The sequence below is a fragment of the Bacteroidota bacterium genome (assembly GCA_020161395.1).
GTDB lineage: Bacteria > Bacteroidota > Ignavibacteria > Ignavibacteriales > Ignavibacteriaceae > UTCHB3.
In genome coordinates this window covers 346,029-403,699 of record JAIUOE010000003.1, presented here as the reverse complement: position 1 = coordinate 403,699, position 57,671 = coordinate 346,029, and the positions used below count along the sequence as shown (strand labels likewise).

The following is a 57,671-nucleotide window of genomic DNA, read 5'->3' as shown; positions in this document are numbered from 1 at the left end:
TCTTTACGACTCACAGAATGAATTTCAGGAAACGAATGTAATCGATTCCTATCTTGGAGAGGGAACAGGTGGTTTCACAGAACTCTTCAAGAACAGGATCGTTCTTCCTTTCTCCGGTAACTACAAAATGTTCAGACATGTAATCCACCATGAACTGGTTCACGGTGTAATGAATGACATGTTTTACGGAGGTGCACTTCAAAATATTATCTCCAGCAATTCAGCAGTAAATCTTCCTTTGTGGTTCTCGGAGGGGCTTGCGGAGTATCTTTCACTCGGCTGGGATACCAACACTGATCAGTTTATCAGGGATGCGGCTATCAATGAGTATCTTCCCGATATCAAAAATCTCGACGGCTACTTTGCTTACAGAGGTGGACAGGCGGTTTTCTATTACATCGCTAAAAAGTACGGCAGAGAAAAGGTTGCCGAACTTGTGATGAATGTAAAGGGAAAAGGTGGAGTAGATCAGGGAATGAAAGCTTCCATCGGTCTGACAGTTGACGAATTAAGCGAGAGATGGAAGAAAGATATAAAGAGGGTGTTCTGGCCCGATATCACCAACCGCAAAGACCCTGATGAGTTTGCAAAAAGGCTGACCGATCCAAAAAAGGACAACTCCTCTTATAATATCTCTCCTGCAATTTCTCCGCAGGGTGACAAGATCGTTTATATCTCGAACAAGGATTATTTCTTCGATGTCTATCTTATGGATGCAAACACAGGTAAGGAAATAAAAAGACTTGTAAAGGGTAACAGAACCGTCGATTTTGAAGAGTTGAATATTCTTACTCCCGGAATCTCGTGGTCACCTGATGGAAAAAAGATCGCAATTTCGGCAAAAAGCGGTGCTGAAGACGCCATTTTTATAGTTGATGCTGAAAGTGGTGATGCGGTCAGCGTGCCTGTAAGATTCCCCGGAATAGAAACAGTTGACTGGTCAAAGGATGGCAAGAGACTCGTTTTCGCAGCTCAAAATTACCACACATCGGATATCTATATCTATGATTTTGAGTCAGGAAAGATCGAAAATCTGTCGAATGACATTTTTTCCGATTCAGATCCAAGATGGTCTTACGATGGTAAAAAGGTCTATTTCTCCTCAGATCGCGACACTCTCACTGAAGCAAAGAGTAAACTTGAGGGATATGAAATGTACCGTCACGATTACAGTCAGATGGACATATACGAAATTGAAGTCGAAACCAGAGCAATCAGAAGGCTTACAGATTATCCGTTAAGTGATGAAAAATATCCACTTCCTTCACAATCGGGTGACGAAGTACTCTTCATCTCTGACTATAACGGAATAAACAACATCTATAAAATAAAGCCAAATGCTGACTGGAAACCGACAAATAAACCTACTCCCGTTACCAATTCCCTGAACGGTCTCGACCAGATCAGCACTTCCTATGACGGAAAAAAACTTGCCATGAATGCCATGTACAAAGCTTCGTACAATATTTTCACGGTAAATAATCCATTCGGTCTTTCCATCGATAAAGATTCAATTCCGTTTACAGATTACATGAATGAACTGGTAAATGGAGGAAGCAAGTTCAAGGGTGGAAATGGCACCAATCCGTTTGATACGACTTATAAAGTAAAGAAATTTGAACAGGAAAAACCCGATGCCCTCGACAAGGATTCCTCTGAAACAAAGGTTGAAGTGTTTACAGGTGTTTTTGGCGATACTGTGAAAGCTTATGGTGATTCTGTACTGATTGACTATTCCACAATTGCATTCGGCGATAACGCTCCAAAAGTAAAAGATACGACCAAACTGCCCAACCTCGAGTTTTTACTTCCTGACAGGCTGGAAGATGACGGCGATTTCAAAATAAGAAAATATAAAGTCAATTTTTCACCCGATCTGGTGTATGCAAATGCGGGTTACAGCACATATTACGGACTGCTGGGAACAACGGTGCTTTCCTTTAGCGATGTGCTCGGTGATCATAAACTGATTGGCTTCACTTCACTTCAGATTGATCTTAAGAACAGCGATTACGGTCTGGCTTACTATTACTTGAAGGGAAGGTGGGATATAGGTGTGTCTGCATTCCACACTGCAAGATTTATCTATCAGCAGAGAGGGAATTTCCTGAATTTCTTTAGATTCAGGAATTATGGAGCGGTTATTTCTGCGAGCTATCCCCTGAACAGATTCTACAGACTTGATCTTAGCCTCGGAGTTACAAACGCAACACAGACAAATCTTGACAACACTCTTGAGCCACAGAGGGAAAATACCTTTCTTGTCCCATCCATTGCTTTTGTACACGACAACACTATTTTTGGTTACACCGCTCCAATTGACGGAACAAGATACCGCTTCGAATTTATGGCAAACCCGATAATCCAGGCTGATAAATATGGTTTTTACTCCGTTCTGGGAGATTATCGTGAATATCTTAGATTCTGGGGTGACTATTCATTGGCTGTCAGAGGTTCCTTTGGCTATTCCTGGGGTACAAATCCACAGCGCTTCTTTATCGGTGGTACGGAAAACTGGATAAACCGTGACTGGTCAACGGGAAGACTTCCTCTCGACTCTCCGAGCGATTTTGTGTTTCTCTCCACTGCACTTCCGATGCGCGGTTACAACTATGCCGAAGTGGTGGGCACCAAATACGGACTTATGAATGTGGAACTTCGTTTTCCATTCATAAGATACCTTATCACAGGTGGTCTGCCTCTCTTCTTCAGCAACATAATGGGTACCATCTTCTTTGACGCAGGTGCTGCTTGGACGAACAATGAGCAGCTCCGTCTCTTCACCAAAGATGAAAAAGGGAACACCATAACCAAAGATCTGCTTATGGGTACCGGCTTTGGCTTGAGAACATATTTTCTCTACTTCCTCCTGAGGTTCGATCTCGCCTGGGCTTACAATGTTGACGGCTTCAGTAAACCGATTTTCTATTTTTCCCTCGGGACAGACTTTTAACAGCTATTAGCTGTGAAGTATGAACTGAAATCAGGTTTGAAGTCAGAAGTTTGAAGTATGAAATTTTATTGTTGAGTTATTTTAAAGCTGTCAGAAATGGCAGCTTTTTTTATTTTAACCGGAATTCATGATTTCATCGAACCCATCTGATGACACCTTTTTAGGGGACGCAGATACACGCAGATTAATTAGATGAACACAGATATTCGCTAAATCAACACGCCCAGGCGTGTGGCATGTTCGTAGGAAAAACAATTATTCCCAACTCCACCAGAACACGCCCGGGCGTGTGGCATGTTCGTAGGAAAAACAATCATTCCCAATTCCACCAGAACACGCCTGGGCGTGTGGCATGTTCGTAGGAAAACGGCGACAAATCCCTAAAAAAAAATGAGAAGGAGCGACAATCGTCTCGATTGTCCAACCGACAAACATTATGTAATTATCCGGGGGATTGATTGTTATTATTTTCATGTGGTTAAAACCTCCCGATTATCGGGACTGTAGGTTTTTCTGTTTCGCCGTGAACTACTAGTCTTCGAATTCATTCGGAGGGGGATGTTTTATCCCAGAAACCTCGTAAATGCCAGTGAAATTCATCACAGGAGCCCAAAATAGCAATTTATTTTGGTAATTTATTAAAAATATTTGGATTTAATTTAAAGATATTCGTAAATTGTATTGTGGTAAAAAATGCATTTTATTATACACTTTGTGCCGCAAGGTTTAGCTAATGTGAGGATTAATTATCAGTGAGGTTTTAGAGAAAATAGAAATACATATGTTTAATCAAAACTCTTCGGAGGAATGTTTATGAAAAAGTTGATTACAATTTTAATATTGTGCGGGTGGAGTGTGTTTGGGCAAACACCAAAAACTGTGACTATGGATGGAGCTACGAATAATGCTTCCGCTTTTGGAGCTTCTTACACTCTGGGAACAGATAACAATTGCACATATTATATTGCTTGGGATGGTACATATATCTATGTTGGCTGGACGGGAGGCAACACAAATTATTCATCAGATATGTACTATGTTGCTTTTGATACAGATCCTCATGGATCGAATGGAAGTTTAAGTGGGATACAGGGAGCAACTTTTAGCAGCGGTAATCAGCAAAAATTTGACTACTATTTATATTATGAAAATAATTCATCCTTCGGAGGAGTACCTACCACAAATGGCAACGCATATGAAAGGTGGTCAGTCAATTCTGGTAATTGGGTATTTGTTTCAAGAACGGGTGGAGACGATGGCACAAATTCACAAGTAGTTTTTTCCGGTACCGGGGGTGAAATCAGGATCAGGATTCCGTGGTCAGATTTAGGTTTCACACCTGGGGCATCGGCCCCATTGGGAATTTCATTCTGGACTAATAATGCCAGTGGGAATTATATTTGGTCAACATTCCCTATTTCAAATCCTACAGGGTCAACCAACCAACTCTTGGACAAATATATTTATTATCCAAGTACTGGAAGTGGTGTTACACCATCTACCGCTTGGTCTGAGCAATCTCTCCCTGTCGAACTGACCTCATTCAACGCTGCAATCCGAAATGGCATTGTTGATTTGAAATGGGAAACCGCAACCGAGATTAACAACTATGGTTTCGAAGTTGAGAGAAAATCCGCTTTGACGGATTGGAATAAAATCGGCTTTGTTGAGGGTTATGGCTCGACCAATTCTCCGAAGTTCTACAGCTTCTCTGACAAACCAACTGGTACTGGAAAAATTTCATACAGACTGAAACAAATAGACAACGACGGAAAGTATGAATACAGCCCGATAGTTGAAGTGCTGGTTGACAATCTTCCAAACGGTTTTGTTCTGGAACAGAATTATCCAAATCCGTTCAATCCGGAGACCTCGATAAGGTTCGCACTGAAGGAAGATACTAAAGCAACACTAAAGGTTTACAACTCACTTGGTGCCGAAGTTGCTACTCTCTTTGACGGAACAGCCGAAGCAGGCAGATACTATGATGTGAAATTTGGCAGCGGAGAACTCGCTTCCGGTTTCTACATTTATAAACTTGTTGCCGGCGATTATGTTTCTGTTAAGAAAATGTTGCTGATGAAGTAATATAAATTTTAACGGTTCCACGGATTCCACGGAAACTTGTATTAAGAAAAGAGTTAATTCGACCATTTAACTTAAAACCGGTAATAATTTTTAAGCTCCTGAGAAATCGGGAGCTTTTTTTATGATACACTTCACATTTGTAAAATAGTTCTTGACATATTGAACCAAATTTTACTATCTTGCATTTAACATTATAGCATTTATCCAATTCCCCTCACATAAATGCTTCGAAAACAAATAACAAGCAGTTATTAATCCTGCTCCGCTATCTGCGGACGCATTATTGATTAGTTTATTAATCCACAACAAGTGACCGATGGTGATTGCAATGCTATGCTATAATCGTAATTCGTTGAATTTTCTTATTCTCTTCCTTTTTGCTGCTTTCATAAGTGTGAATGGACAGGGCTATAACCATATTGCTACGGATAGTGCTGATAATTATTCCACTTTTGCCAATGGCAGTTTTACAACCAACAGCGGGTTTAACGCCTGGCAAATTTCCGGAAGTGGTGGTGTCTTTTTAGGATCTGCCCACAATTCCGGACTTAACTCGCCCACAAAATCTTTCGGTATTTGGTCGAGTTCCGGGTACGAAAATGCAAAAATATCATTTACTGCTTTGAGAGAAAATGAAAGAATTGTTTTTCAAATGTCTTACGATGCCATTTCGATTGGGAGTCGTGGGGTAGATATCATGAATGGTTCGTCTGCACTTTTCACTTTTCGAATTAATTCATCAGGCTATCAATATTCCACCAATTCCGGGGGAACATGGATTTCGTTTGGCAGTACTGCAACGAAGCCGGTTCTAACTTTTACATTGGTTAAAGGTTCAGGAAGTTCATGTAGCATCTCAATTTCGGCTTCTGCAGGTACAGGGCTGGATAACACTGTATTCTCATCATTGGGTGCAACAATCAATGCCGTGAATTTTTTTGTTGGTGATACCGGGGGAGGATCGGCTAATGATTTTTTTGTAAATAAAATTTACAAGGACCTTATCGAATATACAACTGCCGGCGATGGAAACTGGAGTTCGCCTTCAACCTGGACAGGCGGAGTTCCTGTAGTCAATTCTACAATCGTTATTAACCATAATATAACAGTTGATAATGCAATTTCATACAATCATGGGAAAATTACAATTAACTCCGGGAAGAGTCTCCTTTTTACTTCAAGTGGTCAACTTACGATTGAAGGCAACTGGACAAACAACGGCACTCTTGACATGACAGCAGGCGGTACTGTTTCTTTTGGCGGGTCATCAACTCTCACGCTTACCGGTACCAATCCTTTCAACAATGTAAATCTCTCCTCTGGGGTAAATTTTGGAAATGCTTCTACGATTAACGGGACACTCGCTCTAAACTCGGGAGGTTTTGTATCAGTGAATGCTCCAACATACGGAGCGACTTCTACATTGCAGTACAATAATGATTACGAACTTGCTTCTGAGTGGTATGCGAATGTCGCATCAGGTCAGGGTGTTCCTCAAAATGTCGTGATCAATGGAGGGAATGTATATTTCGCAAGTTTAGCTAATGTATATAGACAGCTGAATGGCAATCTAACAATTAACGGCAGCAAAGCCTTTTCTCTTTCACAGACTTCAGGTGGCGACTTAAAGATAAAAGGAAACCTTGTGAATAACGGAACATTTCACACCAACTCGAGAAGTGTGGATTTCAATGGAGGTGCAGCCCAGGAAATATCTGGAACAGGCACATTTAATCTTAACTGGCTTAATGTCAGCGACAATTCAGCAGTTACAGTAAATGCAAATATCTCCGTTGCAAACAATATAAATGTTAACTCACCCTCAACTTTCGACTGTGGTTCAAGTGTCATAACCTTTGGAAGTGGTGCTACTATAACGGGTTCAGCACCATTAACAACAGGAACCGGAACACTTGTATTTTCCGGATCAGGAACAGTCAATAATTCCACAAGCACATTCAACAATGTTACTATCGGCGGGGGAGTTAATCTTGGTGCCGGAGTTACGATAAACGGGACACTTCAAATTAGTTCGGGTGGATTTTTATCGACAAATTACCCGATATACGGGCCATCATCCACTCTAAAGTACAATTCAGGTACAACTTACGGAAGAAGTCTTGAATGGAGCAGCACATCAGGTGCAGGTTACCCGAATCATGTTCAGATTTCAAATAATACGACATTGAATCTCGGTAATGCCGGAACGACTACTGCCCGTCAAATGGCAGGTAACTTAACGATTGATGCTGGCTCTGCTTTGGATATGTCAGTTACGGGAAGTGTGATGGAGCGTCCCCTTACTGTGTTTGGAAATATCACGAACGGCGGGACTCTTAAGTTGGGAGGCATCAATGGTCCTAATGCCGGAGACCTGATCGTAAAAGGAAACTTCACAAACAATGGAACATTTAATTCAAACACCAGGGAAGTAGTTTTCGATGGTACCTCAGTTCAAACAATCTCAGGTACTACTTCACCAGTTTTCACTTACTTCGCTCTTTCGAATCCTGCGGGAGTTGAGCTGGGGGTAAACACAACCATTCAAAACAGATTACGATTCGATGAGGGAGTTCTCCGCTTATCCAACTTTAATCTTTCGTTGTCTTCGGGTGCAACTTATTCCGGAACGCCTTCTGCAACACAGATGATTGTGACCAACGGAACAGGGATGTTAAAATTTACCGGTACCGGCCCTTCAACGCTTCTCTTTCCGATTGGCGATGAAACAGGAACAGCTGAATATTCTCCCGCACAGGTAATTTTGAATTCCGGTACCGAAACCATAGGTGTCAGAGTAGTAGATGCACCACACCCGAGCAAGGGACCGGGTTCTCTCTACCTCACCCGTTATTGGGATATTACCAGGGATGGTAATTCAAGTATTAATTATGACCTCACTCTTAATTATTTGGATGAAGATGTGAGTGAACCAACACAGGAATCTTCCTTAGTGATGGGAAAATTCAACGGTACGCTCTGGACTGTTTTGCCAACAACTCTCGATGCGACTGCTAATACCCTCACCGTTTCGAGTCAGACTTCATTTTCCCAATTTACTGGTGGGGAGCCTTCTGCCCTCCCTGTCGAACTCTCCTCCTTCAATGCTAAAGTTTCCGGCGGCACTGTTCTTCTCGACTGGGAAACAAAAACCGAAATGAATAACTACGGTTTCGAGGTGGAACGAAAATATTCCAATTCCGAATGGACGAAAGTCGGATTCGTTGAAGGTTACGGAATGTCGAACTCACCGAAATATTACAGCTTCCCTGACAAACCTGCTGGCACCGGAAAAATTTCCTACAGACTGAAGCAAATCGACAACGACGGGCAGTTTGAGTACAGTCCGGTTGTCGAAGTGCTTGTTGACAATCTTCCGAACGGATTCGTGCTGGAGCAGAATTATCCAAATCCGTTTAATCCTGAAACTTCGATCAGATTCGCGTTCAAAGAGGATACGAAAGCAACACTCAAAGTTTACAACTCCCTTGGTGCCGAAGTGGCAGTTCTCTTCGACGGAATTGCTGAGGCAGGCAGATACTATGATCTTAAGTTCGTAGGAAACGAACTAGCTTCAGGTTTTTATATTTATAAACTTGCTGCCGGTGACTATGTTTCCGTAAAGAAAATGTTGCTGATGAAGTAAGGGAATTTTGATAGTTACACAGATTTCACGGATTTAACACAGATTTCACGGAAACTTGTTTTTAGAAAAAGGATTAAATAGTTCAACCAGCCAAGAACAGGTAAAAATATTTCCAAAGCTCCTGAGAAATCGGGAGCTTTTTTTATTTTGTGGATGGAATTATATACCAAACAACTTTCGAAATTTTTAGTAAATTAGCAGCATATCTTGAGGAAAAAATGGAATTAAAAGACAGAATAACCGTAAATCCAAAAATTATGGATGGTGTCCCCTGTGTGCGAAATTTGAGAATGCCGGTGGCTACCATTCTTGCTCTTCTTGCAGAAGGATACGAAACCAAAGAAATTATTGAACAACACGATGAACTCGAACCGGAAGATATTAAGGCTGTATTAAAATATGCATCTGAATATTTCAGAACCAGAGAATTTCCTTTGGCCGGATGATGCAATTTTTAATAGACAATAACATCTCTCCTAAACTGGCCGATTACCTTACTCAAAACGGATACAATTCAGTTCATGTGAAGAGCCTTGGAATGCGATCTTCAACGGATGAGGAAATATTCAACTATGCATATCAAAATAACTATGCGATAATCTCATCAGACTCTGATTTTGGTTTTATTCTATCATCCTGGAAATTCAATCATCCCTCACTACTTCTTTTAAGACACATACCCCCTCGTACTGAGATTCAGATAAGAGCTATTCTGGAGGTGGTGTTGAAGTACGGCAATGAAATTTCAGATGGTTCGATACTTGTGATATCTCCTGATAAATTGCGAATCAGAAAATTACCTCTGTTTAGTTGACCTGCTTTTTGAATTCCAAGAAGTTTTTCACCCCTTTCACTACATTCCCCACATTTCCATCTTTTCTGTTACAATTTAACTATCTTTGTCACCATAGATTTTTCATTTAACCGGTAAAAAAATGACACTGACAGAAAAATTTCGCGGTAAAAAAATCCGATGGACAAAAGAGAAGTTCTTTTCCAGAGAGTACAAACTCTACAGCGACAATGAAAAGGTGGGGGAGTTGTGCTTCCCAAAATTTTTCAACACTTCGGCTGATATAAAACTGCTTGACCATGAACTTGAAGCTTTTTCACCGAGCATGTTCAAGAGTAGAATGGAGTTGAAAGACAAAAAATCGGGAGTGATACTTGCTGCTTTTCTAAGGGAAAAGTTTTTGAAACCAAGTGAAATTTTGGTTGGGGAGCAAAAATTTACTCTGAGTACCACATTTTTTAACAGAAGGTATTTCATTAAAAACGACTCGGGTGCCCAGGTTCTGGAATTTGAGATGAAGGGGTGGTTCAACTCGGAGGCAGAGGTGAAGGTGGAGCCCGTCTTCATCCAAAAGGATGAATTTCCCGTCCTGCTGGTTTTTGCCTGGTACATTATCATCAGACTCAACGAAAGACACGCAGCAGCAGCGGCGTAATGACCCGTTAACTTTGAATCTCTAAAAACAAAAGATATTGTTTTATCACAAACGAAAAATTACTTATATTGCATGTCTGTTTAGTAAAATTCGTTAACTAAAAGCACGAGTAAAATGAAAAAAGGCATTCATCCTCACTATAGGCCGGTAGTTTTCAAAGACTTTTCATGTGAGTTCGCAGTTTTGTCGAAATCAACCATAAAAGCCACTGAAACAATCGTATGGGAAGATGGAAATACTTATCCGCTAGTTAGGCTTGAGATTTCCAGTGGTTCACATCCGTTCTTTACCGGTAAGCAGAAACTTCTTGATACCGCCGGTAGAGTAGAGAAGTTTATGAGAAAGTACTCAAAACCAGGGAACTAAGCCCGTTTAGGTTTTTGAATTAAGCTATCCTGAAAATTCGGGATAGCTTTTTTTGTTTTGACACTAAACTCTTTCTCTCTAATTATTTATATTGCATTATCATTAGAATCTTTTAGTAGAGCAACAAAATGCAGATTTGTCTTTTTGAGGATATCTATTTCGATCATTTTGAACCGATGATCCTCACGAGGCCCACTTACAACCTGTTTTGTGGGATACATACACTTCGGGACAAAGTAAAAAGGGCTTATCCGGAAGTCGACATAGTCTTTCATACCAGAGGCTATCTTAAGGCGTTCATCGGTTTGAAGAATCCGACATTCAAGGTTAACGAAATTGAGCATGACGAATGTCTTTTCATCAATGGAAGGGTTATCGCTCCACCGGATATCGCTAAAATAATCAAAATTGACGCTCCTGGTGACAGACTTTATCTAAACGGTGAAACGATTATCGCTGCAAAAGTATCCGGGAAAAAGCTTGAAAGCGTAAAAGAGGGACTCGATGATTTGATCACCCTCTCCAATTTTGACGGTATTCCCGTTGAACAGGTGGAAGTGAAGTATGCCACCTACATTTGGGATCTTATCCATGCAAATCCAAAAGAGATCATTAACGATTTCTTTGCTTACATGGAGATTAATAATATCCCCGAGAAAACCAGAGTAAGAGGGACGGTATATGACGGGGCAGTTTTACTCGCAAAAGAAAATATTTACATCCATGAAACTGCCCGGATTTTGCCCGGAGCAGTAATTGATGCCACTGACGGACCTGTCTTCATCAATGCTGATGCCATCGTTTATCCAAACGCAGTGATCGAAGGTCCCGTATGTATCGGTCGCGGAACAAAAGTTAAACCTTGTGCCTCAATTTATCACGGTGTTACAGTCGGTAAGGTCTGCAAAGTTGGTGGTGAGATAGAAGGAAGTATCATTTCACCCTATTCCAACAAGCAACACTCCGGATTTATGGGTCACGCCTACATCGGAAGCTGGGTAAACATTGGTGCTGATACCAACAACAGTGATCTTAAAAACAACTACGGTACCGTAAAAATAATGGTTAACGGCGAGCAGGTCGACAGCGGACAGCAGTTCCTCGGTCTGATTATGGGTGACCATTCAAAAACAGCAATTAATACCATGTTCAATACCGGTACAGTAGTCGGCTTCTCAAGCAACATATTCGGTGCAGGGTTCCCGGCGAAATACATACCGAGTTTTTCGTGGGGAGGTGCTGACATGATGACCACTTACGATATCGAAAAAAGTCTCGAAACCGCTAAAAGGGTGGTACAGAGACGAAACAGGGTTATTTCCGAAACTGAAGAAAAACTCTTCAGAAAAGTCTTCGATCTTACTCATAAACAGAGAAGAAAGATGGGATTTCCATACTAATTATGACTTATTAGTTATGAGTTATGAATTGGTCGTTAAATTGAGACTTTATTCCGGCAGAAAACAATGAAACATGAATCAGTAACAAAATGCAAATAGAAGAACACAGAGTGAAAGATCTTTATACAGGTGTAAGAGGGACTGCAGTCAAAATTCTTGACAGGATCGAGAGAACAGACTCTTATCTCGACAAGTTGCTCGACCACGAAATGAAACATACCGATCTTTCAGGGCAGGACAAGGCTTTGCTTTATGAGCTGGTGCATGGAGTTGTCAGATGGATGGGAAGGCTAGACTGGATCCTCAGCGGGTTCTACAAGGGACAGTTTTCAAAAGCGATACCCGTACTCAAAAATGCTCTTCGTGTGGCTCTTTATCAGGTCATGTTTCTCGACAAGATTCCGGAGTATGCCATCGTCAATGAAGCGGTCGATTTTGTGAAAAAACTTCAGGGGCAAAAACCCGCTGACATCACAAACGCGGTCTTAAGAAACATCATCAGGTCAAAAAACGGACTTCGCTATCCTGACCCGAACGAAAACCTGATCAGTTATTTGGCAGCATACTATTCGCATCCCACATGGCTTGCCAAAAGATGGGTTGAAAGATACGGGCGCGAAAATGTGGAAGCCCTCATGAATGCGAATAACGAGAGACCAGTGTTGACCTTGCGAATAAATCAGCTTAAGGTCGACAGGCAGGAGTTTGAGTCACTTCTTCAGTCTGTGAATTTAAAATACACAATTGGCAGTTTCAGCAAGGATTTCTATCGTCTGCAGATTCTGACGAATATCCAAAGCTGGCAATACTTCGCCGAGGGTTATTTTGCCATTCAGGACGAAAGCACCGGAATGCCCTGTCTCCTTTTGGATGTGAAGCCCGGCATGAGAGTACTCGACATGTGTGCGGCTCCCGGAGGCAAAAGTGCTTACATCGCAGATTTAATGAGTAACTCAGGCGAAATTGTTTCTCTCGACAAGTTCGAAAGCAGAGTAAAACTTATGCAGGCAAATCTCGATCGCCTTGGCGTCTCTATCGTGAAATTCGTTACGGCAGATGCTCTTGAGTACGAAGATGATCTTTTCGATCGCGTTTTGCTCGATGCGCCCTGTTCAGGACTGGGGACTCTCTCAAAAAAACCTGACATCAAATGGAAGAGAGACCTGTTGGATATCAAAAAGCTCACGCCGCTCCAGTCTGATCTGCTTCAAAAGGCGAGTGAGATGGTAAAACCGGGTGGTGCTGTAGTTTACAGTACCTGCACAATCGAACCCGAGGAAAATTACGAGATCATCACGAAGTTCCTTCTCGAAAACCCGAACTTCGCTCTTGATGATGCGTCAAACTATGTTGATAAAAGAATTGTTGACGAGAATGGGTGCATCCAGTCTCTGCCTTACAGGGACAAGATGGACGGTGCATTCTCTGCAAGGTTAATAAGAAAAGAATAGTTAGAGGATTTATATGACCCACCAGGAATTAGGTGAACAGTTAAAAATCGCCAGAGAGCGATTGGGACTCGAGGTTAAGGAAGCCGCCAATTCAATAAGGATTGACGCAAAGTTTATTGACAAAATGGAACAGGGCGATTTCACTTTCCTCGCGGAAGTCTATGTGAAATCGTTCCTTAAAGAGTATGCCGTGGTACTTCATCTCGATGCGGATGAAGTGATGGAAGCCTACAAAGGTCTCCGTAAGGAACCCGAAACCAAGCATCAAAAGCCGGTTGTAGCTCCACCGCCTGTGGTGCCAACTCCACAACCGCCGCCTCCGCCAAAGAAAGATTCGTTATATAACGATCCTGTTGAGGAACCTCAGTATGTTAATCAGCCCCCTGCGGCTCCCAAAGTTGATTATCAGCAGAAAATCAGGGACTGGCTTCTTGCTTTTATGGCGAATCATGACAAAAATTATTTCAAACGGCTTCTTGCCACGAAAAAAGGCTATTTTGCCATCGGTGGGGTTATTATACTTCTCGCTGTCATTCTCTACGCCATTTTTGCCGGAAAATCGGGCACCAAGGAAATTACCACTGACAACCGTCAGGTCGACGAACTCCTCAATGGGGTGAAAGACACTTCAAAAAATAAATTTGAAGGCGCGGCGCTCCCCGAGACAAAACTGCCGCCTGATGCCGATACGGTTATAATCGTGATCAATACCAAAGATACCACCAAAATCAGAGCGGTCATCGACAAACATGATACTCTGAAATATACTCTCGAACCCGCTGTACCCAAAACATTGAATGCGAGCAAGCAGATTGATCTGCGGGTTGAAAATTCAGCCCTGCTCTCGGTTATTCTGAATGACAAACCTCTCGAACTCCCCAAGAAAAAAGGAGTTCAGGTTTTTAATATCGGTAAAAATGGTCTGATCACTAAAACGGCTGCCAAAAATGACACCAAAAAACCCGGAAAAAAGAATACAAAAACTAAGTGACGAGATAAAGTACCACGATCATCGTTATTATGTCCTCTCGGATCCGGAGATTACCGATCTCGAATATGACATGCTATACAAAGAACTGGAACTGCTCGAAAAGGAATTTCCTGAATTTGTATTAGCCGACAGTCCGACAAAAAGGGTAGGCAGCGACCTCGAAAATGATTTCAAACCTGTCCCTCATAAATATCCGATGCTCAGCCTTGCCAATACCTACAACGAAGGCGAGTTGTTCGATTTCGACCGAAGAGTAAGGGAAGGACTTCCTCCCGGTGAAACAGTGGAATATGTTGTTGAATACAAAATTGACGGGCTTTCCGTCAGTCTCCACTACGAAAACAGCTACCTCGTTACGGGTGCCACCCGCGGTGACGGTGTTACAGGAGAAGATGTAACCGGAAATGTAAAAACCATCAGATCGATACCCCTTTCCGTGGATGTTTCCCTTCTTCAACCGGAAACTGTCTCTCATTTCGAAGTCCGCGGTGAAGTTTACATGGAAAAAGCGGTATTCAACCGTTTAAATGAGGAGCGGGCACGAAAAGGTGAAAAAACCTTCGCCAATCCACGAAATCTGGCTTCAGGTACCCTGAAACTCCTCAATCCTGCAGAATCCGCAAAACGCCCACTATCCATTTTTACTTATTACTTTTTAAGTGACAGCAACCCCAATAAAACCCAGTTCGAGAACCTTGAATACCTTCAGACGCTTGGTTTCCGTGTGAATAAACACTTCAAACTCTGCAATTCAATATCTGAAGTGCTGGAATTCTGTCATAGACTCGAAGAGATCAGAGAAGACCTGCCTTACGAAGTCGATGGAGTGGTGATAAAAGTAAATTCCTTCCGCCATCAGGAAATTCTCGGAAGTATAGCCAAATCTCCCCGCTGGGCTTGTGCCTTCAAATTCAAAGCCAAACAGGCAAAAACGAAATTAAATGACATTACCTGGCAGGTGGGGCGTACCGGAGCAATTACCCCCGTCGCCGAACTCGAGTCTGTTTTTCTCGCAGGTTCCACTATAAGCAGGGCGACACTTCACAATTTTGATGAAATTCAAAAAAAAGACATTAGAAAAGGCGACACTGTAATCATCGAAAAGGGAGGTGATGTAATCCCGAAAGTTGTCTCTGTGGTTATTGAGGAAAGGCTCCCCGGTTCCCCGGAAGAACAGCCACCGGCATGTTGTCCTGTATGCGGTTCGGGTGTTTACCGTCCTGAAAACGAGGTCGCATTCTACTGCGAAAACAGCGAATGTGCCGCACAAATAAAAGGAAGAATCGAGCATTTTGCTTCCCGTGGTGCGATGGATATCGAAGGTCTCGGCACCTCAATCATAGACCTTTTTGTCGAACTTGGATACCTGAAAACTTATGCGGATATCTACTCGCTTCACACACACGAACTCGAACTTAAGATGATGGACCGTTTCGGTGATAAAAGTATCGACAATCTCCTGAAAGCAATTGAAACGAGCAAAACCAGACCTTTTCACAAAGTTCTTTTTGCCATTGGAATAAGGTATGTGGGAGCAGGTGCTGCCAAAAAACTGGCGGATCACTTCCAAAGCATGGATAATCTGGCAAATGCTTCCATGGAAGAGATCACCGAAGTTTATGAAATTGGTGAATCGATATCCGCGAGCGTAAAAAGATTTTTTGCCGATGAGCATAACCGCCACTTGATTCAAACTCTGAAGGATGCCGGACTCATCTTCGAGTCGGAGAAAAGAGCCGAAGTAAGCGAAAACTTCTTCAAAGGAAAATCTTTTGTACTTACAGGTACACTTTCACAAATGAAAAGGGAAGATGCTGCCGAAAAAATCGCGTCACTCGGTGGAAAAACCGCCTCAAGTGTGAGTAAAAATACCGATTTCGTCATTGCGGGCGAGAGCGCAGGTTCCAAACTTGAGAAGGCTCAGAAACTCGGGGTAAAAATTATGGACGAAGAAGAATTTCTCCAAAAACTTTCTTCTGCCGAAATTTTGTAATATGTTTGTAAGTCGTTATTTACCTTTTTTGTTCACCATGAAATTTCAATACTAATCTGCCTATGAATTTTGCAATCAGTCATATCGACCAGGTTTCAGTTGTAAAATTGAGTGAACGACGGCTCGATGCCAATATCTCGGGTCTCGTAAAAGGTGAATTTACCAACCTTGTGAAAAACATGAATGTAAGAAAACTGGTGATAGACCTCTCTGATGTCGAAAGTTGCGACAGCAGCGGGCTCAGCACCCTTTTGGTTGCCAACCGGCTCATAAGTTCTGTTCACGGCGGACTTCGAATTGTCTGTCCGTCTAAAAAGATACTCAATTTAATCGAAGTGACGAAGCTCGACAGGGTGCTTACTCTTAGCAAAACCATTGACGAGGCTTTAAACGACCTTAAATTGATTCACTGACGGGCTAAAATCCGGCACACCATAGTTGCCCGGGAGATTTGTATTGAACTCTTTTTCCTTTATCGATTATGCAATAGTTGTTGTTTACCTCATTTTTGCCGCACTTTGGGGCAGGTTTATCGGTGGTGAGCAGAAAAGTGTAAAAGACTATTTCCTCGGCGACAAAAAAGTAAACTGGTGGCTCGCGACTTTTTCCATTGTGGCAGCCGAAACAAGCACCCTCACTTTTATTTCAATTCCCGGTGTTGCATACCTTACAAATCTAAACTTCCTTCAGGTGACCCTCGGCTATCTCATTGGCAGGATAATCGTCGCACGGCTTTTGCTGCCTCTCTACTTCAAGGGGGAACTCTCTACCGCCTATGCCTTTCTTGAAGAAAGATTTGGGAAAAAAACCAGAACAACAGCCTCAATTGTTTTCATTTTTACCCGGGTTGCAGGTGATGGAGTCAGACTTTTTGCCACCGCCATACCGGTAAAACTCCTCCTCGATATCGACTATCCCTATGCCATCCTTATCATTGTGGCTGTTACTCTTGTTTACACCTATACAGGAGGATTGAGGGGTGTCATTTGGGTGGACGCAATTCAAATGTTTATTTATATCGGCGGGGCAATAATTTCATCCGTATTCCTCTACTATGTAATTCCGGGAGATGTCTTCGCAAAACTCTCATCAGATGGAATTGCTCAAAAGCTCGATGTCTTCAATTTGGGATTTGGTAAAAGTGTAAGTGAATTTTTCCAAACGCCCTACACTCTCCTTGCCGGTTTAACTGGAGGTGCCTTTCTGTCGATGGCATCGCACGGAACAGACCAGCTTGTAGTCCAAAGACTCCTTGCTACAGGTGATTTAAAGAGCGCCCAAAAATCTGTCATCATGAGTGGAGTTATAATAGTTTTTCAGTTTGCTTTGTTCCTGTTCCTCGGAATTCTCCTCTATATCTTTTTTGAAGGAAGACAATTCGCCAAACCGGACGAGGTATTCCCATATTTCATTATTCATGATCTTCCAACGGGTGTAAAGGGAATTCTTGTGGCGGGACTTATGGCAGCGGCACTCTCCACCCTGGCAGGTTCTGTCAGCTCACTCGCTTCCTCCTCGTTTTATGATATTTCAAGCATGTTTGGCAAAAATAAACTCTCCGAAGAACAGCAGTTAAAACTCTCAAAGAGACTCATAATAGTTTGGGCTGCGGTTCTTGCTGTTTCAGCTTTTTTCTTCATGGAGATCAAAGGTGCGGCTGTTGAGGTGGCGCTGAGTATAGCATCATTTACCTTTGGCGGACTGCTTGGCACCTTCCTCCTCGGAATTGTAAACAGGAGAGCTGATCAGCGGGATGCCATAACAGGATTTCTCATTTCAATTGCAGCGATGACCATTATTGTCTCTCTCAAACTTTACGCATGGACCTGGTTTACACTCACCGGTGTTTCTGTCTGCCTCATAGCCGGCGGAATCTCCTCCATTTTACGGAAGAAAACCACACCCGAATGACATTCAAGCTCATAAAACTTTTTCACTCTTTACAGGTTGACAGATGGAACTGATAGACTGGTTTATAATTGGACTCTATTTTGTTGTAAGTCTTGGCATAGCACTAATTTACTCCAAAAGAGGCAGCAAAAACAGTGAGGAATTTTTCCTCTCGGGAAGAAATCTCCCCTGGTACCTCGCCGGTCTCTCCATGGTTGCTACCACCTTTGCTGCTGATACACCTCTTGCTGTAACAGAGCTTGTATGGAACAACGGTATTTCGGGAAACTGGGTCTGGTGGAACTTCGCCTTTGGCGGCATCCTCACCGTCTTTTTCTTCGCAAAACTCTGGAGGAGGGCTGGCATTCTTACCGAAGTCGAGTTTGCTGAAATCAGATATGCGGGAAAACCTGCAAAGTTCCTGAGAGGCTTCAAATCAGTTTATCTCGGTTTGTTCATGAATGTCATAATAATCGGCTGGGTCAACAGTGCAATGATTGCTGTCCTTACCGGCATTTTCGGAATTCCAAAAGAGGATGTCATCATTTATGTCTTCCTCTGTATGGGACTCGTGGCTGTCTATTCCGCTCTCTCCGGTTTGTGGGGTGTGGTGGTAACCGATGCTTTTCAATTTATTCTCGCAATGACAGCCTGCATCGTGCTTGCCGTTATCGTTATCAGTTCCGAGCAAATTGGTGGAATCAGCGGATTAAAGGAAAAACTCCCTGCACAGGCTTTCGAGTTCTTCCCGAATCTCGCTTCGTCACCCGAAACCGGAGGAAGGGTCTTTTCTCTCACACTCTTCTCATTTTTTGCCTTCATAGGCATTCAATGGTGGGCTTCCTGGTATCCGGGATCTGAACCCGGTGGCGGGGGATATGTAGCCCAAAGAATGATGTCTGCCAAAAATGAAAAACACTCGATTCTGGCGACCCTATTTTTCCAGGGTGCTCACTATGCCCTTCGTCCCTGGCCCTGGATCCTCGCAGCTCTCGCATCAGTTGTGCTCTATCCCGAGCTTACGAGCGAAACTTCAAAACTCGGTTATATCAAGCTGATCAACGACTTTATGCCGGCAGGTCTCAAGGGGCTCATGCTCGCTGCCTTTTTTGCCGCCTACATGAGCACGGTCGCCACGCAGCTCAACTGGGGTACTTCATACCTCGTCAATGATCTCTACAGAAGATTCATGAAACCCGGCAAAACTGAAAAACAGTATGTTTTCGCATCAAAATTTGTAACCATTTTGCTAATGCTCGTCTCCGCTGTCGTCACTTTATATATCGACAGAATATCAGGTGCGTGGGAGTTTATCATTGAGTGTGGTGCCGGACTGGGACTTGTACTGATCATGCGGTGGTACTGGTGGAGAATCAACGCATGGAGTGAAATCTCCGGAATGGCTGCTCCTTTTATTCTCCTTCCCGTTGTCAGATATCTTGGAATCCCATTCCCCGACAGCCTTTATGTCCTCGTCATCGGAACCACTCTTGTATGGCTTGTTGTTACTTTTCTGACAAAACCCGAGCCCGACGAAATACTCCTTAGTTTCTATAAAAAAATAAGACCGGGAGGTAAATTGTGGGAACCCGTCAGAGTAAAGAGTGGACTTCCGCTCGAAAAAGGTGTGCTGAAATATCAGTTCCTCGGCTGGTTCGCAGGCGTCGTGCTGATCTACTCACTCCTTTTTGGCAGCGGAAGTTTGATATTTGGTGACCTGGCTAATACGCTTATTTACTCAATTTTTATTATATTTGCAATCGGCGGAGTGGTCTTCGCCCTGAATAAAATGTTCTCTTCAACAGAAAACAGGATTTAATGAATTTAAGCAATATAAAACTCGTTTTACTTGACCTGGACGGCACCTTACTCAGAAGTGACGGTTCAATCGGTGAAAAGAGTCTAAAATATTCGAAACTGTTAAAAGAAAAAGGGATTCTGGTCACCTTCGCCAGCGGAAGAATGAGTACGGCTCTTGAAGGTTATGCAAAAGAAATGAGCCTCGAAGGTATTATGATCTGTTCAGATGGTGCTGTCATCATGGAATATCCATCAGGCAGGGTTCTCAGAAAGATTTGTCTCAAAGATTCGAAAGTGAAAAAGGGGATTGAGCTTTCTGAGAAGCATCTTGTGAAAATGGTTATGTGCACCGATTCCGAAGTCCTTTACACGGAACATAATGAAGCGACACTTCAACTGATTGACAGATTTGGTGCCCGTTTCAGGTGCGTCGATGACTACAGAAACATCTCTGACGAAGTAATCGAACTCGTTTATGTCGGCGAAAACCGTCATTCTTTCCAGGAGATTAAAAAGCATTTCTCTTTCCCGTATTCCTTTGGTTTAAAATTGACTTATTCAAAAAGCCAGTCTCACTACCAGTATTATCTCGAAGTTAAAAAAGATGATGTTTCCAAGGCTTCTGCTCTAACATATCTTAATAAAAAACTTGGTATCTCGATAAAAGACACAATTGTTATCGGCGACTGGTATAACGATGTTGCGCTTTTCAAAACCAAAGCTCTTAAAGTTTCACTGACCAATGCAGTTCCGGAAATAAAATATCTTTCAGACCTGAAACTGGAATTCAGTAACGATGAAGACGGTGTTGGAGAACTTCTCGAAAGAATTTACAAACAGAAATAAAATCTTTTGTGACTTACGAAAAAATTAAATCGAGCACCCGTGTAAAAATTTTACTCTGGGTGATTACATCAGCAGTTATAGCCATGCTTTTCCCTAAGGCAGAGGTCGTCGATGTGCAGTCGGCTGTCGGGAATATCTGGCTTAATGAAGATTTAATTGCCGATAAAAGTTTCCCAATCCTCAAGGATGACAAAGTCTATGCTGCCGAAGTCGACAGTGCAATAAAATCTGTTTTTCAGGTATTTGTTCTGATTCCAGCCGACAGCCTCACCAGGGATACAGTTAAATCTCTCCGAAAGGCACTCGAGCGGGCATTTGTTAATCCCTCCCTTTTCGAATCAGATCCCTGTATTTCCAAATTTACCGAACCAACCCGGAATTTCTTGAAAAGTTTCATCGACTCCACCGGGAACAAAGCATCAGACCTCTACTCATCGCTCGACATCATCGAGGACATTCTTCTAAAAACTTCCGCCATCGGAACCCTGAGCCTCGATCACGATCAGATATCGAAAGACACTCTCGCCATCAGGAAAGGGAATTTTCAGTATCACAAAAAGAAACTTGACTTTATAGATAACAAGGGTGCCAAAACCCTGATCACCCGAAATGTATTCGAATCGTTCAAGGATTCGGTGAAAAGTGCAGCTTATGATGAAATTGCTCTCGACTTGTTCATTCCCAACCTCGTTTACAGCAGTGAACTCACGAGGGAATTCACCGAAATCGCTAAAAACAGGGTCAGCAGAAACTCAGGTATTGTGGTTCTGAATGAAAGAATCGTCGGCAAACATGAGAGAATTACACCTGAAATTAAGGTTAAACTCGACTCCTACAAATCCGCCCGGGTTGAAGACCTGAATCCATTGGAAAGAATTAGACAGTTTTCAGGAAAATTTCTCCATATTGCCGTTATTTTGCTTCTACTCGGGGCTTTTCTTTTCCATTTTAGAAAAACCATTTTTGAGGACAATACAAAACTTACCATCTTCTCCGTCCTCTTTCTTGCTATCTCGTTTCTCACATTTTACATAAACACCATTAATATCGGTGGCTCTCAGCAGTTGCTGATTATTATCCCAATGATTTCTCTTCTGACCACTATCATGTTCGATTCAAGGGTAGGGCTTTACTCCACCCTCATCATCTCTTTGATTGCCGCAGGTCTGAGAGGTAACGACTATTCATTGGTGATTCTGAACATTATCGCCGGCTCCTTTGCCGTTTATTCTGTTAGAGATATCAAAAACAGGCAACAAACCTATCGGGGAATGATTTTCATCTTCCTTGGCTACCTCGCAGGTAATCTCTTCCTTTCTTTAGAGAGTCTTGGCAACTGGTCAAAACTCCTTAACGATATCCTTTTCTCAGGAATCAATGCCCTCATCTGTCCGATGCTTACTTATACGCTGCTAAGGTTCTTCGAACGGACTTTCAAAATTACGACAGACCTTACACTCGTTGAACTTTCGAGTACCGATCACCCTCTTCTTAAGGAACTGAACCATGCCTCACCCGGTACTTTCTACCATTCACAGGCGGTAGCAAGACTGGCCGAGAGTGCAGCGGAAAGAATCGGTGCAGATACACTACTTGTCAGCGTCGGAGCACTCTATCACGACATCGGTAAAATGATCTCACCTTACTATTTTATCGAAAATCAGGGGGATGGACACAACCCGCATAACGAACTTTCGCCCGAAACCAGTGTGAAAGTTATCCGGGATCATGTGCTCCAAGGGATGGAACTCGGAAAAAAATACAACCTCCCGCAGGAAATAATCGAGTTTATACCAACCCACCATGGCAAAGGGCTCATCAGGATTTTCTATGACAAAGCCGTCCACAAATACGGCAAGGAAAATGTGAACAAAGATGACTACAGGTATCTCGGTCCCAAACCGCATACCCGCGAACAGGCTATTTTGATGCTCGCAGACAAATGCGAATCCGCTTCAAGAAGTATCACAACGCCTGATCCCCAGACACTCGAGAATCTTATCAACAATCTGATCAACCAGACCCTGCAGGAAAAAGAACTCGATGAAGCTGCTGTAACTCTTTCGGAAGTGGAGGAGATAAAGAAAGTCTTCTTCAACACTCTGATGACCACAAAACACGCCAGGATGAGATATCCTGAGCAGGAAAAACTTGAAAAAAGCTCATAAACGCGACTGGCTCGATCAGTTCCTTTTCGATTACCTCACGGAACTGAGAGTCGAAAGAAATCTCGCTGCCAACTCCCTCGAAGCCTACCAACGAGATATCAACTCTTTTCTCGACTTCGTAAGAGAGGAAAATATTGGCGATCTTTCGGAAATTACTGCTGATCACGCAAGAGAATTTTTTGCATCACTTACCGCTTCGGGGCTCTCGGGCTTGTCTCTCGCACGATTTCATTCGTCCCTGAAAGGATTTTTCTCTTTCCTCGTCGTCTCCGAATATATCAAAAAAAGTCCTCTGGCACGACTGAAGCCACCACGAATTAAAAGAAAACTCCCCGAAGTTCTCACTCCTCAGGAAATAGAACTCTTAATCGCTCAGACCGATGAGGAAACCCCCGTCGGATTAAGAGACAGGGCAATCATCGAAGTTTTGTACGCCTGTGGGATCAGAGTCTCAGAACTTGCCGGAATGAAAAAGAGCGACATCTTCATCGATGAGGAAATGATAAGGGTCTTCGGGAAGGGGAGTAAGGAACGATTTGTCCCCATCGGAACTCCCGCTCTCAATGCCCTGAAAAAATATCTCCTCCTCGGCAGAACCGTACTCGCAAAACCGGGGAGCGGCACTTACCTTTTTCTTAATTCCAAACTCGGCGGTGCTTTGACCAGAATGGGCATCTGGAAAATCATCAAGGAGTATGCCGAACTCGCAGGTCTCTCAAAAAGAGTTTATCCCCACATATTTCGCCATTCCTTCGCTACACATCTTATCGAAGGGGGAGCTAACATCAGAGCCGTTCAGGAAATGCTCGGACATACCGACATCTCTGTAACCCAAATCTATACACACATCGATATTACATACATCAGGGAAGTGGTGCACCAGTTCCACCCGAGGGGATGACTCCTTTTTCCTGTCGGGATTTTTAAAGCGGAATTGTTATGTTTGCATGAAAGAATTTCTCTTTTTAAGCTAAAAATCAAGTGCGAAGCCGCTATCTGCCAACAAAGATTTAATCAATGAAAAAACTTTCTCTCGCTCTCTTTATCCTCGTTTTTGCGTCCTGCTTCTTCTCCTGCACGGAGGAACAACCGGCTTCACCCCTTCTGAAAGAAGAATCGATTCCTGTTGTCGGAGATGATGGAACGGGAAAAAAGATTTTTGTACACGATCTCCTCTCCGGAGAAACGGTCGTCTTTGCTCCTTTGGCTGCCTATACTCCATTCCTTATTACGGGTACAGGCGAAAGAGGTAATTACTTTTTCATCACAGGTAACAGTTATAACAAGCTCGAAGGCTACATCGACAGCATCAGAGTATTCAGCCATAATTCAAGTGGCATCAGGAACATCCTCGGGTCTCCCAAAGTCTCGAAGATTTTTGCCAACAGTCTCGATGGAAATACCCTCAATCTTGTCCTCTATCACCTGGAACTCGTTAATCAAAGAATTTACAAGGATAACTATATCATCGACAGCACCGGAAGAATCGTCGATAAAGCCAAGGAAAAATATGAATTGATGCAGGGGGAAATTCCCGAGGTTCCTGCCATCAAGGTCAATAATGTCTCCCCCGACAGCACAAGAATAGTCTCGGTGGTAAAAGGGAAATCGAATCAGATTTTTCTTTCCGATGCCAAAGACACCGTCGGCAAAATGATCCTTTCAACTGACCAGAATGTGGACAGAATCTACTGGACTCCTGACAAGGAAACCCTCATCATGCTTACTTCAAATCTCGATGTCCATAAAACAGACCGGGACACTTCCTCCACTTTGATGATTTATTCTCTTAAAAAAATGGACTATGTCGCCAAATTCTCGGGTCAGGGTTACAGGAATTTTGCTGTCAAAAAAGACTATCTCATTTTCGATGATCTTGAAAATCAAATCAGGCTCGTGCGAGTATATGATTTGAAAAAATTAACTGATATTCGCAGAATAAAAATGAAAAATGGCTGCAGTATCCGCTTTTTACCATTTTACTAAAGAATGTTGTGAGCACTTACTACCGTCTTCTGAAATACTCGTCCAAATACTGGAAATTCCTCCTTCTCTCAATATTTTGCACCATCATCTATGCTTTGCTTAACGGTGCATCAGTATATCTCTCTATTCCGCTTCTCGATACTCTGTTCAATGCATCCCAATCCACCACTGCAGTTTCAAATAATGCGACTCAGAATGTTGGTTCATCATTTCTCCCTGATTTTATTGTTTCATTCAAGGAATCTGCCTCGGCATGGTTTCAAAGTTTTATCTTCTCGGGAGGAAAAACTGATGCCTTGTTTAAAATATGCATTATAATCTTTCTGGCTTTTATCCTGAAAAATGTCGCCGGTTACATGCAGGCATATTTTCTCAATTTTGTCGAACAGGGGATTGTAAGAGACCTTCGGGATGATGCCTACGAGCAGTTGCATAAGTTGCCTATCAGCTACTTCAAAAGTGAACGCGTGGGAAACCTCATCTCAATTATTGTGAATGATGTTACAGCAGTACAAAACAGCGTATCAGCTACATTCCTAAACTTGATTCGGGAGCCACTTTCAATTATCGTCTTTCTCGGAATTGCGATAAGTATTAGCTGGCAACTCACTCTTATCTCACTGATTACACTCCCTTTTAGTGCGGGTATTATCTCATGGATAGGAATTAAACTCCGCAAGTACAGTACCCAGATTCAGGAAAAAATCGCCGACATCACCAGCGTGATTCAGGAAACCATATCGGGTGTGAAGATTGTCAAGGCATTTGGCACCGAAAACTACGAAAATCAAAAATTCAGAAAAGAGACCGAAGGCTATCTCCGGATGGTACTCAGGATTACCAGAATCAGAAATCTCTCCTCACCAATCAGCGAAACCCTCAGCGTTATGGTCGGCGTTGTAATCATTTATTATGGCGGTACATTGGTGCTTAGCACCAACCAGATTAAGGCGAGCGAGTTCCTCGGCTTTCTCTTTGCAATTTTTCAGTTGATTCCTCCCATCAAGGAGCTCAGCAGCGTGAACAACAGAATTCAGGAATCGTCCGCCGCAGGAGCCAGAATTTTCGACATCATCGATACAAATCCCGATATCGTGAACAAACCGGATGCTCAGGAAGTAAAAGAGTTTAATTCCGATATCACATTCGAAAATGTCGGATTCGCTTATCCCGATGAACCGGGTGAAATGGTGCTCGAAGATATCAATTTTACCATCAAAAAAGGGGAAGTGGTGGCGCTCGTTGGTCCCAGCGGCGGAGGAAAATCAACCCTCGTCGATCTGATACCCAGATTTTATGATGTCACCTCAGGTACAATAAAATTTGACGGTCACGATATTCGTGATGTTAAAATGGAGGACCTGCGTAAGTTTATCGGTATCGTTACCCAGGAGATAATACTTTTTAACGACTCGATCAAAAACAATATCTGCTACGGAAGCAAAGATTTCAGCGAAGAAAAAATTTATGAGGCTGCAAAAATTGCAAATGCTCACAACTTTATCTCTGAAATGCCAAATGGATACGACACCGAAATAGGGGAAAGGGGAGTAAAGCTTTCAGGTGGTCAAAGACAGAGGATCGCAATAGCAAGAGCACTTCTGAAAAATCCTGATATTATGATTTTTGATGAAGCAACCAGTGCTCTCGACAACGAATCGGAAAAACTCGTTCAGGAGGCTCTCGATAATCTTATGACAAGCAGAACTGTAGTGGTTATCGCTCACCGCCTTTCCACTATTCAAAATGCCGATAAAATTCTCGTCCTCCAGGCAGGAAAAGTGGTGCAGTCGGGTACCCACAATTCACTCCTTGAACAGGGCGGTCTCTACAAAAAACTGTATGAAATGCAGTTTCGTGATAAATAATTTTAATCAATCAAAAAATCAATAATGAGGTAGCCAAATGAGAAAGACAATATCATTGTTCGGACTTGCAGCAGTAATTTTCTTTTTTGCAGGATGTGGTTCCACACAGGAAAGCGGTGGAGACCTGCAGGGAAAATCAGTAGCAAAAGTTACTGAATTCCTCCAATTCATGACAGCCGAAAACAGACCGGCAAACCTGATGGATTTCATCTCACCATCTTACATCAAAGCAGCAGGTATCAATCCTTCTGAATACATGGTGAATACTTACTATCCCAAATCGTTTGTCATCGATAGATCATATCCGTCACCTGATGTTACAAATTCATACAATGTCGTGGCAACCATCTCCGGCGAAAACAACGGTTGGGCTCACAGACTCACATTCGTAGTCTTCAACGATAACGGAAAACTCACATTCTACCCTGGAAAAGTTGCAACCGACACCAAATACATCGATCCCTGGTACACCATCGAAGAATATGTAAAATAAATACTCCCTTCCCGCAGTATTCCATAGGGAAAAACACTTACCATCCCAAAAGAGCAGTCTCAATCAGATTGCTCTTTTTTTTATTGCACAAATAAACCGCAAAGTTCGCAAAGTTCGCAAAGGCAGGAAGAAACCACAGAGCACACAGAGAACACAGAGGGGATGATTTTGGCCCCGGATTGGGTCATGTATGGGTAGAAGACGCAGATGCACGCAGATTAAACGGATGAACGCGTAGAACAGCCCTTGTGGCGAAATATGGGTAGAAAATCAGGCACCCCACCTTCAAAAAGCCCTCCGGGCGACATATGGGTAGAAACCTGGTGACCATCTCCAAAGGAGCCCTTCTTGCGGCATATGGGAAGAAACATTAAACTTCAGAAAAGGAGCGACAATCGTCTCGATTGTCCTGCCGGCAAACATTATGGAATGACAGGGGGATCGTTTTTTTGAAATCATGGGTTTGAAACCTCCCGATTCTCGGGACTATTGTTTTTTATTGATTGCGTAAAATCAATTTCCAAATCAACACGCTTGGGCGTGTGACATGTTCGTAGAAAACCCATCATTCCCCCAATACCATTTCCCCCGAAGCGGGGTTACATGTTCGTAGCAAGAAATCGAATAAACCATAAATACCCTCGAAGCGGGGTTACATGTTCGTAGCAAGAAATCGGATAAACCATTAATACCCCCGAAGCGGGGTTACATGTTCGTAGCAAGAAATCGGATAAACCATTAATACCCCCGAAGCGGGGTTACATGTTCGTAGAAATCAATGAATCCAAATACCACCAAAACACGCCTGGGCGTGTGACATGTTCGTAGAAAAATGCATCACCTGATACAAAAACAGCCCCTGTGGCGACATATGGGTAGAACTCCGGCAACCAAACCAAAAGAGCCCTTGCGGCAACATATGGGTAGAACTCCGGCGACCATCTCCAAGAGAGCCCTTGCGGCGACATATGGGCAGATAATAATACATACCAACATTGAACCTGACACCATTTCCATCAAGACCATCCTCTCACCTCTCGACTTTCTTTTTCAATTACCAAATTCCATTGAAAAAAAAAGAAAAAAGTTCTTTGTGGAAAAAGATGCTATTCCTATTTTTACCGTCAATAAAAAAAGGAATTCTTATAGAGTAATTTCTATTGATTGACCGCTCTATCACAAATTGTCCTTGGGAAGACAATTGTTGATTTCAATTTTTAAGAAGCGTCACGGGTAATCTTTTTCGAGATTAAAAACGGAAACTGACTTTTAGTCATTGCCAAGGCATGATAAGCCGAGGTGCTTGGTTAAATGTGGGTTTCCGTTTTTTTTGTTTTATAAAAATTTTCGGGAGAGAAGTACAATGAAGATAGTTATTCCATTGTTATTGGTTTTAATCCTGTTCTCAGGTTGCTCAAAGAACCAAAATGATTTACAGTCAATGGCTAATGAAAAAGATACACAGGGACTGATCGAATTCATTTCGGATAACCAGGGAGATAGCATTAAAAGTGATCTGGTCAAATTTGCAATCAACCTGTTGATTTCAAAGGATTTGACTGACGGCAAAAAATTTCTTGAGACCATGATCCGTAAAGAGAAGCCTAAAAACCTGGTCGTGAATGCAGTTGAATCGTATTACAATAATAAAAAACCGTTTGAATCTGTAGATTCGATGATGATTTATTATTTCCACACAGTAAAAACTGGCTCAAAGCCCGCTTTTTTTGAACAATTTAGATCTGTCATGACTTATGGTGACAGGAAATTAATGGCTGAAAAATTTAGAACCGTCTTTATTCGAGAAATTGAAAAAGATGATTATAAAATGTCTGGAATAGCTGTTGATTTCTTAGTGAACAGCCTCAAAATTGATGACTCACTTTCTTCAAGAATGCAGTTCCTGATTCATGAAACTATAAATCTTTCTGATAATTCCAAAGATGGTTTCAGCTCGTATGTAGATGGAGTTTATATCTCGCAGTTGTCGGACTCCATCAAGAAATTTTATTCAAATAAACGCAACGATTTCGAGGCTGATTGGAATACACGAAATCCAAAACCTGAAACTTTCGATCGTGATGATGTACCGTCGGAGGCTTTTTATTTAACAGGCTATATCGTTGGAAAGAATAGAAACGATTCTTATGAGATTATTGTCCCTGGTCAAACCTATCGTGCTCTTCTGTATACAAGTTATACTTCCTACACAACAAAAGGGAGCTTTACTCTCCCTGTGCAAAAAACGGGCACACAGAATGTGACAGTCAAGGAAGAGTTTGGTGGATTTTCCCAAGAATGGAATACCTATTCCGAGGTAAAACCCGAGGCCATCAAAAGGTGGCAGGCTTATAAAAACAGCGAAATTTTACATGCACAATATCAGAATAACAGGGCGGCCACTTTGATACCGGCACTCGATGGTTTTAACAGAACCGAAGAGCAGGAAATTCAGAAATTGGCAAATAAAAAAGACGAATTAGCGAAAAAACTAAGCGAACAGTTTGAATCGTATAAAAAGGAGATTCGGGATATCTATAAAAGCTGTTTTTTGATATAGATACAGGGATTTTTTTTACGAGAAGGAGCCAATATGCTCCTTCTCATCCAATTAATACAGAAGAAGATATGTCTAAGTGATCATGTTTAAAGAAATCACTCAGTCATGAAGTCTTTAACAAAAAAGAGAGCGGTGGTTTAGACTCGGAAAGAGCAATCACCCTCTTCAAACAGATTCTTGATGGGATATCATTCGCACACAATCAGGACACTCCACTAATCCACCGTCTCATCAATCCCATGAATATACTCGTTACCCGTAATGGTCTGATTAAGATAACAGATTTTGGTATCCCAGAGACACTTTACACGAACTGGAGTGATGGAACAGAAGTAAATAGAAGACTTTTTTTCATGAGTCCGGAGCAGATGGTAGACCCGGGTCGAGTGGACCCAAGAACTGATGCATACAGCCTTGGCATGACACTTTATGAGATGCTATCGGGTAAAACTCCTTTTTTCGGTGCGACAACCAAAACTCCTATAGCAGTTTACGATTTCATGGTGAACGGAGAATTGCCTGCACCAACACATTTTAATCCCGGAATATCTGATGCCCTGTCAAATTTTGTAATGAAAGCAATCAATAAGGATAAAAGTCAAAGGTTCGCAAATGCAAATGAGATGCTGAGGGAACTGGAAAGGTTGGAAAACAGTGGTGCAATCACTTCTCAGGAAAAAGCGGAATCTGTTTCACCAATTATAGAAAAGCCAGAGCTGGAAAAATCAGCAGCTGTGGAGACAAACAAATCTGAATCCAAAGCTGTACATCTCCCTGTAACTAAGATAGCAGATGCCCTTAATAAGAGTTACAACAAATGGAAGTATGCGTTAGGAGTTGCAGCAGTCGCTGTAGGTATAGTCGGAACTATTTTTGGAATTTCATTTTTGGGTAATAATAAAGTTCCTGAGAAGATGATCCTTACGGAAGGCGGTACATTTGTAATGGGGAATGATGACAGGGAATTTGGTAATGGAAGTCCTGTAGCTAAATTAAATTTCAAAATTTGAAAACAAAACAGAAGGAAATATTTTTATGAAAAGTCAATCAAATGATATCATTGATGCTCAATACCTGATTTCAGTTATATTTTGAATTGGAGCAATTGTATTTGTCTACCTGGGCTTTAAGAGTTTGGACCGCGACACAGTAATTTCCAGCAGTCGTGCAATTGCTTATTTTGTTTTAGCTGTTTTTGGTGCTGTTACATCCCTCGCTAATTTGATTATGGTACTACAAAGAAAAAATATTGATTTGTTGGAAAGAATCGTATATCAGAATCATAAACATGACAGGTTTGGTACATAAATAGAAAGAATGCTTTTTCGTGAGGGGGAGATTACCCGTTTTCTACGAACATCAATCCCTCTTCGAGGGAAATCGTATTGGGGGGATGGTGATTTTTCTACGAACATGCCACACGCCAAGGCGTGTTGATTTGGAAATTGATTTTACGCAATCAATCAAAAATCAATAGCATGGGGTTTCAACCCCATGAAAAAAGAAAAATTCCCTCTGATTATTAAATATTGTCGCCCGGACAATCGAGACGATTGTCGCTCCTTTTCCGAAACTCAAAGTTCAGTTCAGCTCATAGTTCATAGATAATAGTCCATACCGTTTTCTTCCCGCATGTCGCCATTGGGGCAATTTCTTAAGATACAGTAAATTAAAAACATCAATTATCGTGTTGACAAAAGGCACACCATTTTGTAAATTTGCACATGAAATATTTTAATTGGAATAAAGAAAAGAATCTTAAATTGAAAATCGAGCGTGATATCTCATTTGAGACTATTCTGCTCCAGATTGAAAATGGCAATTTGTTGGATATATTGGAGCATCCGAACAAAGATAAATATCCAGATCAAAAAATTCTGGTTGTCGAATACCAGTCTTATGCTTATTTGGTACCATTGATTGAATCCGAAGAAGAATATTTTCTAAAAACAATAATCCCTAGCCGAAAGGCAACAAAGCAGTATCTTGGAGATAAAAAATGAAATACGATGAGTTTGAAAAAGAAATTATTCAGGAAATTGAGAACGATGAATGGAAATCCGCTGAAGGGATCGAGTCGCTTAAATCGGAGATGAAATCTGCCGCCAAGGCAACCACCAGGAAAAACAAACGGATTAACATCAGATTAAGCGAAAAAGACATTTCCCTGCTTAAGATACGGGCTCTTGAGGAAGGATTGCCATACCAGACTTTGATCTCCAGTATCATTCACAAATATATTTACGGGAAATAAATTTAACATAAGCCTTTGTATTCTCCCCACATGTCGCCGCAAGGGTTCTACGAACATTAATCCCTCTTCGAGGGAAACATATTGGGAAGATGGTGGGTTTTCTACGAACATCAATCCCTCTTCGAGGGAAATCATATTGGGAGGATGGTGGGTTTTCTACGAACATTAATCCCTCTTCGAGGGAAATTGTGTTGGGAGGATGATGGGTTTTCTACGAACATCAATCCCTCTTCGAGGGAAACGTATTGGGAGGATGGTGGTTTTTCTACGAACATGTCACACGCCCAGGCGTGTTCTCAGGTATTAGGTGCTAGGGATTAAGTATTATTTTTTGTCGGTATATAATGTTTACCGGTTGGACAATCGAGGACGATTGTCGCTCCTTTTCCGAAACTCAAAGTTCAGTCCAGCTCATAGATCATAGTTTATAGCTCCTTATTGTCGCTCCTTTTCCGAAACTCAAAGTTCAGTTCAACTAATAGTTCATAGCTAATAGTTTATAGTTCATACCTGAATATCATCCGGAGTGTAAAGAGTCAGGTTCCTCACTTTGCCGAAGACTTTGTCCGCTGAGGCAAGGGAGGTAATTCCCAGGCGTTTGGCAACTGCAACAAGCAGGGCGTCATTTGTTAACAGCCCGTATCTTCTCTGAATAACAAGGGCTTCCATCAGATCAGCTTTGCCGACAGTTTCGATGTTTATTCCAAGGTTCAGGATGTCTTCGAAAACATTTTCATAAATATAGAGTGAGCGAATAATTTCGGGCTTCTCGCTCAGCTTTCGGGCAGGATTCCCTCCCGTTATTGCTCCGTTGCTTCGTGCTTCTTCAATCATCAAAACATGCATAATCTCTGCTAAAATATGTGATGTCACAAAGCAGTTAATTTCCCCTCCGGCAATCCGGTCAATCAGGTCGACACATTGAGCCGATTTTCTTTGAATTGCGTAAAGAAAGATATTTGCATCCAGCATCAAGGGTTTTGAGGGGTCAATATTCATTAGGTTCATTGGTCGTAGTAGTCCTCTTCAAGATCGGATTTGAGCTGTTCTGTTGAAATATTAAACGGACTTGAGCAGAGTCTTCTCGCAGCCTCTTTCCGTTGTTCAATTTTGGTTGTTTCGATACGATTGTAACTGATTACAGCTTCCTGAACCACATCGCTGATGGTTTTTCCTTCGCATAAAGCCCTTTCCTTGAGTTGCCGCACAACATCTGCATCGAGGATGGTCCCTATTTTTATCCGTTTTGTTTGGCTTTTGTTTGTTCGTTCCATTTGAAATCTCGAATAATTGAAAATACATACGCAATATAAATAGGATGGAGGCAATTGTCAAGACAGTTTCTTGAAATCATGAACAATTAAGAAAGGATGGTTTTTCTACGAACAGGTAACATGCCCAAGCGTATTGATTTGGAAATTGATTTTACGCAATCAAAAAAAACAATAGCATGGGGTTTCAACCCCATGAAAATAATAACAATTCATCCCCCTGTAATTCCACAACATTTACCGGCAGGACAATCGAGACGATTGTCGCTCCTTTTCCGAAGTTTAATATTTCTACACATATGTCGCCCAGAGGGCTCTCTTAGAGATGGTTACCGGAGTTCTACCCATATGTCGCCCTACGGGCTTTTTTTGGATCAGATGACGCTTTTTTCTACGAAGATGTCACACGCCCAGGCGTGTTTTTGTGGAATTGGTGATTCATGGTTTTTCTACGAAGATGTCACACGCCCAGGCGTGTTGATTTGGAAATTGATTTTACGCAATCAATAAAAAAACAATAGCATGGGGTTTCAACCCCATGAATTCAAAAAAACGATCCCCCTGTCATTCCATAATTTTTGTCGGTTGGACAATCGAGACGATTGTCGCTCCTTTTCTGAAGTTTAATATTTCTACACATATGTCGCCCAGAGGGCTCTCTTGGAGATGGTTGCCGGAGTTCTACCCACATGTCGCCGCAAGGGCTCTACGAACATCAATCCCTCTTCGAGGGAAATCGTATTGGGAAGATGATGGGTTTTCTACGAACATGCCACACGTCTTGGCGTGTTTTTGTGGTATTTGGATTGATTGATTTCTACGAACATGTCACACGCCCAGGCGTGTTGATTTGGCAATTGGTTTTACGCAATCAATAAAAAAACAATAGCATGGGGTTTCAACCCCATGAATTCAAAAAAACGATCCCCCAGTAATTCCATAATTTTTGTCGCCCGGACAATCGAGACGATTGTCGCTCCTTTTCGAAAGTGCAGCTTCAATTCAACTAATAGCCCATAGATCATGGTTCATACCGTTTTCTAGCCATATGACGGCCGGAAGAGCTACAATCTTTATTTGCCGAATCCTGAAAATCCTTTAATCCCCTCAATCCTGATTCAGACATGCATTCTTGTATTTAAAAAGCATTTTTGTAATCGCTCTGCACCTTGGCAACAGATTGGGTAAAAAGAGAAACCGGGAATTTCCCGATAGATTAAATGAATGTTCTTTTGGAAACATTTGCCATTTCTTTAAATATATTCGATTTCAAAATAAAATTCAAACCGGATTTTCAAATGTGTCCCTCCTAATTTATTCTACGGTTATTTGTAGCTTGAGGTTCAAAATTTTACTCTTGCTGTTTGAATTTTTGATTTTTTTGTGGTTATAATCTACAAAAAGACATGCTTTTCTGCGGGTTATAAACGCAATTTGGCAAAATTTCCCTTTTTTCTACGAACATGCCACACGCCTAGGCGTGTTTTGGCGGAATTGGGAATGATTGTTTTTTCTACGAACATGTCACACGCCCAGGCGTGTTTTTGCGGTATTTGGATTGATTGATTTCTACGAACATGTCACACGCCCAGGCGTGTTGATTTGCCTATTGATTCGACGCGACCAATCAAAAATCAATAGCATGGGGTTTCAACCCCATGAATGTAAAAACAATCAATCCCCCGGATAATTATATAATCTTTATCGGTTGGACAATCGAGACGATTGTCGCTCCTGTTCCGAAATTCAAGGTTAGCTAATAGTTCATAGATCAAAGTTCATAGCTTTTTCCCCCTTTGGAACTCAACACAATCACTTCTTGTTATTCTTTTATAATTAATCTTGACTTTTTTGTACAGATTCGATAAGTTTACATATCGGATTTAATTTTTTTTTGAAACAAGGACTTTTAATGAGCAATACCGAGATAAATGAGATAGAGCAATTAGCGAATCAGGAGTACAAATACGGATTTGTAACTGATATCGATGCCGACACATTTCCTCCGGGTTTAGACGAAAATGTTATTCGGGCACTCTCTGCAAAAAAGGGTGAACCTGAATGGATGCTCGAGTGGCGACTGAAATCATACAGACACTGGCTAAAACTTGAAGAGCCGAAATGGCCCAATGTAAACTATCCACCCGTCGATTTTCAGGAGATAAGCTACTATTCAGCTCCAAAACAGAAGAAGAAGCTTAACAGCCTCGATGAAGTGGATCCTGAAATCCTAAGCGCTTTTGCGAAACTGGGAATTCCTCTCGAAGAGCAGAAAGTGCTGGCAAATGTAGCGGTCGACGCTGTATTCGACTCCGTCTCGGTTGCCACCACCTACAAAGCAAAATTGAACGAACTCGGCATTATCTTCTGCTCGATGTCGGAAGCGATACAAGACCACGGCGATCTGGTGCGAAAATATCTCGGTTCCGTTGTTCCGGCAGCAGACAATTACTACTCGGCTCTCAATTCCGCTGTCTTCAGCGATGGTTCCTTTGTTTACATCCCAAAAGGCGTCAGATGCCCGATGGAACTCTCGACCTACTTCAGGATAAATGCTGCCAACACGGGACAGTTCGAGAGAACCCTCATCGTCGCAGATGAATACTCCTATGTAAGCTACCTCGAAGGGTGTACCGCCCCGATGAGAGACGAAAACCAGCTTCACGCAGCAGTTGTTGAACTGGTGGCAATGGATAACGCCCAGATAAAATATTCAACCATACAAAACTGGTACGCAGGCGACAAAAACGGCAAAGGCGGCATCTACAATTTTGTGACCAAAAGGGGACTCTGCAAGGGAGTCAACTCAAAAATCTCCTGGACACAGGTGGAAACAGGCTCCGCGATCACATGGAAATATCCAAGCTGCATCCTCTCGGGCGACAATTCAGTTGGTGAATTCTACTCCGTTGCTGTCACAAACAACATGCAGCAGGCTGACACCGGCACAAAGATGATGCACATCGGTAAAAACACCAAAAGTAACATCGTAAGCAAAGGTATCTCCGCCGGACTCAGCAACAACTCCTACAGAGGACTCGTCAGAATCGGAAAAAAAGCAGAAAATGCCCGAAATTTCTCACAGTGCGACTCACTCCTGATAGGCGACAAATGCGGAGCACACACCTTCCCGTACCTTGAAGTAAGCAATCCGACGGCAACCGTTGAACACGAGGCAACAACCTCGAAAATAGGTGCCGACCAGATATTCTACCTCAACCAAAGGGGACTCTCAACCGAGGATGCAGTCAGCATGATAGTAAACGGTTACTGCAAGGAAGTCTTCAAAGAACTCCCCATGGAATTCGCAGTTGAAGCAACCAAACTTTTAAGCATCAGCCTCGAAGGCAGTGTTGGTTAATAAATTAAGAAAGAATTGAACGAAAATGATAGAAATTAAAAACTTAAGAGCAGCCATCGACGGCAAAGAAATTTTAAAAGGAATAAACCTCACCGTAAAACCCGGTGAAGTCCACGCAATAATGGGACCAAACGGCTCAGGAAAATCCACTCTCGCTCAGGTTCTTGCAGGCAGGGAAGAGTATGAAGTTCTCGAAGGCTCCGTCACATTCAACGGCAAAGACCTCCTCGACTTGTCCCCCGAAGACAGGGCAAGGGAAGGTGTATTCCTCGCATTCCAGTACCCGATTGAAATACCCGGCGTATCAAACACCAACCTTCTAAAAAATGCCGTAAACGAAATTAAAAAATACAGAGGTGAAGATCCGCTCGATGCCATGGACTTCCTCAAGATGATCAAAGAAAAAATGAAACTCGTGGAAATGCCGCAGGATCTCCTCAGCCGCTCAGTAAACGAAGGATTCTCAGGCGGAGAAAAGAAGCGCAACGAAGTCTTTCAAATGGCAGTTCTTGACCCCCGACTCGCCATCCTTGACGAGACCGACTCAGGCCTCGACATCGACGCACTCCGCATCGTCGCAAGCGGCGTCAACTCACTCCGCCGTCCCCACAACTCATTCATAGTCGTAACACACTACCAAAGACTCCTCGACTACATCGTACCCGACTTCGTACATGTCCTCTACAAAGGCAGAATAATCAAATCGGGCGACAAATCCCTCGCACTCTTCCTCGAAGATAAAGGATACGACTGGGTAAAAGACCATGTGGAAGAATTCGTGGCAGGAACAATATGAGCGACCAAATCAAAAAATGGTATGTCGATACCTTTGAAAGACTTGAGGCCAACCTGAACGGCGAGACCAAACTCCCCATTCATCAGCTAAGAAAAGCAGCTATCGAAAAATTTCTTGAACTCAAATTTCCTGCCCTTAAAGATGAAGAATGGAAATACACAAACATTTCCCCCTTACTCGGCCATAAATTTGAAGATACAACCGCCAAGTCATTCAAGCCACAGGATGTAAACCTTTCCGATTACTTGTTTCATCGCGAAAACTACTACACAATCGTCTTCATAAATGGCATATATGACCCCGTTAATTCACAGCAACTGGAAGAACCGGGTATAACCCTTTGTAACCTGAAGACCGCTATCAGCAAATATTCCGAGGAAGTTAATCTCCACATTGGAAAATTTGCCAAAATAGAGAATAACATCTTCACAGCCCTGTCAACAGCCTGCATTAATGACGGTGTTTTCCTTAAAGTAAAATCAGGAAAGTCCCTCGACAAACCCGTTCAGATACTCTATGTTAATTCCGGCGGCGATAACCTTTTGATACAACCCCGCAACCTTTTTATAATCGGGAAAAATGCCCGTGCAAAAGTTGTTGAATCATACTACACCCAGGGAAACAGTGTCTACTTTACCAATGCAGTCACCGAAACTTATGTAGATCAGCACGGCAGCCTCGAACACATAAAAATTCAGGAAGAAAGCCTTGAAGCCTTTCACATCTCAACCACAGAAATCGATGTAGAACAGGAAAGCACTTACGCCTCCTACAACATTAACTTTGGAGGTAAACTCGTCAGGAACGACCTCAATGCAAGATTTAACGGCGAACATGCCCATTGCACACTAAACGGACTCTACCTGGCAGATGGACAACAGCACATAGACAATCACACCCTCATCGATCATGCAGTTCCGAATTGCGAAAGCCATGAAATGTACAAAGGTGTATTAAACGACTCCGGTCGGGCAGTATTCAACGGGAAAGTCTTCGTCCGCAAAGACGCACAGAAAACCAATGCCTTTCAGGAAAATAAAAATGTACTTCTCTCCAACGATGCAAGAGTTGATACAAAACCACAACTTGAAATATTTGCCGATGATGTAAAATGCTCACACGGAGCTACCATTGGAAAGTTGAATAACGAATCGATATTCTATCTCAGAGCCAGAGGCATCGGAGAGGAACTCGCAAAAACAATCATTATTAATGCATTCGCAAACGATGCCGTTCATACAATCACGATGGAGGAAGTCCGTCAGAGAATAGAAGAACGGGTTGCCATCAAACTGTCAAAAAATTGAAACCATACAATGACTGAACTAAAAACAACAGCAGCCACCACCCTTTTGGATATCGGGAAAATAAGAGAAGATTTCCCCGTACTCCGCCAAAAAGTCCACGGGAAACCCCTCGTATACCTCGACAACGCTGCCACAACCCAAAAACCCTTACAGGTAATAAATTCATTAACCGAATACTATTCAGACTACAACTCAAACATCCACAGAGGCGTTCACCTCCTCAGCCAAAAAGCAACAGATGAATATGAGAAAGTAAGAACCAGGGTCCGGAAATTCCTAAATGCACCCAAAACCGAAGAAATTATCTTTCTAAGAGGAACAACAGAAGCAATAAACCTCGTCGCCAACTCATGGGGCCGCACCTTCCTCAAAGCCGGAGATGAGATCATCATCTCCGAGATGGAACATCACTCAAACATAGTTCCATGGCAGTTGCTTTGTGAACAGACAGGTGCCACCCTCAAAGTTATACCTCTCAACGACAGCGGAGAACTCATAATCGAAGAATACAAAAACCTCCTCTCCGAGAAGACGAAACTCGTCTCCGTCGTTCATGCTTCAAACACACTCGGAACCGAAAACCCCGTAAAAGAAATAACCACACTCGCACACCGGTACAACGCAAAAGTACTCATAGACGGAGCCCAGGCAGTACAGCACTTTAAAGTCGACATACAAGACATCGGATGCGATTTTTATGCCTTCTCCGGTCACAAACTCTACGCTCCCACAGGAATAGGGGTACTCTGGGGCAAAGAAGAACTGCTCGAAACCATGCCCCCGTGGCAGGGCGGCGGTGACATGATACTCTCCGTCACATTCGAAAAAACCATTTACAACCAGATACCATACAAATTTGAGGCGGGCACACCCAACATCGCAGATACCATAGCCTTGGGAGCTGCAATCGATTATGTCAACTCCATCGGCATAGAAAACATAGCCCGCTATGAAAACGAATTATACCAATATGCCGAAGAAAAATTTCTTCCCATAGAAGGATTAACCCTCGTTGGAACCGCAGCAAAAAAGAGCAGCGTTTTCTCATTTAAACTCGACGACATTCATCCACACGATGTTGGCACAATCATGGACCTCGAGGGAATCGCAATAAGAACAGGGCACATGTGCACACAACCCGTCATGAAAAGATTCGGCGTCCCTGCCCTCTCCCGTATCTCACTCGCATTCTACAACACAAAACACGAAATCGACCTCGCAGCCGCTGCAATCAAAAAAGTAATAGAGGTATTCTCCTGATGAACGACGAACTAAAAGAACTCTACCAGCAAGTCATACTCGACCACAACAAAAACCCCCGGAACTTCAGGAAAATAGATCCCGCAACACACACATCCGAAGGACTAAACCCCCTCTGCGGAGACCATGTTTACATATACCTCGATGTTCACGACGGCATAATTAAGGATATCTCCTTCCAGGGGAACGGATGCGCAATATCAAAATCATCCGCATCCATAATGACAGCAGAACTCAAAGGCAAAACCCTCGAACAAGCCGAACACCTCTTCCGACAATTTCACGACATGGTTACCGGCAAACTCGACGACCCCGAACAAATAGAACAACTCGGCAAACCCGCCATCTTCCTCGGAGTCAGAGATTTCCCCGTACGCGTAAAATGCGCCAGCCTCTCATGGCACACCATGCACGCAGCACTACACCAAAAAGACACCGCAGTCACAACAGAATAAACACATGACAAAAGAAACCGTACAACAACTTCAGGACAAAGTCATAGACACCCTCAAAAACATCTATGACCCCGAAATACCCGTCGACATCTGGGAACTCGGACTCATCTACCACCTCAAATTCGACCTCGAAGCCAACCTCATCGTCGAAATGACGCTCACAAGCCCAATGTGTCCCGTTGCCGAATCACTTCCCTCCGAAGTCGAAACCAAACTCAGAGCAATACCCGGAATAAAAGATGTCAAAATAAAACTCGTATGGGATCCCGCATGGGACAAAGACATGATGAGCGAAGTCGCAAAACTCGAACTCGGATTTTTATAACACAACCTGTCATCACACGACAGAGATACAAACCCCAATAGCAAAAGCTAAAAAGGAGCAAAAATGTTAAATACACTCAGACCACCACTATACGACGAACAATCCGTTCAGCACATGAGAGACGAACTCGTGGCAGTTGGTTTTCAGGAAGCACGCACACCCGAAGCAGTTGATTCCGCTATCCTCAACAACCCCGGGAAAACCGTCCTTTTCCTCATCAACTCAGTATGTGGATGTGCTGCCGGCTCGGCCCGTCCCGGTGTATCCCTTGCCTTGCAGCACAATACAATTCCCGATAAATACTACACCGTCTTTGCCGGTCAGGAACGCGATGCTATAGATCGCCTCAGAAGTTATATCAAATCATTTCCACCCTCTTCACCCTCTGCTGCACTTTTCAAAGACGGGCAGCTTCTCTGGTTTATGCCAAGGCTTGACATTGAAGGCAGAACCGCTGCTGAAATCTCTCAGGATCTCATGGTTGCCTTCGAAAAATACTGTTCTGCCCAAGGTCCTTCCATACCACCTGACGCATTTGACAAAGTAATGTATGCAAAGATGTGCGGCTCCAAAATTCCCCTTTACAAAGGATAATCCCTTTAGATGAAGTTTAGCTCACAGGAAGAATACGGCTTGCGCTTATTGCTTCGTATTGCAAAGCACACTCACACTGAAGGCATGACCATACCTGAGCTTGCAGAAGCCGAGGGGTTGGGAAGTGCAAATGTGGCAAAGCTTCTCAGGGCACTTCGTCTTGGTGGTTACATTGAATCTCTAAGAGGGCAGCGGGGGGGTTACAGGCTCTCCCGTCATCCCTCATCCATCCTTGTGGCAGATGTCATGAACGATCTCGGTGGCAGGCTTTTCGATCACACCTTTTGCACCCATCACTCAGGCATCGATGCCGCTTGCACACACGAAATCAACTGTTCCGTCCGTTCCCTCTGGTCTGTCATCCAAACCGTGGTCGACGCCGTTCTCCTCCAGACAACCCTCCAGGACCTCATGACTAACGAACAATCCCTCCACAAAAAACTCTCCCCCCTCGCACACGACTCCATCTCCGCTTTCCAATCCGTCAAACAACTCAAAAAAGATCTGTCACAATAAATACCCCTTCCTCAAAAAATCCTCTCCTCTGAATTTACCCCTTATTCTCAAAGCAAAAATCTCTAAATTACGGGTTTAAAATCGGGATTATTTTGATGAAAGAGTTATCGAGAGCTACTGCCGTAGTTACGGGTGGTGCCATGGGTATTGGCCTGGCTACCGTAAAAAGACTTCTTGCCGAAGGTGTAACGGTGACCATCTGGGATCTGAACCCCGCCTCAATAGAGAATGCAAAGAAGGAACTCGAGGGGAAGGGGAAAGTCTTTTACCACGAATGTGATGTTTGTGATAAAATTCGTGTTTATGCTCTGGCTGAAACCGCTTTTAAGGAGATGGGAAGTGTTGATATTCTCGTGAACAATGCGGGTTTTGTAAGAAGCGGCTACTTTCATGAGAGACCCGATGAAGAGTGGGAAAAGACAATAGATGTGAACCTCACAAGTTTTATATACACGACGAAGGCTTTTCTTCCCGCGATGTATGAGAACGACAGGGGACATGTGGTTAATATTTCATCCGCCGCGGGAACAATCGGCGTGCCGGGGCTTGCAATGTATGCAGCCACAAAATGGGCTGTATGGGGACTGACGGAATCACTTCGATTTGAGGCTCAGAACCTTGGAAAGAAGGGAGTCAAATTTTCATCGATCCATCCTTCATATATAAGGACGGGAATGTTTGAGGGGGCAAAAATTCCTTTTCCCGGAGGATTGATTGTACCGTTGTTGAAGAGCCATGATGTAATAGCCAGGGCAATTGTGGAATCGGCAATAAAAAAAGGGAGGAATGCACCCAAGCGACCATATACAGTTCATCTTACGCCGAGAATGAGGCTGATGCCCGACTCATGGTTCCAGTGGACTCTTCGATTCCTCAAAGTCACAGACAGCATGAACACCTTTAAAGGGAGAGAAAAATGAGCACTACCGTTTCTTATAATCCTGCAACAGGAGAAAAAATAGGGGAAACACCTCTTAACACGGTTGAGGAACTGAAGGAGGCTGTAGCGAGAGCAAAATCAGCTCAGATAAAGTGGGGTTCATTCTCCTTCGATAAAAGAAGGGATTGTCTCCTTAAAATGAGGGATTATATCTCCGCAAATGCTGACAGATTCTCGGAAACCATAGCAAAGGATGCGGGAAAAACCATCTTTGATGCTCTTTCCACGGAAGTGATGCCATCGGTGCTGGCGGTTAACTATTATGCAAAAAATGCAAAAAGAATTTTAAAACGGAAAAGACTTAAACCGGGAAACATCCTTCTCTCCAACAAAATTTCATATATAGATCGTGTACCCTACGGGGTAATCGGGATTATCAGTCCATGGAACTACCCTTTCGGGATTCCCGTTCATGAAGTGGCGATGGCATTAATAGCAGGGAATGGAGTGGTTCTTAAAGCCGCATCCCAGACACAGGAAGTTGCGAAGCTGATTGAAGAATCGGTTGATGCTGCAGGTTTGCCGGAAGGTTTGTTCAGACTGCTGAATATTCCCGGAAATGTAGCCGGTGATGCATTTATTGAATCGGGGATAGATAAACTTTTCTTCACGGGTTCCGTCCCTGTTGGCAAAAAGCTGATGAAAAAGGCTTCCGAAAAGCTCCTTCAAATCTCCCTTGAGCTTGGCGGAAATGATGCAATGATAGTTCTTGAAGACGCCGATATATACCGCGCTGCTGCGGGTGCACTTTGGGCGGGATTGAGTAACTCCGGACAGTCTTGTGCAGGTGTTGAACGAATCTATGTTCACGAAAAAATTTACACAAAGTTCGTGGATGAACTAAAAAGACAGGGAGCGGCACTTCGGCAGGGACCCGGCACTTCTTTCGATGTTGAAATTGGTGCGATGACAACCGTGAATCAGTTGAAAACAGTTGAATCCCACCTTGAAAATGCAATTTCAAAAGGGGGAACAGCCACACCTCTCGGATCTGTGAAAGGTGATGTCTCAAAAGGTCAGTTCCATACTCCTTATCTGGTTGAAAATGTATCAGGTGAAATGATTATGATGCAGGAGGAGACTTTCGGACCCCTGCTCGGGATACAGAAATTTTCGACATACGATGAGGCAGTTGCACTCGCCAATGATTCAAATCTTGGTCTTACTGCTTCCGTTTGGACAACCGACCGCAGGAAGGGGCATGCACTTGCCTCTCGGTTGGAAGCAGGTACCGTAACCATTAACGACCATCTGATGTCTCACGGACTCGCGGAAAGCCCCTGGGGCGGATTCAAGGAATCGGGTTATGGAAGAACCCACGGATCTATAGGTCTCGAAGCCATGACACAGCCAAGGTGTGTGGTTGATGACATTCTGCCTGGTGTGAAAAGGAACATGTGGTGGTATCCTCACGGGAAAAAGGTTTATGACGGACTAAAAGGAGGATTGGAACTTCTTTATGGAGATTCAATCCCGGTAAGATTTAATGGTGCAATAAACCTTGTTAAAACATTTTTCAGAACATTTACAGAAAACAAATAAGATGGATTTATCGAGTCTGATAAAAAATGCCGGAGTTGTTGGTGCGGGCGGTGCCGGATTTCCGACACATGTGAAATCCGGTTCAAAAGTGGAATTTGTACTGGCAAACGGTGCCGAATGTGAACCCCTTCTCCACAAAGATTATGAACTGATGCTGTTGAAGGCAGAGGAAATGATTGAGGGGATGGCACTTATGATCAAAGCCACGGGAGCAAAAAAAGGGTATTTTGGCATCAAATCGAAAAATGCCGCTGCCATTGAGGCTGTAAAATCAAAAATCGGAAATCACCCGATTGAGATTACCGAACTCGGCGACTTTTACCCCTCGGGAGATGAATACGAGCTGGTTTACACAGCAACGGGAAGACTGATCCCGGCAGGTGGAATCCCTTTGAATGTCGGTTGTGTGGTCAACAATGTAGAGACCCTGATGAATGTTAAGCATGCCGCCGAAGAGAAACCCGTTACGGAAAAGTTTATCTGTGTAGCGGGTGCGGTTAAAAAACCATCGAGTTTCTTTGTCCCTGTTGGCACATCTGCAAGGGAAGTGATAGAGCTTGCAGGAGGGAGCAGCGAGAGTGATTACGCAGTATTTAACGGCGGATTGATGATGGGAAAACTGATGGACAATCTTGATGAACCCGTAACCAAAACAACGGGCGGTTTCATCGTTTTACCAAAAAAGCACCACCTCGTGTTCAGGATGAGTCAGCCTGAATCGAGCTGGCACAGAATAGGAAAATCAGCATGTGACCAGTGCAGCTACTGCACGGAATTTTGTCCGAGATACCTGTTGGGTTATGATGTTCAGCCGCACAAGGTGATGAGGTCGCTTGGCTTCACTTCCTCGGGAGCGGGTTACTGGAATCAAATGGCTGAGCTCTGTTGTTCTTGTGGATTGTGTACTCTTTATGCATGTCCTGAAGAACTTTTCCCCAAGGAAGCATGCGATCAGTCGAAGCGAAACATGCGGATTGAGGGGGTAAAATATGTGCAGAAGCACCCCGTTAAAGTGCATCCGATGAAAGAAGGAAGAAGAGTACCTCTGAAGATGCTGATGAAGAAACTCAAGGTGCAGGATCTTGCAGCCGATACCCCGTTTATTAATGTGAATCACCAGCCGAAGGAAGTGAAAATAAAACTTAAACAGGCTGTGGGTGATGCATCACTTCCCGTTGTCGGATTGCGGGACAGAGTGGCAAAAGGGGACTTGTTGGCGCAGATTCCGGAAGGAAAACTCGGATCAAACATCCATGCCTCCATTTCTGGTACTGTGGTAGATGTAAACAACGATTTTATAAGAATTATTAACAATTAGAAGAACCATGATCAAGAAAAATTCGTTAGGACTAATAGAATTAAGCAGTATTGCCTCAGGGATGCACGCATCAGATATCATGCTGAAAACTGCTGATGTTGAGCTCGTCATCTCGCGCACGATCTGTTCAGGAAAATACATGAGCATTATCGGCGGGGATGTGGCTGCGGTAAGATCATCAGTTGAGACAGCGATTGACACAATAGGATTCGGAGTTATAGACTACTTCATTATACCGAATGTCCATCCCGATGTTTTTCCCGCACTCGCAGGTCATTCAAATGTTGATTTGCTGCAGGCACTCGGAATACTCGAAAGTTTTTCGGTCGCCTCCCTGATTGAAGCCGCTGATGCTGCAGTAAAATCTGCGAAGGTGAGACTGATCGAGATTCGTCTCGCAATGGCACTGGGTGGCAAAGCGTTTTGCACCATCACAGGTGAAGTGGCGGCTGTGCAGGCAGCAGTTGATGCCGGTGCTCAGGTAATACAGGAAAAAGGTTTGCTGGTTAATAAAATTGTGATTCCGCAACCCCGTCAGGAACTGTTGCGTGAAATGATCTGATCTGAAAATTTCACATTCAATCTAAATTGAGACTAAAATTAAGAGATAAAAATGGATATTGCCGAATTAAATGAACGGATAAAAAGCGAGAGCTGGTTTATCGATGAAATGTTGCAGGAGATGCACAAAGTTGTAATCGGGCAGTCCGAAATGCTCGAAAGGTTGTTGATCGGTTTGTTTGCAAACGGGCACATCCTCCTCGAGGGGGTTCCCGGACTGGCTAAAACTCTTGCCATCAAAACCCTCGCTTCAGTGATGGATGCAAAATTTCAGAGGATACAATTCACCCCCGACCTCCTTCCTGCCGACTTGACAGGTACTCAGATTTACAATCAGAAAGAAGGAAACTTCACAATAAGGAAGGGTCCCGTCTTTTCAAATTTCATCCTTGCTGATGAGATCAACAGAGCCCCTGCAAAAGTTCAAAGTGCACTTCTCGAGGCAATGCAGGAAAGACAGGTAACGATTGGAGAAACCACTTTCAAACTCGAAGAGCCGTTCCTCGTCCTTGCTACTCAAAACCCAATAGAACAGGAAGGCACCTATCCGCTTCCTGAAGCACAGGTTGACAGATTCATGCTAAAAATAAAGATTACCTACCCCACCAGAGAAGAGGAACTGGTAATTATGAGGCAAAATCTGTATCAGGATTCCATTGGTTTGAATAAAGTGGTAACCAAAGATCAGATTATGAAAGGGAGACAGCTCCTTAAAGAAGTTTATCTCGATGAAAAAATAGAAAAATATATTCTTGATATTGTGTTTGCCACGAGAAATCCGGGACAGTTCCGGCTTGAAAAACTGAAAGACCTCATTGGATATGGTGCCTCACCAAGAGCCACCATCAACCTCTCCCTTGCTGCCAGAGGCATGGCACTTCTCAGGAGAAGAGGATATGTAATCCCCGATGATGTAAGATCGATCGCGATGGATGTATTGAGACACAGAATTTCGGTGAGCTACGAGGCTGAGGCGGAAGAGATCACATCCGAGTACATCATTAAAGAGATTTTGAACAAAATTGAAGTCCCCTGATATCAATTCGTTTGCAGTTGAAGAAGTTAAGACCGTGAATCCCGAACAAACAGGAAGATAATTGGACACCAAAGAGATACTTAAAAAAGTTCGCCGTGTTGAACTGAAAACGAGAGGCGTGGTTAACGACCTCTTCTCGGGCGAATATCATTCGGTATTCAAGGGGAGGGGTATGACTTTCTCGGAGGTAAGGGAATATTCTGTGGGTGATGATGTTCGAAATATTGACTGGAATGTAAGTGCCCGGTTCGCACATCCCTTCGTGAAGGTATTTGAAGAAGAGAGGGAGCTTACAGTCATGCTTTTGGTTGACATGAGCGGCTCGCAGCAATTCGGAACAAGAAAACAGACGAAGCAGGAACTTGCCGCTGAACTCTCAGCAATATTCGCTTTCAGTGCCCTGAAGAATAATGACAAGACGGGACTCATTCTTTTCACCGATAAAGTTGAAAAGTTTATTCCTCCGAAAAAGAGCCGTTCACATCCCCTAAGGATTATCCGTGAAGTGATCAATGCCGTGCCTGAAGGGAAAGGGACAAACATAAAGGCGGCTTTGGAATATCTCAACAGCATGATCACCAAAAGGGCGATAGTCTTTTTGATTTCCGATTTTCAGGACAGGGGATATGACACCATATTTAAGACGGTTGCAAAGAAGCATGATCTTGTATCGGTGGTTTTGGAAGATGACAGGGAAATCGCACTTCCCAAAATCGGACTTGTTGATTTTGTTGATCCCGAGACAGGTGAAAGAACCACAATCAACACATCCTCACCGGAGTTTCGGAAATACTTTTTTGAGAAATGGCAGTCTGACCGGGAATACCGTGAAAATCTGATGAAAACCTGTAAAGTTGATCGAATTGAGATAAAAACGGGGCAGAGTTATGTAAAACCGTTGACGGCGTTTTTTAAATTAAGGGAAAAAAGGTGGTAGAATGAGGAATAATTTTTTGATTCTGCTTCTCTTTTTTGCGGCAGTCTTTTCAGGGGCGGTTTATTCCCAGGCACCCGATATCAAGCTATCTCTTGAAACGGAGAAAAGGGAATATCAGGTCGGAGACAAGATAGTATTTACATTCCGGCTTGAATACCCGGGAGAGTATAAATTACTGGAGACTCCACTCATCGATTCAATCTCGGCAGCGGGTCTTGAGTATCTGACGACGGATACACTGCAGAATATTGAAAAGAACGGCGTATTCTTCCGTGATTTCAACTACTCCTTTTCAGGTTTCGATTCCCTTGATGTGAAAATTAACAAATATGATTTTAGATTTGTAAAGGGAGCCGATACCCTCGTAAAAAGTACTCCACCGTTTGTTATTAAAATCAGACCGCTCGAAATCGATACAACCAAAGAGATTAGTGATGTGAAGCCTCCAGAGAGAATTCCGTGGGGTTGGCTTGAGTATTCGATTTTGTTTGGCGGACTTGCTCTGGCGGCATTTCTTGGATGGCTGATCTACCGAAGATTCAAGAAAAAACCGGTTGAAGAGAAAATTGTTGAAGAGCCGGTGAAAATATTGACAAATTTCGACAAAGCTCTGGCAAAACTGGAAGAGATTGATCAAAAAGGTTATCTGAGAGAAGGGAGAGTAAAAGAACATTTCAGCGAGGTTTCAGATACGCTCAGATGGTTTTTTGAAGTTGAATTTGGGTTTCTTTCACTGGAAATGACTACACGGGAGACCATCCAGTCTCTCAACAAAAAAGGAATTCAACAGGCCATAATTTCGGGTGTGGATGACTTTCTTACCAGGGCTGACATGGTGAAATTTGCGAAATATACCCCTTCGGAAGTAGAGCAGAGCAACTACATTGCGGGCGCTGTCACACTTCTGAGATCATGTGATAAAAAGAGTTCTGCAGGGAGTCTGAATGTTTAACGGTGCGGGTTTTGCTTATCCATTTGTTTTACTCTTGCTGTTTGCAATCCCGTTTATCCTTTGGTATTTAAGGAAGAAAGGAGAAGGACGGGCAGCCATTCAATACTCCAAGGCGGGGGAGGTAGCCAAGTTTAAGGATATTCGTTCCCGTTTGAGCGACCTGCCCAAATATCTTGACATTGCAGCACTTGCCCTGCTGATAATTGCTCTGGCGAGACCTCAAACTGAACTTTCCGAGGAGAGTGTGTATGCTGAAGGAATAGACATTTGCGTAGTCCTGGATGTATCTGGAAGTATGCTAGCAAAGGATTTCGAACCGAACCGGCTTGAAGCTGCGAAAGTGATTACAAGGGAGTTTATATCAGGGAGGGATAACGACCGTATCGGTCTGGTGATTTTTGCAAAGGAAGCCTTTACACAGTGCCCCCTCACAGTCGATCATAATGCTGTGGTCTCGTTGCTTGATGAGATTCAAAGCGGATTTCTTGAGGATGGTACAGCGATTGGAAATGCTTTGGCAAGCGGTGTTAATCGCCTGAAAGACTCTGAAAGCAAAAGCAAAGTGATAATTCTGTTGACTGACGGTGTTAATAATGCAGGCGAGATAGACCCGAATTCGGCGGCGGAAATTGCCGGTCAGTTCGGAGTAAGAGTTTATACAGTCGGAGTCGGAACCATGGGTGAAGCCCCGTACGATATCCCCGGTCCATTCGGAATGCAGAGGCAGATGGTGCCAGTTGAGATTGATGAACCCCTCCTTCAGAAGATTGCAACAGGAACAGGTGGAAAATATTTCCGTGCCACAGACAATCAGAAACTTGAGAGCATTTATCAGGAGATTGACAGACTGGAGAGAACCAGAATAGAGGTCAGTTCGTTTAAAAGGAAGTCGGAAAAATTTATTTTCTTTGTGTCGGCAGGTTTGGTATTGTTGCTGTTGTCAAGATTACTCGGTTTTACCTGGTTGAGGAGGCTGCCGTAAGATGCTGAAATTTGCATATGACCTTAATCTGGTTTTTATCGTCGCCATAGTGATTTTAATTCCTCTCTTTTTATTCTATTACAGAGCAAAGAAAGAGATAATTTCAGGATTCTTTTCGGGAATGGATCATGAGGGACTGATAGAAAACAAGATATACAACCGGGAACTGATCCGTTTTGGGCTCTTTTTTGTTGCCGGCATTCTGTTGATTTTTACTCTTGCCAGACCTCAGGTCGGTTCCAAAGTTGAAACGGTTAAGCAGACAGGGATTGATGTCTTTTTCCTTCTGGATGTTTCAAACTCGATGGCAGCTGAGGATTTGAAGCCGAGCAGGCTCGAAAAAGCTAAAAATGACATTGAGATCATGCTCAAAAAGATGGCAGGAGACAGAATCGGCATGATCATTTTTGCGGGACAGAGTTACCTGCAATTCCCTCTGACGCTTGATCATTCAATTGGAAAACTGATACTCGGGACAATCGACATCACAAGTGTTGCACAGCAAGGTACAGACATAGCCGGTGCGATGGAGATGGCAGTGAAAGGCTTTTCCTCTTCGAAAAACAAGGGGAGGGCAGTTATAATCTTTTCCGATGGTGAGGATCATGAAAAAGGTGCCGAAGATGCCGTGAAAGCGGCGGCAGGTGACGGAATCAGGGTATTTACCGTGGCAATCGGTTCACCCAATGGTGCAAAAATTCCCATATATTCAGGTGAAACCGTAACAGGTTTCAAAGTGGATGGTGAAGGAAATGAAGTTGTAACGAAGGTAAACGAAGATAAACTGAAAAAACTCGCCTCTCTTGGAGGTGGCCAGTTTTTTAGAAGTGATGACAATTCGGAGTATCTGGCGAAGTTATACGAGGATATCAGCAATCTTGAGAAATCGGAGTTTGGTGCCTTCAAAGTTGTGGAATATGACGAAGTATTTCACTGGTTTCTGGTACCGGCAATTCTTCTCCTGTTCGCCGGATTCTTTATCGGTGACAAAAAAAGAAATTAATACAATCGACTGTAATTAATGCTTAAAATGAAAGTTAATTTTGACAGAAATTGAAATGTTGAGAGATTGATGAGAATATTTATTTTGCTCTTTTTTATGGCTCTCCCGATGATAGCCCAATCTTTAAAAGGCACCAATAATGAAGGTGTTGACAAGTATGAGGGGTGCAAATTCGATGAGGCAATAGGTTTGTTTAAGAAGGGTACCGAACTTGATAATAAATCTGCAATTCCGGATTTTAATCTTGGTGCAGGATATTACAAAAAAGGGAACTACAAAGAGTCGGTTCAGTCGTTCCAAAACGCTTTGGGGAAAAGCAGTGATCCCGATTTTCAGTCGAAGGCGTGGTACAACATGGGGAATGCCCATCTGAAGGCAGGCGATTATCAGGCTGCGGTTGAAGCTTATAAGAATTCATTAAAACTTGATCCAAATGATGCTGATGCCAAATACAATCTCTCCTATTCTCTCAAAAAACTGAAACAAAAACAGGAAGAAGAGAAAAAGAAACAGGACGAGAAGAAGAAAGACGACAAAAAGGACGATAAGAAAGAGGAGAAGAAGAAGGATCAGCCAAAGCAGGACGAGAAAAAAGACGACAAGAAAAAGGACGATCAGAAAAAGGACAATCAAAACAAAAACGAAGATAAAAAAGATAACAAAGACAAAAAAGATCAGCAGCAGCCCAATAATCCAAGACCTGACAAAAATCTAAGTAAAGAGGATGCCGAGAAAATATTGAATGCCTTGAAGGACAAGGAACGGGATGTCAGGAAAAACAAGAAAAATCAGCAATTAAGAGGATTCGGAAGGGAAAAAGATTGGTAATCGCAAGGGTTGGTTATCTTTTTCTGTTTGGAATTCTGTTTTCGCTGACCATACAAAGTCAGAGTGTAAAAGCAACCGTCAGCAGGACAGAAGTTGCTGTCGGGCAGGAGTTTGAGCTCTCCTTCAGTTATGAGATGAAAACCACGGGTGATGTCCGGTTTACTCCCCCAAATCTTGGAAACTTTTATGTTTTCTCGGGACCAAACGAGTCAAAACAGACCTCGCTCGTTAACATGGACCTTCATGTAAGTGGCAGTTTCTCATATATTCTTTCTGCAAAGAAGGAGGGTACTTATGAAATTCCGGGAGCACTTCTAAAAATTGACGGCAGAACCTTCCGCACCAATTCAGTGAAAATTATCGTAAAAAAAGGTGCATCTGCAAGAAATCCTCAGGCAGATAATAACACCGCGGGACTTGAAAACGAAATTTTTATCAGGACGATTGTGAACAAGCAGTCAGCCTACCTTGGCGAACAGATAACGGTTGATTACAAACTTTATTTTAATCCGGCGCTTCAACCTGATAATCCAAACTATGTCAAGCTGCCGACTTTCGAAGGCTTTTGGGCTGAGGAACTTGATATGCCCGGAAAGATTCTGCTAGATCCTGAAATTTACAACGGCAAAACCTACTATTCAGGAGTTGTAAAAACCGCCGCTCTTTTTGCCACAAAGACAGGTACAATTGACATTGCTCCGTTGATTTTGACCATACCTGTAAATGTTTCGTCTGCAGGTAATCCGAACGACCCCTTTAATGATCCATTCTTCAGGAATTTCCAAAAAGTCGATTACAAGATGACTTCCTCTCCTGCGAAGGTTGAGATACTCCCTATTCCTGCAGACCTTTCCAAAATAAATTTTTCCGGTGGAACAGGTAGTTTCGACATCAAAACCTCCACCAAAAAACGGGTCTTCAAAAAAAATGAACCGATCAGGTTTGAGATAGTTATCACAGGGAGAGGAAACATAGAACTGGTGGATGCCGGAAAGGTGGAATTCGACAAAAGTTTTGAGGTGCTCGACCCCAATATCGACAAAAAGATCAATCGTCAGGGGATAATCTCAGGCAGTAAAACTATTGAGTATGTTTTGATTCCAAGGGATGGCGGAAAATATGTCCTCCCATCAGTCGAGTTCAACTATTTCGATCTTGAATCCAAAACGATTAAAACCATAAAAACAGAAGAAATTCCGGTCACCGTTTCTACGGACTCCTACAATGAGGGTGCAACGGGCGCAGACACTGAAGAAATAGATATTTACACCGGACCCGTCGGGTTATCCGGGGACTATCCGTTATATCCGACTCTCTGGTTGATTTCTTTTCTGTTTCTGATTCCTGCCGCTGGTGCAGTGGTATTCATAAAAATGAAAATACGGGAAGAGGAGAGATTGAATGATCCTCTGTTGAAGCTCAGGCGCGCAGCTCAGAAGATTGCAAAGGAGAGACTTGCAAAAGCAGCCGCTTTGATGAACAGCGATGGATTTGATCAGTTTTACACCGAGACGGCTAGTGCCCTTGAGGGATATCTTGAAACCAAATACAAACTGCAGAAAATTGAATTCACTTCGGAAAAGGTTTATTCTACACTTTTAACCTCGGGAACCGATGAAACACTTGCTCTTGAGGTGAAAAAACTTCTTGATGAATGTGAAATGATGCGGTTTGCTCCCGTGGATGGTAAAAGGGAGCGAATGAGAGAATTCTATGACAGGACTTCAAACATCATTTTAAAGTTTGAAGGGGCTGAGTCATGAAACACTTCATTATGATTAAATTGACGACTCTGGTTCTCTTTGCAATCCTTGTCCCAAATTTGAGTGCTCAGGACAGTGCTTCTATCAAATTTGAAGAGGCGAACAGACTGTTTAAAGATAAAAAATACTCTTCAGCACTGAAAATTTATGAAGAACTGACAAAAGAAGGTTACAAAGGGGAGGAACTCTATTTTAATCTTGGGTACACATACTCGAAAACAGGGGAAACTGGAAAGAGTATCTTAAACCTTGAAAGAGCCCTTCTTTTTAATAAAAACAATTCGCGAGTGAATGCCCTCCTGGTTAATGAGCACCTAAAAATAAAGGAGAAGATAGTCAGGCTGCCCGATTTTTTCATTTTCAAGTTCTTCAAGGATGTAGCAGTCATATTGGACATTTGGGTGTGGCTGTTCATTGCACTGTCCGCCTATATTGTTTTACTGGTTTTTGTTTCCGGTTTCATTTTTAAGAAGAGTTATGCCGGTAAACGAAATCTCAGTCTTTTTTTACCGCCGATTCTTTTGGTTCTCCTCTTTTCGGTTTCATCACTATTCATTAGCTACGAAATGGCATCGAATGTCAATGAATGTGTGGTAATTTCCGAGAATGTCCATCTTTATTCTGTGCCTGAGCAGGGAGGTAACAAAGAAGGGCTGATCTCGGAAGGGAATAAACTCGAAATTTTGGAAGTGTTGACTGACTGGTACCGGGTAAAACTTCCAAACGGCAAGGAGGGCTGGATTCTTAAAACAGGAGTCGAAGAGGTCTGACTTCTTTGTCTCTTCAAATCATTATATTAACTTTGGGGTTCAAAGAGTAAAAATTTAGCATCAAAAGAACCAAGTCGAGACCATAATTGACGATCCTTCGAATTATAGCCCTTGTAATTTATGTAACTGTAGTTTCCATTTATGGAATAATTACACTTCCTTTCGATAAAAAACACAACATTTACTTCAAACTTGCCAGAGTTTTCCCTTGGGGAATCCTCAAGATCAGTGGTGTAAAACTGGTGGTAACGGGTACAGAGAACATTGACAAGGAACGGGCTTATGTCTATGTGCCGAATCATTCGGGGCTCTACGACATACCTGCCATGCAATACTCCGTACCAAACAGGATGGTGATGATTTTCAAAAAGGAACTGGGGCGTATCCCGTTTTTCGGATGGCAACTTGTGATGGGACCCTACATTTCAGTTGACAGAAAAAATCCCAAAAGTGGCATGCAGAGTATCGAGGAAGCAGACAGACTGCTCAATGAGAGGAAATACTCGGTTCTTCTATTTGCCGAAGGAACAAGGAGCAAGGATGGCGAGGTGCATGAGTTTAAGCGAGGAGCTTTCTATCTTGCAGTCAAGGTTAAGCATCCAATTGTACCTGTTACGATCGTGGGAGCCCGTGAGAGGGTTAATGCAGGGGGAAAATTTAAAATTGTACCCGGGACAATATATGTTCATTACGACAAACCGGTATTTCCTCCGGAAGGAAACATTGGTAAAAAAGAGGAACTTGAGTTGATGGAAAAGGTACGAAACAAAATAATTGAAAATAAAATCAGGATGGAAAATGAGCGTAACAGTTGATGATGTAAAATACATCGCAAAACTTTCAATGCTTCGTTTCGATGAGCAGGAAATTGAGCAGTTTACACGGGAGTTCAACAAAATAATCGAGTATGTTGACCAGTTGAATGATCTTGATCTCTCTGATATTGAACCGCTTTACCACCCGATTGAGGGGAGTGAGCCCACACTCAGGACTGATGAGACTGTACCCTCATTAGATCATGAGAAAGCCTTTAAAAATGCGCCTCAAAGGGAGGGTGACCATTTTGCAGTACCAAAAGTGATCAGTTCCGGGAACACAAAGTAAAAAGCACAATCAAATTTTCCGTTAATTGAACGGCAAAAAGCACAGAATATAAAGAAACCTTATGAAAATAACAGCAATCATCCCTGCAAGGTACGGTTCCACCCGTCTTCCGGGGAAACCTTTGGCTCAGATACTTGACAAACCGATGATTGAGTGGGTTTACAAAAGCGTCAGGAAATCGAGACTTGTTGAGAGAATTATCGTGGCTACAGATGACCAAAGAGTTTACGATGCGGTAAAGAATTTTGGCGGTGAGGTTGTGATGACACCTGAGGATATGCAGACGGGGTCTGACCGTATCGCTTATGTTGCAAATCAGCTTCCCGATGCAGAGATAGTTATAAATGTTCAGGGGGATGAGCCATTTATTTCCGGGAGTATAATTGATGACGCCGTTATGCCTCTCCTTGTTGATCCAAAACTTCAGGTTTCCACATTAGTCAAAAAAATAACCACACAGGATGATCTTAACAATCCATCAGTGGTGAAGGTTGTTTTCGATAATTTCAGCAACGCAATTTATTTTTCCCGGTCACCAATTCCTTACTTGAGGGAGGGCGATTTAATTCAGTCCGCGCTCGATTCGGGAAGGTTTTATAAACATATTGGCTTGTATGTTTACCGGAAGGAATTCCTTCTTTATTACACACGGCTTCCGCAGTCGTCACTGGAAGATGCAGAGAAACTGGAGCAATTGAGGATTCTTGAGAACGGATACGATATCAGGGTAGTGGAGACCGAGATTGAAAGCATATCTGTGGATACGGCTGAAGACCTCTACAAGGCAAGAACCTATGCGTTATCATTTTCCTAAAAAAATTAAAGAGTTTTTATATTTGCGATGAATTGTATATTTTGCGACATTATAAAAAATGATAATCACGAGGGACTGATATACCGGGATGACAGGGTGGTATCATTTCTCGATATCAGGCCTTTGAGCTACGGACATACTTTGGTGGTGCCTGTGGAGCATCACAAAGATTTCAGGGAAATGCCCGTGGAGATGATGGGTTATTACTTTGAAATGGTTCAGAAGATCGCACTTGCCGTCGAAAAAGCCACGGGTGCTCACGGGTTCAATATAATTTGCAACACAGGGGAAGCTGCCACGCAGACAGTATTTCATCTTCACTTTCACATAATACCAAGATTTCACGACGATAATATTTTCAAACGGCTCGATTTTAAAAAGTATGATGAAGTAATCACAATGCAGTCGTATGCCGAAAAAATCAAAAAACATTTAGAATAATACGAGAGATTAAATGGAGAAGAAGATCAGAGTTTTAGTCGGCAAAGCGGGACTTGACGGCCACGACAGGGGAGCGAAAGTAATTGCCGCTGCACTCCGGGATGCAGGGATGGAAGTAATCTACACCGGATTGCGACAGACTCCCGAAACCATTGTGGAAGCAGCACTTCAGGAAGATGTGGATGTAATTGGTCTGAGCATACTTTCAGGTGCGCATATGACTCTTTTTCCTAAGGTTCTTGGCTTGATGAAGGAAAAGGGGATAGACGATGTACTTTTGACCGGGGGTGGAATAATCCCCGAGAGTGACAAGGAAGCATTGAAGAAGATCGGGACGGGAGAGATTTTTACACCCGGAACACCGACTCATGAGATAGCTGATTACATAAAAAAATGGTGCGAGGAGCATCCCCGCGACTAACTCACACAACTAAAGAGTGAGAATCAAATGAAAAAGTTGTTTGTACTTTTTTCCCTTTTGATCATTGGGTTAAATGCCCAGTCGTTAATTAAAACCATCCCCCTGCCCGCCACAGCATACTATAACAGTGCGTATGGACTCGTTTTTGCAAACGGGAATTTGTGGCTTTCCAC

Annotated in this window: 53 protein-coding genes (2 of these 53 cut by a window edge); 51 read left to right on the top strand and 2 right to left on the bottom strand. The window is 42.9% G+C overall.

Annotation, left to right across the window (positions count from 1 at the left end; genetic code table 11):
- From LCH52_07025 to LCH52_06905, 25 genes are all read left to right on the top strand, one after another.
- Nucleotides 1-2,953, top strand: partial view of a biopolymer transporter Tol gene (locus LCH52_07025; protein MCA0388232.1) — the 3' portion only. It extends 248 nt beyond the left edge of the window; the window shows 2,953 of its 3,201 coding nt (coding positions 249-3,201); the start codon falls outside the window, past its left edge; its stop codon occupies nt 2,951-2,953.
- 813 nt (nt 2,954-3,766) lie between these two features.
- Complete coding sequence (locus tag LCH52_07020) at nt 3,767-5,041, top strand: T9SS type A sorting domain-containing protein (protein MCA0388231.1); 1,275 nt, start codon at nt 3,767-3,769, stop codon at nt 5,039-5,041.
- Between the two features lie 328 nt (nt 5,042-5,369).
- Entirely contained in the window at nt 5,370-8,687 is a 3,318-nt protein-coding gene (locus LCH52_07015) for a T9SS type A sorting domain-containing protein (protein MCA0388230.1), read from the top strand.
- Nucleotides 8,688-8,905: 218 nt separating this feature from the next.
- On the top strand, nt 8,906-9,133 hold the full coding sequence (locus LCH52_07010) for a DUF433 domain-containing protein (GenBank protein MCA0388229.1): 228 nt from the start codon (nt 8,906-8,908) through the stop codon (nt 9,131-9,133).
- On the top strand, nt 9,133-9,501 hold the full coding sequence (locus tag LCH52_07005; GenBank protein MCA0388228.1) for a DUF5615 family PIN-like protein: 369 nt from the start codon (nt 9,133-9,135) through the stop codon (nt 9,499-9,501). The genes LCH52_07010 and LCH52_07005 overlap by 1 nt, the downstream gene beginning before the upstream one ends.
- Before the next feature lie 121 nt (nt 9,502-9,622).
- The gene (locus tag LCH52_07000; GenBank protein MCA0388227.1) at nt 9,623-10,135 is read left to right on the top strand and encodes a hypothetical protein; all 513 of its coding nucleotides are present in this window, start codon (nt 9,623-9,625) and stop codon (nt 10,133-10,135) included.
- A 114-nt stretch (nt 10,136-10,249) separates the two neighbouring features.
- The gene (locus tag LCH52_06995; GenBank protein ID MCA0388226.1) at nt 10,250-10,501 is read left to right on the top strand and encodes a type B 50S ribosomal protein L31; all 252 of its coding nucleotides are present in this window, start codon (nt 10,250-10,252) and stop codon (nt 10,499-10,501) included.
- 128 nt (nt 10,502-10,629) lie between these two features.
- Nucleotides 10,630-11,901 (top strand): transferase, encoded by a 1,272-nt coding sequence (locus LCH52_06990; protein MCA0388225.1) that lies wholly within the window; start codon nt 10,630-10,632, stop codon nt 11,899-11,901.
- A gap of 89 nt (nt 11,902-11,990) precedes the next feature.
- Entirely contained in the window at nt 11,991-13,352 is a 1,362-nt protein-coding gene (gene rsmB / locus LCH52_06985) for a 16S rRNA (cytosine(967)-C(5))-methyltransferase RsmB (GenBank protein MCA0388224.1), read from the top strand.
- 13 nt (nt 13,353-13,365) lie between these two features.
- Nucleotides 13,366-14,343, top strand: a complete 978-nt coding sequence (locus LCH52_06980; GenBank protein ID MCA0388223.1) for a helix-turn-helix domain-containing protein — start codon at nt 13,366-13,368, stop codon at nt 14,341-14,343.
- Nucleotides 14,300-16,336, top strand: coding sequence for an NAD-dependent DNA ligase LigA (ligA, locus tag LCH52_06975; GenBank protein MCA0388222.1), 2,037 nt, complete (start codon nt 14,300-14,302; stop codon nt 16,334-16,336). Before LCH52_06980 ends, ligA begins: the two co-directional genes overlap by 44 nt.
- Nucleotides 16,337-16,398: 62 nt before the next feature.
- On the top strand, nt 16,399-16,749 hold the full coding sequence (locus LCH52_06970; GenBank protein MCA0388221.1) for an STAS domain-containing protein: 351 nt from the start codon (nt 16,399-16,401) through the stop codon (nt 16,747-16,749).
- A gap of 43 nt (nt 16,750-16,792) precedes the next feature.
- Nucleotides 16,793-18,247, top strand: coding sequence for a sodium:solute symporter (locus LCH52_06965; GenBank protein MCA0388220.1), 1,455 nt, complete (start codon nt 16,793-16,795; stop codon nt 18,245-18,247).
- A gap of 43 nt (nt 18,248-18,290) precedes the next feature.
- Nucleotides 18,291-20,045: a Na+:solute symporter gene (locus tag LCH52_06960; protein MCA0388219.1), complete on the top strand. Its 1,755-nt coding sequence runs from the start codon at nt 18,291-18,293 to the stop codon at nt 20,043-20,045.
- A complete protein-coding gene (locus LCH52_06955; GenBank protein ID MCA0388218.1) occupies nt 20,045-20,872 on the top strand; it encodes a Cof-type HAD-IIB family hydrolase in 828 nt (275 codons plus the stop codon). The genes LCH52_06960 and LCH52_06955 overlap by 1 nt, the downstream gene beginning before the upstream one ends.
- Nucleotides 20,873-20,880: 8 nt before the next feature.
- Entirely contained in the window at nt 20,881-23,040 is a 2,160-nt protein-coding gene (locus LCH52_06950) for an HDIG domain-containing protein (GenBank protein MCA0388217.1), read from the top strand.
- The gene (gene xerD / locus LCH52_06945) at nt 23,024-23,941 is read left to right on the top strand and encodes a site-specific tyrosine recombinase XerD (protein MCA0388216.1); all 918 of its coding nucleotides are present in this window, start codon (nt 23,024-23,026) and stop codon (nt 23,939-23,941) included. The genes LCH52_06950 and xerD overlap by 17 nt, the downstream gene beginning before the upstream one ends.
- 116 nt (nt 23,942-24,057) lie before the next feature.
- Nucleotides 24,058-25,026, top strand: a complete 969-nt coding sequence (locus tag LCH52_06940; GenBank protein MCA0388215.1) for a hypothetical protein — start codon at nt 24,058-24,060, stop codon at nt 25,024-25,026.
- Between the two features lie 8 nt (nt 25,027-25,034).
- Nucleotides 25,035-26,894 (top strand): ABC transporter ATP-binding protein/permease, encoded by a 1,860-nt coding sequence (locus tag LCH52_06935; protein MCA0388214.1) that lies wholly within the window; start codon nt 25,035-25,037, stop codon nt 26,892-26,894.
- A gap of 37 nt (nt 26,895-26,931) precedes the next feature.
- Nucleotides 26,932-27,387, top strand: a complete 456-nt coding sequence (locus LCH52_06930) for a hypothetical protein (GenBank protein ID MCA0388213.1) — start codon at nt 26,932-26,934, stop codon at nt 27,385-27,387.
- An 871-nt stretch (nt 27,388-28,258) separates the two neighbouring features.
- The gene (locus LCH52_06925; protein MCA0388212.1) at nt 28,259-28,555 is read left to right on the top strand and encodes a hypothetical protein; all 297 of its coding nucleotides are present in this window, start codon (nt 28,259-28,261) and stop codon (nt 28,553-28,555) included.
- A gap of 195 nt (nt 28,556-28,750) precedes the next feature.
- Nucleotides 28,751-29,947 carry a hypothetical protein gene (locus LCH52_06920; protein ID MCA0388211.1) on the top strand — a complete coding sequence of 399 codons (1,197 nt, stop codon included), beginning with the start codon at nt 28,751-28,753 and terminating at the stop codon, nt 29,945-29,947.
- Between the two features lie 155 nt (nt 29,948-30,102).
- On the top strand, nt 30,103-30,957 hold the full coding sequence (locus tag LCH52_06915; protein ID MCA0388210.1) for a protein kinase: 855 nt from the start codon (nt 30,103-30,105) through the stop codon (nt 30,955-30,957).
- Between the two features lie 714 nt (nt 30,958-31,671).
- Entirely contained in the window at nt 31,672-31,950 is a 279-nt protein-coding gene (locus LCH52_06910; GenBank protein ID MCA0388209.1) for a toxin, read from the top strand.
- Nucleotides 31,947-32,201, top strand: a complete 255-nt coding sequence (locus LCH52_06905) for an antitoxin (GenBank protein ID MCA0388208.1) — start codon at nt 31,947-31,949, stop codon at nt 32,199-32,201. The genes LCH52_06910 and LCH52_06905 overlap by 4 nt, the downstream gene beginning before the upstream one ends.
- 504 nt (nt 32,202-32,705) lie before the next feature.
- Here the strand turns inward: LCH52_06905 and LCH52_06900 are convergent.
- Both LCH52_06900 and LCH52_06895 read right to left on the bottom strand, forming a co-directional pair.
- Complete coding sequence (locus tag LCH52_06900) at nt 32,706-33,200, bottom strand: type II toxin-antitoxin system VapC family toxin (protein ID MCA0388207.1); 495 nt, start codon at nt 33,198-33,200, stop codon at nt 32,706-32,708.
- Between the two features lie 5 nt (nt 33,201-33,205).
- The gene (locus LCH52_06895; GenBank protein ID MCA0388206.1) at nt 33,206-33,475 is read right to left on the bottom strand and encodes a hypothetical protein; all 270 of its coding nucleotides are present in this window, start codon (nt 33,473-33,475) and stop codon (nt 33,206-33,208) included.
- Between the two features lie 1,909 nt (nt 33,476-35,384).
- Between LCH52_06895 and sufB the strand changes: the two genes are divergently transcribed.
- The 26 genes from sufB to LCH52_06765 form a co-directional block, all read left to right on the top strand.
- A complete protein-coding gene (gene sufB, locus LCH52_06890) occupies nt 35,385-36,833 on the top strand; it encodes a Fe-S cluster assembly protein SufB (GenBank protein MCA0388205.1) in 1,449 nt (482 codons plus the stop codon).
- Nucleotides 36,834-36,858: 25 nt separating this feature from the next.
- Nucleotides 36,859-37,629: a Fe-S cluster assembly ATPase SufC gene (gene sufC / locus LCH52_06885; GenBank protein ID MCA0388204.1), complete on the top strand. Its 771-nt coding sequence runs from the start codon at nt 36,859-36,861 to the stop codon at nt 37,627-37,629.
- The gene (gene sufD, locus LCH52_06880) at nt 37,626-38,936 is read left to right on the top strand and encodes a Fe-S cluster assembly protein SufD (protein MCA0388203.1); all 1,311 of its coding nucleotides are present in this window, start codon (nt 37,626-37,628) and stop codon (nt 38,934-38,936) included. Before sufC ends, sufD begins: the two co-directional genes overlap by 4 nt.
- Nucleotides 38,937-38,981: 45 nt before the next feature.
- The gene (locus LCH52_06875; GenBank protein ID MCA0388202.1) at nt 38,982-40,196 is read left to right on the top strand and encodes a cysteine desulfurase; all 1,215 of its coding nucleotides are present in this window, start codon (nt 38,982-38,984) and stop codon (nt 40,194-40,196) included.
- On the top strand, nt 40,196-40,651 hold the full coding sequence (locus LCH52_06870) for an SUF system NifU family Fe-S cluster assembly protein (GenBank protein ID MCA0388201.1): 456 nt from the start codon (nt 40,196-40,198) through the stop codon (nt 40,649-40,651). The genes LCH52_06875 and LCH52_06870 overlap by 1 nt, the downstream gene beginning before the upstream one ends.
- A 4-nt stretch (nt 40,652-40,655) precedes the next feature.
- Nucleotides 40,656-40,976, top strand: coding sequence for an iron-sulfur cluster assembly protein (locus tag LCH52_06865; protein MCA0388200.1), 321 nt, complete (start codon nt 40,656-40,658; stop codon nt 40,974-40,976).
- A 63-nt stretch (nt 40,977-41,039) separates the two neighbouring features.
- Nucleotides 41,040-41,570 carry a BrxA/BrxB family bacilliredoxin gene (locus LCH52_06860; GenBank protein ID MCA0388199.1) on the top strand — a complete coding sequence of 177 codons (531 nt, stop codon included), beginning with the start codon at nt 41,040-41,042 and terminating at the stop codon, nt 41,568-41,570.
- Between the two features lie 9 nt (nt 41,571-41,579).
- A complete protein-coding gene (locus LCH52_06855) occupies nt 41,580-42,086 on the top strand; it encodes an Rrf2 family transcriptional regulator (protein MCA0388198.1) in 507 nt (168 codons plus the stop codon).
- A gap of 95 nt (nt 42,087-42,181) precedes the next feature.
- Nucleotides 42,182-43,006, top strand: coding sequence for an SDR family oxidoreductase (locus LCH52_06850; protein ID MCA0388197.1), 825 nt, complete (start codon nt 42,182-42,184; stop codon nt 43,004-43,006).
- Nucleotides 43,003-44,568: an aldehyde dehydrogenase family protein gene (locus tag LCH52_06845; GenBank protein ID MCA0388196.1), complete on the top strand. Its 1,566-nt coding sequence runs from the start codon at nt 43,003-43,005 to the stop codon at nt 44,566-44,568. Before LCH52_06850 ends, LCH52_06845 begins: the two co-directional genes overlap by 4 nt.
- A 1-nt stretch (nt 44,569) precedes the next feature.
- Nucleotides 44,570-45,886, top strand: a complete 1,317-nt coding sequence (locus LCH52_06840; GenBank protein MCA0388195.1) for a 4Fe-4S dicluster domain-containing protein — start codon at nt 44,570-44,572, stop codon at nt 45,884-45,886.
- A gap of 7 nt (nt 45,887-45,893) precedes the next feature.
- Entirely contained in the window at nt 45,894-46,448 is a 555-nt protein-coding gene (locus LCH52_06835) for a BMC domain-containing protein (protein ID MCA0388194.1), read from the top strand.
- Between the two features lie 51 nt (nt 46,449-46,499).
- A complete protein-coding gene (locus tag LCH52_06830) occupies nt 46,500-47,483 on the top strand; it encodes an AAA family ATPase (GenBank protein ID MCA0388193.1) in 984 nt (327 codons plus the stop codon).
- A gap of 61 nt (nt 47,484-47,544) precedes the next feature.
- On the top strand, nt 47,545-48,420 hold the full coding sequence (locus tag LCH52_06825) for a DUF58 domain-containing protein (protein ID MCA0388192.1): 876 nt from the start codon (nt 47,545-47,547) through the stop codon (nt 48,418-48,420).
- Between the two features lies 1 nt (nt 48,421).
- Nucleotides 48,422-49,372 (top strand): hypothetical protein, encoded by a 951-nt coding sequence (locus LCH52_06820; GenBank protein MCA0388191.1) that lies wholly within the window; start codon nt 48,422-48,424, stop codon nt 49,370-49,372.
- Nucleotides 49,365-50,354 carry a VWA domain-containing protein gene (locus LCH52_06815; GenBank protein MCA0388190.1) on the top strand — a complete coding sequence of 330 codons (990 nt, stop codon included), beginning with the start codon at nt 49,365-49,367 and terminating at the stop codon, nt 50,352-50,354. The genes LCH52_06820 and LCH52_06815 overlap by 8 nt, the downstream gene beginning before the upstream one ends.
- 1 nt (nt 50,355) lies before the next feature.
- Nucleotides 50,356-51,357: a VWA domain-containing protein gene (locus tag LCH52_06810; GenBank protein ID MCA0388189.1), complete on the top strand. Its 1,002-nt coding sequence runs from the start codon at nt 50,356-50,358 to the stop codon at nt 51,355-51,357.
- 69 nt (nt 51,358-51,426) lie between these two features.
- Nucleotides 51,427-52,185, top strand: a complete 759-nt coding sequence (locus tag LCH52_06805) for a tetratricopeptide repeat protein (protein ID MCA0388188.1) — start codon at nt 51,427-51,429, stop codon at nt 52,183-52,185.
- On the top strand, nt 52,179-53,948 hold the full coding sequence (locus tag LCH52_06800) for a BatD family protein (GenBank protein ID MCA0388187.1): 1,770 nt from the start codon (nt 52,179-52,181) through the stop codon (nt 53,946-53,948). The genes LCH52_06805 and LCH52_06800 overlap by 7 nt, the downstream gene beginning before the upstream one ends.
- Entirely contained in the window at nt 53,945-54,718 is a 774-nt protein-coding gene (locus LCH52_06795; protein MCA0388186.1) for an SH3 domain-containing protein, read from the top strand. Before LCH52_06800 ends, LCH52_06795 begins: the two co-directional genes overlap by 4 nt.
- A gap of 86 nt (nt 54,719-54,804) precedes the next feature.
- Nucleotides 54,805-55,533, top strand: coding sequence for a 1-acyl-sn-glycerol-3-phosphate acyltransferase (locus LCH52_06790; protein ID MCA0388185.1), 729 nt, complete (start codon nt 54,805-54,807; stop codon nt 55,531-55,533).
- On the top strand, nt 55,517-55,822 hold the full coding sequence (gene gatC / locus LCH52_06785) for an Asp-tRNA(Asn)/Glu-tRNA(Gln) amidotransferase subunit GatC (GenBank protein ID MCA0388184.1): 306 nt from the start codon (nt 55,517-55,519) through the stop codon (nt 55,820-55,822). The genes LCH52_06790 and gatC overlap by 17 nt, the downstream gene beginning before the upstream one ends.
- Nucleotides 55,823-55,883: 61 nt before the next feature.
- Nucleotides 55,884-56,636, top strand: a complete 753-nt coding sequence (kdsB, locus tag LCH52_06780; GenBank protein ID MCA0388183.1) for a 3-deoxy-manno-octulosonate cytidylyltransferase — start codon at nt 55,884-55,886, stop codon at nt 56,634-56,636.
- Between the two features lie 27 nt (nt 56,637-56,663).
- Nucleotides 56,664-57,077 (top strand): HIT family protein, encoded by a 414-nt coding sequence (locus LCH52_06775; protein MCA0388182.1) that lies wholly within the window; start codon nt 56,664-56,666, stop codon nt 57,075-57,077.
- A 13-nt stretch (nt 57,078-57,090) separates the two neighbouring features.
- Nucleotides 57,091-57,498: a cobalamin B12-binding domain-containing protein gene (locus tag LCH52_06770; protein MCA0388181.1), complete on the top strand. Its 408-nt coding sequence runs from the start codon at nt 57,091-57,093 to the stop codon at nt 57,496-57,498.
- A gap of 27 nt (nt 57,499-57,525) precedes the next feature.
- A protein-coding gene (locus tag LCH52_06765) for a choice-of-anchor D domain-containing protein (protein MCA0388180.1) crosses the window boundary here: on the top strand, nt 57,526-57,671 show its beginning. It continues 2,803 nt past the right edge of the window; the window shows 146 of its 2,949 coding nt (coding positions 1-146); it begins with the start codon at nt 57,526-57,528; its stop codon lies off the right edge, out of view.

Excerpts from the sequence above, each read along its gene's own strand:
- LCH52_07010 (MCA0388229.1), top strand. The coding sequence starts at position 8,906 with ATGGAATTAAAAGACAGAATAACCGTAAATCCAAAAATTATGGATGGT.
- LCH52_06855 (MCA0388198.1), top strand. The coding sequence starts at position 41,580 with ATGAAGTTTAGCTCACAGGAAGAATACGGCTTGCGCTTATTGCTTCGT.
- LCH52_06900 (MCA0388207.1), bottom strand. The coding sequence starts at position 33,200 with ATGAATATTGACCCCTCAAAACCCTTGATGCTGGATGCAAATATCTTT.
- LCH52_07005 (MCA0388228.1), top strand. The coding sequence starts at position 9,133 with ATGCAATTTTTAATAGACAATAACATCTCTCCTAAACTGGCCGATTAC.
- LCH52_06970 (MCA0388221.1), top strand. The coding sequence starts at position 16,399 with ATGAATTTTGCAATCAGTCATATCGACCAGGTTTCAGTTGTAAAATTG.
- LCH52_06860 (MCA0388199.1), top strand. The coding sequence starts at position 41,040 with ATGTTAAATACACTCAGACCACCACTATACGACGAACAATCCGTTCAG.
- LCH52_06850 (MCA0388197.1), top strand. The coding sequence starts at position 42,182 with ATGAAAGAGTTATCGAGAGCTACTGCCGTAGTTACGGGTGGTGCCATG.
- LCH52_07015 (MCA0388230.1), top strand. The coding sequence starts at position 5,370 with ATGCTATGCTATAATCGTAATTCGTTGAATTTTCTTATTCTCTTCCTT.
- LCH52_06905 (MCA0388208.1), top strand. The coding sequence starts at position 31,947 with ATGAAATACGATGAGTTTGAAAAAGAAATTATTCAGGAAATTGAGAAC.
- LCH52_06990 (MCA0388225.1), top strand. The coding sequence starts at position 10,630 with ATGCAGATTTGTCTTTTTGAGGATATCTATTTCGATCATTTTGAACCG.
- LCH52_07000 (MCA0388227.1), top strand. The coding sequence starts at position 9,623 with ATGACACTGACAGAAAAATTTCGCGGTAAAAAAATCCGATGGACAAAA.
- LCH52_06925 (MCA0388212.1), top strand. The coding sequence starts at position 28,259 with ATGGGTAGAACTCCGGCAACCAAACCAAAAGAGCCCTTGCGGCAACAT.
- ligA (MCA0388222.1), top strand. The coding sequence starts at position 14,300 with ATGACACCAAAAAACCCGGAAAAAAGAATACAAAAACTAAGTGACGAG.
- LCH52_06955 (MCA0388218.1), top strand. The coding sequence starts at position 20,045 with ATGAATTTAAGCAATATAAAACTCGTTTTACTTGACCTGGACGGCACC.
- LCH52_06810 (MCA0388189.1), top strand. The coding sequence starts at position 50,356 with ATGCTGAAATTTGCATATGACCTTAATCTGGTTTTTATCGTCGCCATA.
- LCH52_06835 (MCA0388194.1), top strand. The coding sequence starts at position 45,894 with ATGATCAAGAAAAATTCGTTAGGACTAATAGAATTAAGCAGTATTGCC.
- LCH52_06870 (MCA0388201.1), top strand. The coding sequence starts at position 40,196 with ATGAACGACGAACTAAAAGAACTCTACCAGCAAGTCATACTCGACCAC.
- LCH52_06980 (MCA0388223.1), top strand. The coding sequence starts at position 13,366 with ATGACCCACCAGGAATTAGGTGAACAGTTAAAAATCGCCAGAGAGCGA.
- LCH52_07020 (MCA0388231.1), top strand. The coding sequence starts at position 3,767 with ATGAAAAAGTTGATTACAATTTTAATATTGTGCGGGTGGAGTGTGTTT.
- LCH52_06895 (MCA0388206.1), bottom strand. The coding sequence starts at position 33,475 with ATGGAACGAACAAACAAAAGCCAAACAAAACGGATAAAAATAGGGACC.
- sufC (MCA0388204.1), top strand. The coding sequence starts at position 36,859 with ATGATAGAAATTAAAAACTTAAGAGCAGCCATCGACGGCAAAGAAATT.
- LCH52_06830 (MCA0388193.1), top strand. The coding sequence starts at position 46,500 with ATGGATATTGCCGAATTAAATGAACGGATAAAAAGCGAGAGCTGGTTT.
- LCH52_06840 (MCA0388195.1), top strand. The coding sequence starts at position 44,570 with ATGGATTTATCGAGTCTGATAAAAAATGCCGGAGTTGTTGGTGCGGGC.
- sufB (MCA0388205.1), top strand. The coding sequence starts at position 35,385 with ATGAGCAATACCGAGATAAATGAGATAGAGCAATTAGCGAATCAGGAG.
- LCH52_06820 (MCA0388191.1), top strand. The coding sequence starts at position 48,422 with ATGAGGAATAATTTTTTGATTCTGCTTCTCTTTTTTGCGGCAGTCTTT.
- LCH52_06775 (MCA0388182.1), top strand. The coding sequence starts at position 56,664 with ATGAATTGTATATTTTGCGACATTATAAAAAATGATAATCACGAGGGA.
- LCH52_06845 (MCA0388196.1), top strand. The coding sequence starts at position 43,003 with ATGAGCACTACCGTTTCTTATAATCCTGCAACAGGAGAAAAAATAGGG.
- LCH52_06865 (MCA0388200.1), top strand. The coding sequence starts at position 40,656 with ATGACAAAAGAAACCGTACAACAACTTCAGGACAAAGTCATAGACACC.
- LCH52_06805 (MCA0388188.1), top strand. The coding sequence starts at position 51,427 with ATGAGAATATTTATTTTGCTCTTTTTTATGGCTCTCCCGATGATAGCC.
- LCH52_06920 (MCA0388211.1), top strand. The coding sequence starts at position 28,751 with ATGAAGATAGTTATTCCATTGTTATTGGTTTTAATCCTGTTCTCAGGT.
- LCH52_06930 (MCA0388213.1), top strand. The coding sequence starts at position 26,932 with ATGAGAAAGACAATATCATTGTTCGGACTTGCAGCAGTAATTTTCTTT.
- kdsB (MCA0388183.1), top strand. The coding sequence starts at position 55,884 with ATGAAAATAACAGCAATCATCCCTGCAAGGTACGGTTCCACCCGTCTT.
- LCH52_06770 (MCA0388181.1), top strand. The coding sequence starts at position 57,091 with ATGGAGAAGAAGATCAGAGTTTTAGTCGGCAAAGCGGGACTTGACGGC.
- LCH52_06940 (MCA0388215.1), top strand. The coding sequence starts at position 24,058 with ATGAAAAAACTTTCTCTCGCTCTCTTTATCCTCGTTTTTGCGTCCTGC.
- LCH52_06910 (MCA0388209.1), top strand. The coding sequence starts at position 31,672 with ATGAAATATTTTAATTGGAATAAAGAAAAGAATCTTAAATTGAAAATC.
- LCH52_06795 (MCA0388186.1), top strand. The coding sequence starts at position 53,945 with ATGAAACACTTCATTATGATTAAATTGACGACTCTGGTTCTCTTTGCA.
- LCH52_06815 (MCA0388190.1), top strand. The coding sequence starts at position 49,365 with ATGTTTAACGGTGCGGGTTTTGCTTATCCATTTGTTTTACTCTTGCTG.
- gatC (MCA0388184.1), top strand. The coding sequence starts at position 55,517 with ATGAGCGTAACAGTTGATGATGTAAAATACATCGCAAAACTTTCAATG.
- LCH52_06960 (MCA0388219.1), top strand. The coding sequence starts at position 18,291 with ATGGAACTGATAGACTGGTTTATAATTGGACTCTATTTTGTTGTAAGT.
- LCH52_06995 (MCA0388226.1), top strand. The coding sequence starts at position 10,250 with ATGAAAAAAGGCATTCATCCTCACTATAGGCCGGTAGTTTTCAAAGAC.
- rsmB (MCA0388224.1), top strand. The coding sequence starts at position 11,991 with ATGCAAATAGAAGAACACAGAGTGAAAGATCTTTATACAGGTGTAAGA.
- sufD (MCA0388203.1), top strand. The coding sequence starts at position 37,626 with ATGAGCGACCAAATCAAAAAATGGTATGTCGATACCTTTGAAAGACTT.